Here is a 54,752-nt window from a genome sequence, read left to right as displayed (position 1 = left end):
GGGTTGAACCCACCACATCGCGACGGGGCGCTGCGCACGCAACGTCGCGAAGCGGCTTACGCTCTGTCTTATGCGGACTTCGGCAGCGCGGACGCCTCGGTCGGCGCTGCTCACCGCGGTGCTGGCCGCGGTGGTGACCATCGGCGCGATCGGCGCGGTGTTCCTGCTGCGGCCGCGGCCCGAGCCGTCGGCGGGGGTGTCCGAACCCGCCGCCGGTCCGGTGGCTCCCGTGGTGACCTGCGGGGACGGCCCGTGCCGCCCGCTCGCCGAGTCGATGGTCGACGGGACGCCGGTCGTGCTGCTCACCGATCCCACCGGCGGCTCGGCGCGGCTGCGCGTCGGGCCCGAGCCGGGCACCGTCTTCGAGCTGGCGATCGCCCAGCTGGGCGTGCGGCTGGACCGGAACTCGCTGCGCTGCGTCGACGGCGCCGCCCCGACGTGCCTGGTCCGCGGCGACGTCGGCGACGACGGCACCGCGGCCTACGGCGAGCTGCTGGTCGGCAGCGGGGGAGTGTGGCGCGACCCGCTCAAGCCGTACTACTCGGACGCGGGAACGCTGTCGCTCTACGACGTCACGGCCGACGGCCGCCCGGACGTGATCGTGGTCCGCCACGACTGCGCGGACGCGGCGTCGGGTTCCCCGCAGTGCGAAGCGGCGCCGGTGCTGGCCGAGGTCTACGACCTGACGGGCAAACCGGTGGGCTGCACCCGCCGTTTCACGGCGCCCTCGGACCTGCGCGGCTGGCCGGACATCCGCCTGACCCGCGCCGACCTCCGCGCCTGCCCCTGACCCAAGCGCCCCAATGTGGCCTTCGGTGCGTCTGACGCAACCAAGGCGGCCTTCGGTGCGTCAGACGCAACCAAGGCCACATTGGGGCGCTTGGGTCAGGCGGGGGCGGGTGCCGTGTGGCGGGCCGACGTGCCGTCGTCGCTGTGCTGCGGGCGGTCCGTCGGTGCGTTGAGGACCTCGTCGTCGAGGAGACCCTCGCTGCGCGCCACGATCGTCGGGACCACGATCTGGCCCGCGACGTTCGTCGCCGTGCGCATCATGTCCATGATCGGGTTGACCGAGTAGATCAGGGCCAGGCCGAGCGCGACCTGCTTGGCGTCGAGGCCGATGAACGACGTCGTCAGCGTGAACGCCGTCAGCCAGCCCGTGGTCCCCGCCGTCGCCAGCGCGCCGACCACGGCGACCACGACGATGCCGGCGTACTGCCAGAAGTTCAGCGACACCCCGGCCAGGTTCGCGACGAAGATCGCCGCGATCGCCGGGAAGACCGCCGCGCAGCCGTCCATCTTGGTCGCGCTGCCGAGCGGGGTCGCGAAGGCCGCGTACGCCGGCTGGACGCCGAGGTTCACCGCCGACTGGCGGGTCAGCGGCAGCGTCGCGGCCGAAGACTGCGAAGCGAACGCGAACTGGATCGCCGTGCCCGCCTTGGCGAAGAACTTCAGCGGGCTGACCTTCGCCACGAACTGCAGCAGGATCGGGTAGACGACGAACAGCACGAGCAAGCAGCCGACGTACACCGCGAGCGTCGTCGAGAACAGCGGGCGGAACAACGCGTCGCCGTAGTTGGAGACCGCCGCGCCGATCAGGCCGATGATGCCGATCGGGGCCAGCCGGACGATCCAGCCGAGGTACCGCTGGATGATTTCGAAGACGCTCGTCGTGAAGTCCACGAACGGCTTCGCCTTGTCACCCAGGCTGTACGCGGCCGCGCCGATCACCAGCGCGAGGAACAGCACCTGCAGCGTCTCGCCGTCGGAGAACGCTTTCACGAAGTTCTCCGGCAGGAGCCCGTTCACGAACGCGCTCCACGAACCCCAGTGGTCGACGCTCTGTGCCGCCTTGTCGGCGTTCTTCGCGGTCGCCGTGACGCCGCCGAGCCCGCCGGAGCCGGGGTTGAAGATCCGGCCGATCGCGATGCCGATCAGCGACGCGACGAACGACGTGATCGCGAACCACAGGACCGTCTTGCCGCCGAGACGCGCGGCGGTGCGGCCGCCGCCGAGCTTCCGGAGGCTGTTGATGCCGACCACGATCGCCGTGAAGACCAGCGGGATCACCGCGATCTGCAGCAGCGTGGTGAAGATGGTGCCGATCTGGTCGAGGAGATCGGTCAGCCAGCCGGCCTCGGTCTGCCGCGCGACGACGCCGAGCAGGGCGCCGACGACGAGCGAGCCGAGAACCGCGGCCGCGAACACCCGCGGCTTGGTGTATGTCCGTACGAAAGACACGGGGCGACTCCGGTGCTCGAAAGTTTCTTAACTTGCCTCGTGAAGAGAACGTTAGGCAAGGGGGCACTCTTCCGGATCACCCGTTCGTGTGGCGCCTTTCTCAGGATATGGGAGACCGCCAGAGATCCACGACACTCACGCCGACCTCGGCCAGCAGGCGGCGCGTCAGGGGCAGGCTGATGCCGATGACCGAGGTGTGGCCGCCGTCGAGTCCTTCGACGAACCAGCCGCCCAGGCCGTCGATCGTGAAGCCGCCCGCCACGTGCAGCGGCTCGCCGCTGGCGACGTAGGCGTCGATCTCCGCCGCGCTCGGGGTGCCGAACCGGACGGTCGTCGACTCCCAGCCGGACGCCTCCTTCGCGCGCGTCCCGCCGTCGAGCCGGACGACCGCGTGCCCGGTGAGCAGTTCACCGGATGTCCCCGCCATCGCTGCCCAGCGCCGCCGCGCGGTGTCCGGATCGCCCGGCTTCCCGACCATCCGGCCGCCGATGTTCAGCATCGAGTCGCAGGCCACGACGACGGCGTCCGGGTGGGCCGCGGCGACCTGGTCGAGGACGGCTTCGGCCTTGGCCGCGGCGAGGGCGGCGACCAGCTCGGAGGGCGACGGGTCGGTCAGGGACGCGGCGACGGCGTCTTCGTCGACACCGGAGACGAACACGGCCGGGTCGAGGCCCGCCGAGCGCAGCAGGGCGAGCCGGGCGGGGGACTGGGAAGCGAGGACGAACTGCACCCCGCGAACGTACCCGGCAGGCTGTCGTGACCGAATTGTGACCGGCGACACGTTCGGAGCGAGTTAGTTTGTTGTGGCTCGCAACATATGGGTCGATTGATCGTTTTCGGAGGGAACAATGCCGCTCCTCCGCGCCAAGAGATCACTGCGCGCCACTGTCTTCGCCACTCTGCTGCTGTCCGGCACCGCGCTGGCGCCCGCGGCCTCCGCCGCCGCCACGCCGCTCTACAAGAACCCGCACGCTCCGGTTTCCGTCCGCGTCCAGGACCTGATGGCGCGGATGACGCTCGACGACAAGATCGGGCAGATGACCGAGGCCGAGCGCCAGGCCGCGACGCCCGCCCAGTCCGCCACCGCCCGCCTCGGCTCCATCCTCTCCGGCGGCGGCTCCACGCCGACGCCGAACACGCCGCAAGGGTGGGCGGACATGGTCGACGCCTACCAGCGGGCGGCGACGTCGACCGGCCTCGGCATCCCGATCGTCTACGGGGCCGACACCGTCCACGGCCACAACAACGTCTACGGCGCGACGGTCTTCCCGCACAACATCGGCCTCGGGGCCGCGAACGACCCGCGCCTGGTCGAGAAGATCGGCGCGGTCACCGCGTCCGAAGCCGCGGCCACCGGCGTGAAGTGGGGCTTCGCGCCGTGCCTGTGCGTCGCCCGCGACGACCGCTGGGGCCGCACCTACGAGTCCTTCGGCGAGATCCCCCGCAACGCCGTCGCGAACTCGGTGATCATCGAAGGCATGCAGGGCCGCTCGCTGGCGGACCGGACGTCGATCATGGCCACGGCCAAGCACTTCATCGGCGACGGCGGCACGACCGGCGGCGTCGACCAGGGCGACACGCAGATCAGCCTCGAGGAACTGCGCCGCATCCACCTGCCGCCGTTCCGGGCCGCGGTCGAGCACGGCGTCGGCTCGGTGATGATCAGCTTCAACAGCTGGAACGGCGTCAAGGACCACGGCAACAAGTTCCTGATCACCGACCTGCTGAAGGGCGAGCTGCACTTCGGCGGCTACGTCATCTCGGACTGGGACGGCATCAACCAGATCGACGGCCAGCCCGGCTTCACCGCGGCCGAGGTCAGCCAGGCCGTCAACGCCGGGATCGACATGGTGATGGTCCCCTACGACTACCAGAAGTTCATCGACACCCTGCGTGCTGAAGTCCAAAATGGACACGTCCCGATGTCCCGCATCGACGACGCCAACCGGCGGATCCTCACCAAGAAGTTCCAGCTGGGCCTGTTCGAGCACCCGTACACCGACCGCTCGCAGCAGAAGGACTTCGGGAGCGCGGCCCACCGCGCGGTGGCGCGGCAGGCGGTGCGCGAGTCGCAGGTGCTGCTGAAGAACTCCCACGGCGTGCTGCCGCTGGCGAAGAAGGACAACAAGATCTTCGTGGCCGGGAAGAACGCGAACGACATGGGCAACCAGGCGGGCGGCTGGACCCTCACCTGGCAGGGCCAGAGCGGCGAACGCGTCATCCCCGGCACGACGATCCTCGACGGCATCCGCTCGGGTGCCGGGAAGGGCACGGAGGTGACCTATGACCGTGCGGGTGATGGAATCGACGCCAGTTACGAGGTCGCGGTCGCCGTGGTGGGCGAAACGCCGTACGCCGAAGGGCAGGGAGACCGGCCGGGCGGACTCGGCCTCGACGCCGAAGACGTCGCCCTCCTCGGCAAGCTGAAGGCGTCGGGGGTGCCGCTGGTCGTGGTGACCGTCTCCGGGCGGCCGCTGGACATCGCGGCCGAGCTGCCGTCCATCGACGGGCTCGTCGCGGCCTGGCTGCCGGGCAGCGAAGGCGCGGGCGTCGCGGACGTCCTCTACGGCGACTACAACCCGACCGGCCGCCTGAGCTTCACCTGGCCGCGGAGTTCGGCGCAGGAACCGATCAACGTCGGCGACGGGCAGCAGGCCCTCTTCCCGTACGGGTACGGCCTGTCCTACCGCCGCCACTGAGCGGGTGGCTCGTGAGTGTTTAGGGCGGTTAGAACCGCCCTAAACACTCACGACCGGTCGCGGCGGACCACCGCTCCCGCGGTCCGTGCGAGCCTCCGGCACCCGACACCGGAGGCTCGCACGGTTTTTCAGGCCGCGGCCGCTTCGGTGGCCGGGGCCGGGGTCTGCCAGCTCGGCTTCACCTGGCGCAGCACCGCCGCCGCCAGCACGCCGAGCAGCAGCACACCCATCGGCAGCAGCATCGTCACGCGGGCCGCGTCCGTGAGTCCACTGTGGACCGCCTCGGTGGCCAGCTTCCCGGCCTGCGCCGCGATCTCCGCCGGGAGACCCGGGATCGGCGCCGGGCCACCGGCCGACCCGAACTCACCCGTGCTCGCCGCCGCGTGGGCGATCCCCTCGGCGAACGGCGCCCGGTACTGCTCCGGCAGCTGCGAAGCCGCCTTCGCCGCTTCGTCCGTGATCGACGAGCTCACCTGCGCCTGCAGCATCACGCCGATCGCGGCGCTGCCCAGCACGCCACCCACCTGGCGCGAGGTGTTGAAGATGCCCGACGCCGTCCCGGCCAGCCGCGGCTCGACCGAGCCCATCGTCATGTTGCTCATCGGCGAGAAGATGCAGCCGATGCCGAGCCCGCACACCAGCAGCGCCGGCACGAAGCTCCACGGGCTGCTCGTCGGCGACGCCTGCCACGCGATGATCCCCAGCCCGGCGGCGAGCGCGGCGAGGCCGAACATCACCAGGTACTTGCCGTTCACCTTGTCCGACGCGCGCCCGACGAACGGCGCGATGATCCCGGACAGCAGCGACATCGGCGCGGTGAGCAGGCCCGCGGTCGTCGGGGTCAGCCCGAGCACCGACTGGATGTAGATGACCAGCGGCAGGAACATGCCGGTCATCGCGAAGCCGACGGTCGTCGCGGTGAGCGTCCCGGCCGAGAAGTTCCGGTTCGCGAACACCTGCAGCGGCAGCAGCGGCTCGCGCTTGTTGAACCGCTGCCACACGAGGAACGCGATCAGCAGCACCACGCCGGCGCCGATGATCTCGAACACGGTGACGCCGCCGAAGACCGTGCCCCAGTCGTACTGCTGGCCGTTCTGGACGCCGAACACGATGCAGAACAGCGCCGCACTCGAGAGCAGGATCCCCAGCAGGTCGAACGAGTGCGAGTGCTTCGGCTGCCAGTCGGGCACGAGCGCCAGGGTCAGCGCGATGGCGATGACGCCGATCGGGACGTTGACGAAGAAGATCCACTCCCAGCCGAGGTGGTCCACCAGCACGCCGCCGAGCAGCGGGCCCGCGATCGTCGCCAGCCCGGCGACGCCGCCCCACATGCCCATCGCCGGCCCGCGCTTGGCGGGCGGGAAGAGGTGCGTGATGAAGGCGAGCGTCTGCGGTGTCATCAGCGCGGCCCCGAGCCCCTGCACGGCCCGCGCGGCGATCAGCATTTCGACGTTGCCGGACAGGCCGCACCACAGCGACGCGCCGGTGAACACGACGAGCCCGGCGAGGAAGACGCGCTTCGGCCCGAAGCGGTCACCGAGCCGGCTGGTGAACAGCATCGGCACGGCGTAGGTGAGCAGGTAGACGCTGATCACCCAGACGACCGAGTTCAGCCCGGCGTTCAGCTTGGCCAGCATGGTCGGGATCGCGATCGACACGATGGTCGTGTCGAGCAGGATCATGAAGAAGCCGAGGCACAGCGCGCCCAGCGCGGCCCACGGGTTAGCTTGTCTTGCGTTCATCGTCGTCTTCCCTGGTGATGAGCGTGAGCTTGGGTTGTTCACAGTCCTGGAACGGGATCCGCCCGGACTTGAGGTCGTCGAGCAGCCGCTCGGTCCACTCGAGCTCGAAGCGCCGGTGGTCGCACTTGTAGCGCCAGTCGAGCCAGTAGATCGGCGGCGTCCCGTCTTCGGCCAGCCGCTGCAGCACGGCCTGGTCGGCGGCCACCGCGGCGCGCAGCCGCGTGACCCGGTGGTCGAGCTCGATCAACGAGGTTTCCTTCCCCAGTTCGTCGATCACGGCGAGCCCGGACAGGTAGGCGGGGAACTCTTCGACGAGGTCGCCGAGCAGCTCGCGACCGCGCTGGTTGAACTCGTCGAGCCCGTTCTGCGTCATGCCGTAGACGGTCCGTTCGGGCCGCCGTCCGTCACGCTGAGTGTCGACGACCTCGATCAAGCCGTCGCGGTGCAGGCGTTCGACGGTGTGGTAGAGCGAGCCCGCTTTCACGTTGACCCGCGTGCTGACGTACCGCTCCCGCATCAGCTGCGCCATCTCGTACGGGTGCATGGGCCTCTCGTGGAGCAGCTCAAGCACGGCGATGCCGAGCGGGGTCAGCTTGGCCGAGGCCATGGTGGTGGTCCCTCCGGATGAGTCCCTGCCGGTTATTCCACGTGGACTATACGGCCCGGGGTAGTCCTCGGTCCACGGCCATTCCTGTGACGGTCCGTGCACGGTCCGGAAACCATGAGGGGCACCTTCATGGACTCAATGTCCGTGAAGGCGCCCCTCGTGGCGTCTCTCAGAACGGCCAGTCGGCGTGCTTCCCGCGTTCGAGCAACGGGATCATCCGGAACGCCTGGTCGGTCAGGCCGCCGAACGTGTGCCGGTGCGCGCTCCCGGACGGCGCGTGGCCGTACCGGTAGCCGGCGAGGTTCCAGGTGTACAGCGGGACGCGGGCGGGCAGCACCTGCCCGACGTCGCCGTACCCGGCCTGCTCGTCGGTGAGGATCACGACGCGGTCGTGCTTCGCGAAGTGCTTCTTCACCGCGCCCTCGGTGTCGGTTCCGCTGCCGATGAAGTAGCCGCCGGACTTCCACCTCTCCACGTCGGACAGCAGCGAACCGCCCTTGCGCAGCTTGAACACCTTCGTGGCCGGCCGGAGTCCCCGGCTGCTCGAGAACGACACGACGTCGGCGTTCGCGCACCGACGGCCGAGCGCGAGGCCGAACACCGCGGCGGCGTCCCATCGCATCAGGGTGCCGTCGCGGCTGAAGCCCGCGTTCATCGACGCCGAGGTGTCGACGAGCACGAGCGTCCGGCCCGGCAGCGCCGGCACGTTCGCCAGCGAGTGCGCGATCGCCCGCTCCAGCGCCCACGCCCAGCGCAGCGACGGCGCCGCCCGGTAGGCCGACAGGAACCGCATCGGCAGCTGCCGCGACCGCGCGACCCGCACCGGGTCGGCGAGCCGCTCGGCGACGCGCCGCGCGACCTCGTCCGAGACCCCGGCCTCGTCGAAGTTGCGCAGGTTGCGGAGCAGCGCCATGTAGCCCATCGACGGGATCAGCGCCTCCCAGACGCGCGCGTCCAGCCGGCCCTGCAGCCAGCCCGCGACCGACTCCCACGTCATGCCCGCCGCGCGGAGCACGTCCGCGGCGTCCGCCCGCCCGAACAGGTCGCGGCGGCGCGGGACGTCCCACGCCGTCAGCTCGGCGCGGGCCCGCAGGACCCCGAGCGAGCCGGGCAGCGGGTTGCCGCGGTCGTGCCGTTCGTCGAGGACGTGCTTGAACAGCGCACCCTGGGCGGGGTCGCGGTCAGCCGGGTGCGTCAGCTCGAGGACGTCGGCGAAGCGGAAGGCCCGCGCCGCTGAGTCCCACTTGAGGAACGCGCGCTCGTCGTAGAGCCGTCGCGCCGCGTCGGCGACGCCGCGCTTGACCGGCTTCGGGATGTTCTTGCCGTGCACGGAAGTCCAGTAGGCGAGCAGCTCACCGGGCTCGTCGGCCCGCCGCAGGACGTCGGCGACGACCTGGCGGCCGAGCCCGTCGAGCCCGGCGTCGCGGCGTGCCTTCGCGAACTCGGCCGCACCGACGAGCGACGCCGTGCGCAGGTTCGCCTCGGCCCGCAGCCAGCGCAGGAACCGGCCCGTCCACTGTGGATCCTCGAGGGTCGCGGCGTGGACGAGCGCGGCGTAGCGCGTGTCGCGCGCGTCCGCGGACTCGTAGAAGGTGTGCTCGCCGACCAGGTTCGTGACGGCGAGCAGGAAGAGCTCCGACCGGACGTCGCGCGCGTAGCCGGCGCCGCCCTGGTGGGTGAGACCGGACGGCGTGGCCTCGCCGCGGACCGGCGAGGTCGCGGCCGGCGCGCGTGCGGTGTTGAACTTGCTCATTTCTCCCCCTGGTTTTTCGTGGGGGAGTCACGGCCACAGCGATGCCCGAGATCGAAGTCGGTGAAGGTACGTTGCTGCTCTGCCAGCTGAGCTACCGGACCACGTGGTCCGGGAGGGATTCGAACCCCCGACCCGCCCATTAGGAGTGGAAGTAACCCTCGCCTGCGCACCGGGCATCGGTGAAGCCGTGACTCCCGAGGTCGTGCTCGCACCGGGTGAGACCACGGTAGCCGCCGTGCCGCCGGGAGGGAACCGAATATCCGGCAGGCCGGAGGCGGCCGTGGTAGTTCGTGGTAAGAACTATGTATAGTCAGTTCGTAGCGCGAACTAAAACTGGGAGGAACCATGATGCACTTCGGGATCGGCGTGTCGACGGCCGTGTCCGCGGCACCGGACACCCTGCGCCTCGCCGTCCAGGCGGACCGCGCGGGGCTCGACCTCATCACCGTCTCCGACCACCCGTACTACGCCGACCGGCTCGACGCGTACGCCGAAATCGGCGTCCTCCTCGGGCGCACCGAACGGATCTCCGGCCTGGTCAGCGTCACCAACCTGCCGACGCGGCACCCGTCGATGCTGGCCCGCACCATCACGAGCCTGTCCGCGCTCACCGGCGGGCGGATCGTGCTCGGCATGGGCGTCGGCGGGCTGTGGGACGACATCGCGCGGCTCGGGTTCACCAAGCTGACGCCCGGGCAGGCCGTCCGCGCGTTCGAGGAGGGCATCAAGCTGGTGAAGCTGCTTGGGGGCGGTGGTGCGCCGGTGACCTTCGACGGCGAGTTCTACCGGGTCACCGACCTCGAGCCCGCCGCCGTCGAGGTGCCGCCGGTGTGGACCGGGTCCGTGGGGCCGAAGTCGCTCGCCGTCACCGGCCGGGTCGCCGATGGCTGGATGCCCGGCCACGCCGCCGACTGGCTCAGCGAGCGCTACCGCACGTCCCGGCCCGTCATCGACAAGGCCGCCGTCGACGCCGGGCGCGATCCCGCCGACATCGCCACCGTCTACAACTTCCCCGGCCGCATCACGGCGGAACCGCTCGCCAAGACCCGTGCCGACGACGGACGGTGGATCGGCGGCTCGCCCGCGCAGTGGGTGGAGGAGCTGATCGGCGCGGTGCTCGAGCACGGCGCCGCCGGGTTCGTCTTGTTCGGGCCCGGCGGCAGCACTCCCGACGAGACCGCCGCCGCGCGCTGGGCCGAGGAGATCGTGCCCGCCGTGCGGGAGGCGACCGCGAAGTAGGCTGGCCTGATGGGGAAGAGCGGGGAGGACCTCGGCGTCGTCGCCGGGCTGGTGCGGGCCACGTTCCTGGTGCACGCGGTGTACGCGGAATCGGCGCGGGAGTACGGGCTCACCGTGCAGCAGGGACAGCTGCTGTGCGTGCTGATGGCCCAGCCGTACGGCATGGGCGGAGCTCGGCGCGACGCTCGGCCTCGAGAAGTCCAGCCTCACCGGCCTCGTCGACCGCGCGGTCCGGCGCGGGCTCGTCCGCCGCGAGCCCGACCCGGACGACCGCCGCGCGGTGCAGGTCGTCCTGACGTCCGAGGGGCGCGAGCTGGCGGAGGAGTTCTACGCGGCGACCTGCCGCCGGGTCGACGAGCTGGCGGCGGGGCTGAGCGGGACCGACCGTGATCGGCTGGCCGGGTTGCTGGGCCGGATCGTGCGGGAGAACGGCGTCCCGACGGTGTTCCTGGACGTGGTCTGAAACCCGACTTTCGTCGGGCCGCGGCCGGGTGACAGTGGGAGCGCCCAGGTTCCCCTTTCGCCGAGGAGCACCATGAAGCGCTTCATCCCGGTCGCGGTCGCCGCGCTCGCCGCGGGCCTGCTCGCCGTCCCGGCGCACGCCGCCGTCCTCCACCGCGTCTTGTTCGACAACACGAAGGCCGAAACGGCGGGCAACGCCGACTGGATCGTCGGCACCTCCCAACCCGACCCGACCGCGCAGAACTCCGCGCCGCAGAAGGAAACGGACTGGACCGGCGCGCTCTCGGCGTGGGGCGTCGCCCTGCAGAAGACCGGGCAGTACAGCCTGAAAACGCTTCCTCCCGGCAACACCATCACCTACGGCACTGGTGGCGCGCTCGACCTGCAGAACTTCGACGAGTTCGTGCTGCCCGAACCGAACGTCGTGCTGAGCGCGGCCGAAAAGACCGCCGTCATGCGGTTCGTCCAGAACGGCGGTGGGCTCTTCCTCATCTCCGACCACACCGGCAGCGACCGCAACAACGACGGCTGGGACTCCCCGGAGATCATCAACGACCTGATGACGAACAACGGCGTCGACAACACCGATCCGTTCGGCTTCTCCGTCGACCTGAAGAACATCTCCAGCGACCACCCGGTCGCCATCAGCGACTCGACGAACCCCGTGCTCAACGGTGCTTTCGGCACGGTGAAGCACAGCCTGATCGCCAACGGCACGACGTTCACCCTCAAGCCCGCCGACAACGCGTCGGTGAAGGGCCTCGCGTACCTCAGCACGTCGTCGCCGGGCACCACCAACGCCTTCTTCGTGACCAGCACCTTCGGCTCGGGCCGCGTCGCGATCTGGGGTGACAGCTCGCCCGCCGACGACGGCACCGGCCAGTCCGGCAACACCCTCTACAACGGCTGGACCGACTCGACCGCCGACAACGCGGCCCTCGGCCTCAACGCGACGGCGTGGCTCGCGGGCAGCGGCACGACCACGCCGCCGCCGACCGGCTGCACCGCCCGGCAGTTGCTGGCCAACCCCGGCTTCGAGTCCGGCGCGACGGCGTGGACGGCGTCCTCGGGCGTCATCGGCCAGCACGGCACCGACGAACCCGCGCGCTCGGGCAGCTGGAGTGCCTGGCTCGACGGCTACGGCTCCGCGCACACCGACACGCTGAGCCAGACCGTGACGCTGCCCAGCAGCTGTTCGGCGTACACGTTCTCGTTCTGGCTGCACATCGACACCGCCGAGACGGGCACGACCGCGTACGACAAGCTGACCGTGAAGGCGGGCAGCACGACGTTGGCGACGTACAGCAACCTCAACGCGGCCAGCGGCTATCAGCAGCGAAGCTTCTCGTTGTCCGCGTACGCGGGCCAGTCCGTGACGCTCACCTTCAGCGGCGTAGAAGGCTCACAGCTGCAGACGTCCTTCGTCGTCGACGACACCGCCGTCAACGTGAGCTAGAAGCCAGGGAGGCCCGAAGCGCGCCACGCACCTTCGCCGTGGTGGAGCGGTTTACGCAGCGAAGCGCTGTGATCGCCCCACCACGACGTGCGCGGCTTCGGCTTCTCCGGCGCCTTCGCCGCCGACGCCGCGGCGACGACCGCCGTCAGCGCCGCCAGCTCGGCGTCGCTCGGATTCCCGCGGACTACCCGCAGCAGCGGCTTCTCGTCGCTCACAGCGGGATGTTCCCGTGCTTCTTGGGCGGCAGCGACTCGCGCTTGTTCCGCAGCAGCGACAGCGCCCGCGCGACGTGCCCGCGCGTGTGCGCCGGCACGATCACCGAGTCGACGTAGCCGCGCTCGGCCGCCGCGTACGGGTTCAGGAGCGTGTCCTCGTACTCCTGGATCAGCTCGGCGCGCAGCGCGTCGACGTCCTTGCCCTCCTTGGCCGCGTTGGCGAGCGTCTTGCGGTGCACGATGTTCGCCGCGCCCTGGGCGCCCATCACCGCGACCTGCGCGGTCGGCCAGGCGAGGTTGATGTCGGCGCCGAGGTGCTTGGAGCCCATGACGTCGTACGCGCCGCCGTACGCCTTGCGCGTGATGATCGTGACCAGCGGGACCGTGGCCTCCGCGTAGGCGTAGATGAGCTTCGCGCCGCGGCGGATGATGCCGTTCCACTCCTGGTCGGTGCCCGGGAGGAAGCCCGGGACGTCGACGAAGGTGAGCACCGGGATGTTGAACGCGTCGCAGGTGCGCACGAACCGCGCGGCCTTCTCGGACGCGTCGATGTCCAGGCAGCCCGCGAACTGCGTCGGCTGGTTGGCGACGACGCCGACGCTCTGGCCGTCCACGCGGCCGAAGCCGACGATGATGTTCGGCGCGAACAGCTCGTGGACCTCGAGGAACTCGCCGTCGTCGACCACGCGGTTGATGACCTCGTGCATGTCGTACGGGGTGTTCGGCGAGTCCGGGATGAGCGTGTCGAGCTCGCGGTCGGACTCGGTGACGTCGTCGAAGAACCCGGCCGGGCTGTCCGACGGCTCGAACACCGGCGCGTCGGAGAGGTTGTTCTGCGGCAGGTAGGAGAGCAGTTCCTTGACGTAGGCGATGGCGTCTTCGTCGTCGGAGCCGAGGTAGTGCGCGACGCCGGACTTCGTGTTGTGCGTGCGGCCGCCGCCGAGCTCCTCGAACGTGACGTCCTCGCCGGTGACCGTCTTCACGACGTCCGGGCCGGTGATGAACATCTGCGAGGTCTCGTCGACCATCACGACGAAGTCGGTCAGCGCGGGGGAGTAGACGTGCCCGCCCGCGTTGGCGCCCATGATCAGCGAGATCTGCGGGATCACGCCGGACGCCTTGACGTTGCGGTTGAAGATCTCGCCGTAGAGGCCGAGCGAGACGACGCCTTCCTGGATGCGCGCGCCGCCGCCTTCGTTGATGCCGATGATCGGGCGGCCGGTCTTGATGGCCAGGTCCATCACTTTGACGATCTTCTCGCCGTAGACCTCGCCGAGGCTGCCGCCGAAGACGGTGACGTCCTGGCTGAACACGCACACCGGGCGGCCGTCGACCGTGCCGTAACCGGTGACGACGCCGTCGCCGTAGGGCCGGTTCTTCTCCTGGCCGAAGTTGGTCGAGCGGTGCCGGGCGAGCTCGTCGAGCTCGACGAACGAGTTCTCGTCGAGCAGCAGCTCGATCCGCTCCCGCGCGGTCTTCTTGCCCTTGGCGTGCTGCTTCTCCACCGCGCGGGCCGAGCCCGCGTGCACCGCCTCGTCGTAGCGGCGGTAGAGGTCGGCGAGCTTGCCGGCCGTGGTGTGGATGTCCGGTTCGTCCTCGGGCGGCGTCCCGAGCGGCTCCGTCGCACTGCTCATTCCCGGGAGCTTAACTACTTGTCGGTCACTTCGCGTGTGGCGTAGGCAACGTCCATGGACATCCGGACCTTGGCCGCCGCCGACCTCCCCGCCTGCTCCGACCTGGCCGAGTCCCGGTCGTGGCCGCGCGAGCCGCCGAAGTGGACGTTGCTGCACGAGGTGGGGCGGGTGTTCGGAGTGGACGCCCCGGACGGGGACGGCCTGGCCGCGTCCGCGGTGCTGGTGTCCTTCGGCCCGGTGGCGTCGATTTCGATGGTGCTGGTGGCACCCCGGTTCGAGCGGCGCGGGCTGGGCCGCGCGATCACCGCGCACGCCGTCGCGGCGGCGGGGGCCCGGGTGGTCTGGTTGCACGCGTCGAAGTTCGGCAGGCCGCTGTACGAGTCGATGGGTTTCGTGGCCGACGGCGGGTGTCAAGGCCACGTCGGCACCTTCGCCGACGACGGCGGGCCGGGCGCTTCTCCCGGGTCGTTGTCCGACGTCTACCCGGTGGACCGTGTGGCTCAGGGAGCCGACCGGCGGCCGCTGCTCGAGCGACTGGGGACGCCGTTCGTGGTCGACGGCGGGTTCGCGTTCGGCACGGACATCGGGCACGTGACGGTGATCGGCCCGGTCGTCGCGGAGACGGAGGAGCAGGCGAAGGCGCTCATCCGCGGGGTCGCGCGGTCGGTGCGGGGCGAGGTGCGGGTGGACCCGGACTTCCGGTTCCCCGGCCTGACGTCGTGGGTCCGCGAGCGCGGCCTGGTCCCGGGCGCCCCGGCCCCGCGCCTGGTGCTCGGCGGGCGAACGCTGCCCGGCGACGCCTCACTCCGCTTCGCTCCGTTCACCCGCGCGGTCGGCTAACGCCGTCGTGAGTGTTTAGGGCGGTTCTAACCGCCCTAAACACTCACGACGGGGTGGGCCGCACCAGGCCGGACTCGTAGGCCGCGATCACCAGCTGGGCGCGGTCACGGGCCGCCAGCTTGTGCAGCAGCCGCCCGATGTGGGTCTTCACCGTCGCGATCCCCAGGTGCAGGCGCGCGGCGATCTCGTCGTTCGACAGGCCCCGCGCGATCAGCGCCAGCACCTCCTGCTCGCGCGCGGTCACCCCGGTGAGCCGGGTCACCGGGCCGGTCGGCAGCCGCGCGAACTCCGCCACCAGCCGTCGCGTGACCGACGGTGCCAGCAGCGCGTCGCCGGACGCCACCACCTCGATCGCCGCCAGGAGGTCCGCCGGGCGCGTGTCCTTCAGCAGGAAGCCGCTCGCGCCCGCGCGCAACGCCGCGTAGACGTACTCGTCGAGGTCGAACGTCGTCAGCATCAGCACCCGGACGTCGCTCTCCGCGCAGATCCGGCGGGTCGCCTCGATGCCGTCCATCTCCGGCATCCGGACGTCCATCAGCACGACGTCCGGCTTCTCGCGCCGGGTCAGGGCGACCGCCTCGACGCCGTCGGAGGCCTCGCCGACCACCGTCAGCCCGGGCGCGCTCTCCACCAGCACCCGGAAACTGCCGCGCAGCAACGCCTGGTCGTCGGCGATCAGGACGCGGGTCACGAGGCCGCCGCCAGTGCGTAGGGCAGCCGCGCGAAGACGCGGAAGCCGGTTTCCGCGGGCGCCGCGCTGAACTCGCCGCCGTAAACGCCGACGCGTTCGCGCATCCCGATCAGTCCGTGGCCGGGGACCGCTTCGCCGCCGCGGCCGTCGTCGACCACCTCGATGCCCACCTCGCCGTCGCCGCCGGTGACGCGGATCCGGCACGTCGTCGCGCCCGCGTGCTTGACCACGTTGGTCAGCGCCTCCTGGACGATCCGGTACACCGACTGGCCGACGCCGCCCGGCAGCTCGGTGAGGCCATCGACGACGAGGTCGACGTCGAGGGCGCCCGCCTGCTTCGCGCGTTCGGCGAGCGCGCGCAGGTCGTCGAGCGTCGGGGCGGGCGCCAGCTCCGGGACGCCCGTGCCGTCCCGCAGCACGCCGAGCATCCGGCGCAGCTCGGCCAGGGTTTCGCGGCTGGTGTCTTCGATGACGCGCAACGCTTCCCGCGCCTCGGCGGGTTGTTCGAGGGCGACGTGGTTGCCGACCGCCGCCTTCACCGCGATCAGGCTCATGCTGTGCGCGACGACGTCGTGCATCTCGCGGGCGATCCGCAGCCGTTCCGCGGAAACCGCCTGCCGCGCGTGGTTTTCGCGCTCGGCCACCGCGTACTCGCGGCGGCTGCGGACGGTGAGGCCGAGCACGAACCCGATCACCAGCGCCGACGCGCTGAAGTTCACCGTCGTGGCCGTGCTCGGGTTCGACACCGCGAACGCCAGCAGGCCCAGCTCGACCAGGCCGACGGCGAGGCCGATCTGGCCCACCCGCGGCTTCCGCCGGAGCACCACGAGGTAGAGCGCGCACCCCGCGCCGACCACGGCGACGCCGAACACAGGCCCGCCGATCGGGACGGCCGCGGCGGCCAGCACCAGGCTGAGCACGTAGCTGCCCAGCGGCCACCGCCGCCGCAGCACGATCGGGACGACGCTCGCCAGCAGGATCGTCCAGCCGAGCCAGGCGGGCAGCCACGGCGGAAGGTGCCACGCGCCCGCGGCGAGGTTGCCGCCCGCGCCGACCCCGAGCACGACGACGGCGAGCACGTCGAGCACCACGCGTATTCGCATGAACCGAACGTAATGCGGACCCGCCGCCCGCGCGTCAACCCTGGGTCGGACGCTCCGCGTAGTGCTTCTTCACGGCCTCGACGCGCTCGAGCGGCCAGTCCGGCAGCTCGACGCCGTGGGTCGCGGCGAAGAGCTTGTCGAGCTGTTCGTGGCGCCGGGCGAGCTGCGCCGGGACGTCGGCTTCGGCGGGCTCGGCGAGCTCGACGCGGGTGCCGTCGAGCGGGTCCTGCACCACGTGCCAGCCGGGCTCGTCGGGCAGCAGCGCCCGGACTTCCTCGACCGGCTTCCAGACGAGGTCGCGGCGGAAGCGGATCGTGCCGTCGCCGAGGACCTCGCCGTCGTCGAGGCCAAATTCGTCCACATAGGACGCCATCCGGTCGTGCCAGTCCGCCGGCTGCGGGATCTCCCGGCCGGCCAGGCGTGCGGCGAGGGCGTCGAGGCAGACGTCCCAGCCCGCGGCGGTGCGGCCCGCGGCGAGCTTCGCGATCGCCGGGTCGCCGCGGCCGAAGGTGTGCGTGAACTCCAGCAGGCTGCCCTCGCCGTCGGGGGAGATCAGCCAGCGCAGGGTGTCGTCGTTCCAGACGAAGGTGAGCTCACGCGGCGGGTCGACGGTGAGGACCTCGCCGGTCGTCGACGTGTCCTCGCCGGGGAAGGTGAAGCGGATGGCGCCGCCGGGGCGCAGGTCTGCGTCGACCCGCGCGGGGAACCAGTGCTCGAGCTGCGGTTGGCGCCGTGAGGGCGTGCCAGACCTTCTCGGGCGCGTGCTTCAGGCGGCGTTCGAGCCTGAGCATCGGGCGTTCGTCGACGGTCTGCAGCTTCGCGCGTCCGGACACGGCGTCCTCCCGTAAGGTTGCCTGTGCCGGTATATAACCACTGCGGAATATTCAGGTCAAGCGCCGCGGACGGCGGCGACCGCCGCGGCGAGCTTCCGGGTCGCTCGCGGCCTTGTCGAGCGCGGTCCGCAGCACCGCGCAGTACGTCGGCTCGGTCTCGGCGTAGCGCTTGCGCCCGGCGTCGGTGATCACCGAGTAGACGCCGCGGCGGTCGTCTTCGCACAGGTCGCGGAGGGTCAGGCCGGCGTCTTCCAGGCGCGCGCACATCCGGCTGACCGAGCTTCTGGTTGAGCCCGATCGCCTCGGCGAGCTCCTGCATCCGCAGGCCCCCGCGCGGGCCCGCGACCAGCTTGCCGAGCGCCCGGTACTCGGACAGGCCGAGCCCGTGGCGGCGTTGCAGGGCTTTGCCCAGTTCCTGCTCGATGCGGGCGTGCAGCACGAGCATGCGGCCCCAGGACTGTTCGTCGACGGTCATTTCCGCCCTCCTCTTGACTCCAGGATAGTCCATGGGCAGTCTTTATATGTACATGCAAGTAACTGAGGGGACATCGTCATGACGCGGAACTTCCTCTTCCTGGTCGGTGCGGCCCGGGCGGGCGGGAACACGGAGATGCTGGCCCGGCGGGCGGCGAAGGAGCTGCCGCGGGACGTGGAGCAGCGGTGGATCCGGCTGCCCGAGGTGCCGCTGCCGCCGTTCGAGGACCGCCGCCACGGCGTCGGCGAGCACCCGGCGCCGGCCGAGGGTGAGCAGCTGCTGATGGACGCGACGTTCGCCGCGACGGACATCGTGATCGTCTCGCCGGTGTACTGGTACTCGGTTTCGGCGAGCGTGAAGCTCTACCTCGACTACTGGTCCGGCTGGATGCGCCTGCCCGTCGACTTCAAGGCGAAGATGCGCGGGAAGACGTTGTGGGGCGTGAGCGTCCTGAGCGAGACGGCGCGCGAAGCCCAGCCGCTGATCGGCACGCTCGAGCTGTGCGCGGAGTACCTGAGCATGAACTGGGGCGGTGTCCTGCTGGGCAACGGCAGCCGCCCCGGCGACGTGCTGCTGGACGACTCGGCGATGACGGCCGCCTCGACGTTCTTCACCGGGGCGGACCTGGTCACCGCCTAGGCGGGGTGCGGCGCCGCGGGGGTGACCCCGCGGCGCTTCGCGATGCCCGCCATGTTCTCCTCGCCCCAGTCGCCCAGCGGCAGCAACGCCGTGTTCAGCCGCTGGCCCAGCTCGGTCAGCGAGTACTCGACCTTCGGCGGGATCTCGGGGAACACCTCGCGGTGCACGATCTCGTCCGCTTCGAGTTCCCGCAGGGCCTGGATGAGCATCTTCTCGCTGATGCCGGCCACTTTCCGCTTCAGCTCGCCGAACCGCAGCGGCTCGGCGTGCAGGGCCCACAGGATGAGGGCCTTCCAGCGGCCGCCGATCACGTCGACGGCGGCGTCGAGGCCGCAGCGGTACGTCCGAGGCTGCATGCGGGATCCTTACGTTTTGGTGAGTACCCGACTTATTAGTCGGTACTTGTCGAGTGTAAAGCGCCCGCACAGCATGGAACCCATGGGAGAAAGCAAGAAACGCGTGGGCGTGCTCGGCCTGGGGCGGATGGGTGCCGCCCTCGCCGGGGCGCTGCTGGGGGCGGGCCACGACGTCGTGGTGTGGAACCGGTCGCCGCTCAAGGCGGGGCCGCTGCTCGACCGCGGCGCCCGGCTGGCGGCCACCCCCGCCGAGGCGGCCGACGCCGACGTCGTCCTCAGTTGTCTGTCCACATACGACACCCAGCAGCCGGTGCTGGACGCGACGGAGCTGTCCGGCCGGACGCTGGTCAACCTCACCTCGGGGACGCCGGAGCAAGCGCGCGGCGTCGCGAAATGGGCGTCGTCGCAGGGGATCGACTACGTGGACGGCGTGATCATGGCCGTCCCGCAGGGCATCGGGACCCCCGGCGCCCGGATCCTCTACAGCGGGTCCGAGACGGCGTTCGATACTCAGCGCGCCGTCCTGGAAGTGCTGGGGGAGCCGGTGTTCCTCGGCGAGGACGCCGGTCTCGCGGCGCTGTACGACCTGGCGCTGCTCGGCATCATGTGGTCGACGATGGGCGGCTACCTGCACGCGCTCGCCCTCGTCGGCAGCGAGGGCGTCGCGCCGGACCGCTTCACGCCGATGGCCTTGAACTGGCTGACGGCGGTCGGCGGGTTCCTGCCCGGCATCGGCGCGCAAGTGGCCAGCGGTGACTACGAAACGGAAGTGTCCGCTTTGGACATCAACGCCGCCGGGCTCGCGATGCTGGTGGAGACCAGCCGCGCCCAGGGGATCGGCGCGACGGTGCCCGCCGCGCTGAAGGAGTTGTTCGACCGCGCGGTGGCCTCGGGCCACGGCGCGCACGCTATCGCGAGCGTCATCGAGGAGATCCGGTGAAGTACCTCGGCAAGAAGGGCGTCGTCACGGGCGGCACGCACGGCATGGGACTCGCGGTGGTGCGGGCTCTCCTCGACGGCGGCGCCGAGGTGCTGCTGACCGGCCGCGACGTCTCGCCGCTGGAGGGAAATCTGCCGGGGAAGGCGCACCTGCTGTCTTCCGACGCGTCCCGGCTGGCCGACATCGACGAGCTGGGTGCCGTGGCCGCCGCGACGCTCGGGGAGCTGGACCTGGTGTTCGTCAACGTCGGCTTCGCGACGCTGACGCCGTACGCGGACGCGACGCCGGAGATCTACGACCGCACCTTCGACGTCAACACGAAGGGCGCGTTCTTCACGGCCCAGCGGCTCGCCGGGCTGGTGCGGCCCGGCGGCTCGTTCGTGTTCACGACGTCGGTCGCGGCCGAGGCCGGGATCGCCGGGATGGGGCCGTATTCGGCGGCGAAGGCGGCGGTCCGGTCGTTCGCCAGGACGTACGCGGCCGAGCTGGCGCCGCGCGGGATCCGCGTCAACGTGGTCAGCCCCGGTTACACCGACACGCCGACGATGGGCGTCACCGGCGTCCCCGACGCGGTGCTGGCGGAGTTCAAGGCGGTCGGCGACGAGATCACGCCGTTGAAGCGGCACGCGACCCCGGAGGAGGTGGCGGCGGCGGTGCTGTTCCTCGGGTTCGAAGCGACGTTCACCACCGGCGCCGACCTCCCCGTCGACGGCGGTCTCGGCCAGCGCCTCACCCTGCCCGCTTCCGCGTGAGGTGCACCGAGAGCCCGTCGGCGCCGGGCGCGTGTTCGGGGCGCAGGACCAGGTCCGCGTCGTAGTCGCCGCCGTTCTGGGTGCGGAACGGGATCGGCTCGGTCGTCTCCAGCGTGCTCAGGCGCGTGCGCAGGAGGTCGCGGGCCTCGGCGAAGTGCTCCGGTGACACGCGGTCGGCGCCGTACACCGCGACCGGCGGCAGCACCGCCATCCCGGCGTAGAACAGCGTCCCGTGGTGCAGGCCGAACAGGACGTCGTCGAGCGCGCCGTTGATCCCGCGCGGGCCGAGCGCGGGCTCGCGGGCACCCGCGGTGAGCACCACCACCGCGCGTTTGCCCGCGAGCCTGCCCTCGCCGTAGCGGAGGGTGCGCCCGTCCTCGCCGCGGACGCCGTAGCCGTAACCCTTCACGAAAACCCGGTCGAACCAGCCCTTGAGGATGGCCGGCATGCCGTACCACCACAGCGGGAACTGCACGACGACCGCGTCGGCCCAGTCGAGCTTCTCCTGCTCGGCGACGATGTCCGGGGACAGCTCGCCGCGGGCGTGCGCGCGAGCGGCGGTGTCGCCGACGACCAGGCGGTCGTCGGAGGCCGCGGCGCCGAAGTCGGCGGCGTCGACCACCGGGTTCCACTTCATCGCGTACAGGTCCGACTCGCGGGCGTCGTGGCCGAGTGCGCGGAGTGTCCGCAGTCCGTCGTCGCGCAGCGCCCCGCTCAGCGAGCGCGGCTCGGGGTGCGCGTAAACCCACAAAACGTTCATGACCTCGATGGTCACGCGGGACGGCGGCCGTGATCGAGTGGCCTGATAGCCAACATGTGCAAGAATCGGGCCATGGCCGAATTCGCGCACCCCGAGCGTCACCACGTCGCCGTCCTGGTTCGGCACGGCATGCTCGTGATGGAGCTCGGCATCGTCCACCGCCTGTTCGGGCAGGCCCGCTCGGCGTCGGGCGAGCCGTTGTACGAGGTCGTGACCTGCACGCTCGAGCCGGGCCCGGTCCGCACCGACTCGGACTTCACGATCCCGATCGACCGCGGGCCCGAGGTCCTCGCCGAGGCGGACACGGTGATCATCCCGGCGTCCCTGACCGAGTACGAACCGATGGCGCGCGTGCTGACCCCGCCGCTGGACGCGGCGCTGCGGCGGATCCCGGAGGACGCGCGGATCGCGTCGATCTGCACGGGCGCGTTCGTGCTCGCGGCGGCGGGCCTGCTCGACGGCCGCCGCGCGACGACGCACTGGCGTTCGGCCGACGAGCTGCAGGCGCGCTTCCCCGAGGTCGACGTCGACCCGTGCGTGCTCTACACCGACGACGGCAACGTCCTGACGTCCGCGGGTGTGGCGTCGGGGATCGACCTGGTGCTGCACATGATCCGCCGCGACCACGGCGCGGCGGTCGCCAATGAGGTCGCCCGCGGCACGGTGGTGTCCCCGCACCGGGAGGGTGGACAGGCCCAGTTCGTCCGGCGGCCGGTGCCCGAGCCGCGAACGTCGTCGACGAAGGCGGCGCGGGCGTGGGCACTGGAGAACCTCCACCGGCCGCTGACGTTGCGCGAGCTCGCCGCCCGCGAGGCGATGAGCACCCGCACGTTCACCCGCCGCTTCCGCGACGAGGTCGGCATCTCGGCGTTGCAATGGCTGACGCAGCAACGGATCGAGCGCGCCCGCCAGCTCTTGGAGGAGACCGACCTGCCGGTCGACCGCATCGCGACCGAAGCGGGCTTCGGCACGGCGGCCTCGCTGCGCCAGCACTTCCAGGCGGCGCTGGGGGTGTCACCGAGCGCGTACCGCTCGACCTTCCGCGGTGAACTCGTGGCGCAGGCTTGATCCGGTGGCTCACCCCGCCGGGACCGCGCCCGGGCGGGGGAGTGCCGCACTGACCTCGACGGCGGTCCGCACGAACCGCGCGATCCGCTCGTCCCGCGCCCCGGTCGGCCAGGCGAGGGCGAGCGAATACGGCGTCGCGTCGACGACCGGCCGGTAGACGACTCCCTCTCGCGACCGCCACTCGGCGACCGACGCGGGCAGGAGCGCGATCGCGTGGCCGAGTGCGACGGTCTCCAGCAGCTGGGCGCTGTCGCGCACCACGGGCCCCGGTGTCACCGGGCCGCCGGTGACGTCCTGCCCCGACCAGTACGCCCGGTCGGCGGCCGAGGAGTCCGGCCAGAACGGCGTGGCCCGCCCGGCGAAGTCGGCGCACGTCAGCGCGGCCCGCCGGGCCAGCTCGTGCCCGACCGGCAGCGCGGCGACCCGCGGCTCGGTGCGGAGCACCTCGACGTCGAGGCCGGCGTTGTCGCCGGGGCAGCCGAGCAGGGCCACGTCGGCCCGGCCGTCCCGCAGCATCGCCGCCTGCTCGCCGAACCCGCTGACCCGGATCTCGACGGCGTCGGGGTGCCGCTCGGTGATCCGCCGCAGCAGATCGGTGGCCACCCCGGATTTCGCGGTGACGACGAGCGCGGGCGCGGTCTGCGCGGCCCGCCGCGTCCGCCGGACGGCCGCGGTGACGGCGTCGAGCGCCTTCGCCGACTCGGTGAACAGCACGTTCCCGGCCGGGGTGAGGCTGACGTGCCTGCTGGTGCGTTCGAAGAGCTGGACGCCCAGGCGCCGCTCGAGGAGCCGGATCGCGCGGGAGAGCGGCGGTTGTGCCATCCCCAGCCGCTCGGCGGCGCGGGAGAAGTTCAGCTCTTCGGCGACCGCGCGGAAATACCGCAGCTCACGGACCTCCACGTCGTCCATACCGGGAGAGTATCGCGGTGGAGTCCGCCGGTCTTTCCCTTTCTGTTTCGCGAATGGCGGGCTTGTTGTCGAGAACTCCACAAAGGACGGACCGGTGCTACGGCGCGATCCCGGCCAGCACCGTCTTCACGATCGACTCCGTGCTCGGGGCGGCGCCCGCTTCCGCGTGGGGAAACAGCCTCCCCAGCACCGTCGCGTGGCAGTGGCCCACCAGCAACGCCGCCGCCGCGTCCACTTCGGACTCCGGGCGCAGCCTGCCCAGCTCGCGCTCGCCGGCCAGGTACGTCCGGAGCCGGTCGCGCCACAGCCCGGAACTTTCGGTGATCTCCGCGAACCTCCGCAGCACCTTCGGCTGACCGAGCAGGCCGCTGAACGCCGGGACGATCATGTGGTGCAGCGCCAGCCCGAATTCCAGGTGGCGGTGCAGGTTCCCGGCCACCGTGCCCTCGCCCGCCACCGGCAGCTCGCCCAGCCCCTCCTCCATCCGGCGGACGAACCGCAGCAGTGCCCTCGCCACCAGCTCTTCCTTGTCGGAGAAGTGGTTGTAGAGCACGCCGTCCGCGACGCCGGCCGTGCGGGCTATCGCGCGGACGGTCAGCGTCGCCGTGCCGTCGGTGGCGATGATCTTTTCGCAGGCTTCGATCAGCAAGTCCTCCAGGGACTTGCCGTCCGCCTGGGCCGCTGCTCTCCTCGGTGACATCGCCGCCATCGTACGGCGATCGCCGATCACGACCTCTTTGCCGTGACCAGCCACGCCGTTCCCCGCAGGCGGACCGCGTCCGGCCCGGCGAACGGCCGGAGCGCCTCGGTCAACGCCTCCCGCGCGCGGGCCGCCGTGGCTTCGTCGACCATCCCCAGGTGGTGGCGGACCGGGCCCCAGTCGCCGATGAACCGGGCCGCGTCCGGGACGTCGCGGCCCCACACCTGATCGGCCTCGACGCGCGTGCACTCCACGTCCTCGAAGCCCGCTTCGCCCAGCACCGCCTTCGTGCGGTCCGGGTCGGCGAACGACGTCGGGCCGCTGCCGTCCGGCCCGGTCGGCTGGGGCAGGTACGCCGCCAGCGCGCCGAACACCGCGCCCAAGTCCGTGCCCGCCAGCGCCGTCATGCAGAGGAACGCCAGCCGCCCGCCGGGGCGCAGGGCCCGGCGGATGTTCGCGAACGCGGCCACCGGGTCCGCGAAGAACATCACGCCGAACCGGCTGACCGCCAGGTCGTATTCGCCGTCCGGGAACGGGTGCACCTGGGCGTCCGCCTGCTCGAACCGCACGTCCGGCAGGTCGGCGGCCCGCGCCCGGGCGGTCGCGAGCATCGGCCCGGACAGGTCGACGCCCGTGGCCGCCCGCCCCCGTTCCCCGGCGAGCCGGGTCAGCTGGCCGTTGCCGCAGCCGATGTCCAGAACCCGGTCGTCCGCGCGGACCCGGTCGAGCACGTAGCCGTTGAAGCCGCTGTTCACCGCGTCGTAGCGGTCCGCGTGCGAGGCCCAGTGCTCGCCTTCGTAGCCGTTCCACGCTTCGGCCTGGGCGGTGTTGACGACGTCGGTCATGGCTTCCCCTTCGTTATGAACACACGTTCATGAACATGCGTTCATAGTGGCTCAGAGGAGGGCGATCCGCAAGGCCGCGAGGCGCGCGGGGTCCGCGATCACCTCGTACGCCGCCACGCGGTCGCCTGCCACCGTCACGGCGAGCGCGAGCAGCAACCGCCCCCGCGGGGCCACGACGACGCCGACCGCGCCGTCCACCAAGGCCGTTTCGGCGAACCGCGCCCGCTTGCCGAAGACCTTCGTCTCCTCGGCCACCGCCCGCGCGCCGCGGGCCTCGAGCGCCGCGCCCACCGGCAGCGCGGCCGCGTCGGCGCGCCGGACGACGTCCGGGGCCAGCACGTCCAGCAGCGCCTCGAGGTCGCCGCCGCGGGCCGCCGCCAGGAACGCGTCCACCACCCGGCGGTGCCGGGCCACGTCGGCCGGCGGCAGCGGGGACGTGCCCCGCACCCGCTGCCGCGCCCGGCTCGCCAGCTTCTTCGCCGCCACCGGCGTCCGGTCGAGCACCGGCGCGATCCGGTCGAACGGCACCGCGAACAAGTCGTGCAGCACGAACGCGATCCGCTCCGCCGGACCGAGCGCGTCCAGCACGACGAGCAGGGCGCGGCCCACCGAATCGGCCAGCTCTACGTCACCGGCCGGGTCGGCGTCGGCCGACGGTTCGGGCAGCACCTCGAACGGTTCCTCCCGGCGGGCCTTCCGGGCGCGCAGCACGTCGAGGCAGACGCGGGAGACGACCGTCGTCAGCCACGCCGCCAGGTTGTCGACCGAGTCCACCCGGGTCAGCCGCAGCCAGGCCTCCTGGACGGCGTCGTCCGCCTCGGCCGCCGAGCCGAGCATCCGGAACGCCAGCCCGCGCAGCCTGCCGCGTTCGGCCTCGAACTCCGCCGCCAGCTCGTCCATCGGTCACCTTCCGCTCGCCGCGATCGTCGCCCTCCTGACGTTTCCGCGCGACCAGAGGTGACCGCATGACCTTGCTGACCCCCGTCGACCTGGGCCGATGGTGCCTGCCGAATCGCGTCGTCCTGGCGCCGACCACGCGGGCGCGCGTGCCCGGAGGCGTGCCCGGCGAACCGCAGGCCGCGTACTACGCGCTGCGCGCCGACGCCGGGCTCCTCGTCACCGAAGGCACGTGGGTGAGCGAGCGGGCCGTCGGCTTCCCCGACGTGCCCGGCATCCACACCGACGCCCAGGTGGCCGGGTGGCGCCGCGTCACCGAGGCCGTCCACGCGCGCGGCGGGCGGATCGTCGTGCAGCTGTGGCACACCGGCGCCGTCTCGCACCGGGACTTCCTCGGCACGCGACCGGCCGGCCCTTCGGCGGTGAACCCCGGCGAATCGGTGCACACCAAGGCCGGAAGGCAGCCGACGGAAACACCGCGCGAACTGACCGCGGTCGAGATCCGGGCCACCGTCGCGGACTACGCCGCGGCGGCGCGCAACGCCCGCCGAGCCGGGTTCGACGGCGTCGAGGTGGCGGCCAACGGCGTGTACCTGCTCGCGCAGTTCCTGCACCCGCGGCTCAACCACCGCACCGACGCGTACGGCGGCTCTCCGGCGCGTCGTCGCAAGCTGCTGCTGGACGTCGTCGGCGCCGTCGCCGCGCACGGGCCCGTCGGCGTCCGGTTGTCCCCGTGGTGGACCGGCGGACTGTTCACAGTGGACGAAGCACTGCGTGCCGAGTACGACGAACTCGTCGCCGCACTCGATGTGGCGTATCTGCACCTCCGTGGGCCTGATTCGGGACCGGACTTCGCCGCCTTCGCGCGGTACCGGCGCTTGTTCAGCGGTCCGCTGATCGTGAACAACGGGTTCGACCGCGGCTCCGGGAACGCCGTGGTCGAGGCCGGGATCGCCGACGCCGTGTCGTACGCCCGGCACTTCATCGCCAACCCGGACCTGGTGACGCGGTTCGCCACCGGCCGCCCGCCGTGCGCGAACGACCCGGCGACGTACTACACCGGCGGGCTGACGGGCTACCTCACTCCGGGCACCACAACGCCAGCTCACTCCCTCCCGGCTCGCGGAAGTGGAACCGGCGGCCACCGGGGAAGCTGAACGGCTCCACCGTCACCACCCCGCCCGCCGCCTCCACCGCGGTGCGCGCCGCCGACAGGTCGTCCGTGCGGATCGTGACCAGCGGCGCGCGGGGGCGTTCCGCCGGGTCCGCCTGGAACCCGAAGGTGACGCCGGAGGCGGCGACGTCCGCGTAGTCCGGCCCGTACGGCGTGACCGCCCAGCCGAACGCGCGCTCGAAGAACCGCCCGGACGCCGCCGCGGACTCGGCGGGGAACTCGACGAAATCGACTTCGTACATGACCCCGACGCTAGCGGCGACCACCGACAAAACCGCGTCGCGCGCGGACGATGGCCCACGCGCCGAGCCCGGCGGCGACCACCCCGACCAGCAAAGCCAGGTAGCCGCCGACGATCCCGTAACCCGTGCCGGGCCCGCCTTTCGCCGCGGCCACGACCGCGCCGCCCCCGATCGCGCCGGCGACCCCCAGCACCACCGCCGTCATCGAGGCCGTCCGGCCGGACCCGGCCCGCCCGGTCAGTGCCAGCCAGCCGATGACAATCCCCGCCACGCCCACCACGGCGGCGACCACGGACCAGAGGCGCCCGGCGGTGAGCGTGTAGGCGCTGACGGCGGCGAGGTGAACGGACATGACGTGCTCCTTTTCCGTGCGGTGAACCGATGCCTCGAGCATCGCCGCCGGACCCGCCGTTCGTCGTCGTGCGGGCGCAGGCACTTCCGGCTGCCGCGGACGACGTGGGACTACCGCGGACGCGGTAGCCGGAAGATCCTCCGCGAGCGGGACTCCACGGGCCGACCACGCGGTTAAGGTGCGGAGGTGAATCGCGCACGGGTGCTGGACGGGCTGGTCGCCGCCGGGGTGGCGGCGGCCCTGCTGGTCGCCGGGCTGTCCGCGACGCGCGAGGCGACGGCGTTCGACCCGCTGGGGTACGCCCTGCTCGTGGCGGGCGGGCTGGCACTGGTCGCGCGCCGCCGCGCCCCGGTCGTCGTGCTCGGCGTGACGGCGGCGTGCGCGCTCGGCTACCAGGCCGTCGGCTTCGAAGTCCCCGTCGTCGCTTACCTTTTCGCGGTGTACGCGGCGGTCCGGGCGGGCCACCGCGTCGCCGCCGTGGTGGCCTCGGTGCTCATGCTCGGCGCGGTGCCGCTGGCACTCCTGGCGTCCGGTCTGCACACCACCGGCGAGGCGTTCACGCAGGCGCGGGACGTCCTGCAGCTGGCCTGGCTGATCGCCGCCGGCGCGGCGGGGGAGGCGTTGCGGCAGGCCGAGCGCCGGGCCGACGAGGCCGAACGCACCCGCGAGGAGACGGCGCGACGGCGTGCCGACGAGGAGCGGCTGCACATCGCGCGCGAGCTGCACGATTCGCTCACCCACCAGATCTCGGTCATCAAGGTGCAGGCCGAAGTCGCCGTCCACGTGGCGCGCAAGCGCGGCGAAGACGTGCCGGACGCCCTGCTGGCGATCCGGGACGCCGGGCGCGAGGCGGCTCGGGAGCTGCGCGCGACCCTGGAGGCGTTGCGCGACGACGACAAGAACCCGCGGCACGGCCTCGACGACGTCCCGGAGCTGGTGCGGCGGGCCAGGACCGCGGGGCTGGACGCGCGGCTGACGATCGAGGGCGCGCACACCGACGTCCCGGTCGCGGTCGGCCGGACCGCGTACCGGATCGTCCAGGAGTCGCTGACGAACGTCGCCCGGCACGCGGCCGCGGCGACCGCGTCGGTCCGGATCGACCACCGGCCCGGCGCGCTGGTGATCCGCGTCGACGACGACGGGAAGTCCACTGTGGACAAGGCGCCGGAGCCAGGCGTCGGCCTGCTGGGCATGCGCGAACGCGTCACCGCGCTCGGCGGCAGGCTCGAGGCCGCACCGCGCGGCGAAGGCGGGTTCCGCGTCGAAGCCGAGCTGCCCGTGGACCACCCGGCATGATCCGCGTCCTGCTGGCCGACGACCAGCCGCTGATCCGCAGCGGGTTCCGCGCGCTCCTCGACATCGAGGACGACATCGAGGTGGTGGCCGAAGCCGCCGATGGCCGCGAAGCCGTGGAGCTGGCCCGGGAACACCTGCCGGACATCGCGCTCGTCGACGTCCAGATGCCGGAGGTCGACGGCATCGAGGCGACCCGGCGGATCGCCGCAGACCCGGCGCTTGCCGCGGTGCACGTCGTCATCCTCACCAACTACAGCCTGGACGAGTACGTCTTCGAGGCCCTGCGCGCCGGAGCCGCCGGGTTCCTGGTGAAGGACATCCGGCCCGAGGACTTCCTGCACGCGGTCCGCGTCGCCGCGCGGGGCGAGGCGCTGCTGGCGCCGTCGATCACCAGGAAGCTGATCGACCGGTACGTCACCCAGCCGCCCGCCCCGGGCGCGGGACTCGCGGACCTGACGCGGCGGGAGCGCGAGGCGGTCGCGCTGGTCGCGCGCGGGCTGTCCAACGACGAGATCGCCGCCCGGATGGTGATCAGCCCGCTGACGGCGAAGACGCACGTCAACCGGGCCATGACCAAGCTGGGCGCCCGTGATCGCGCGCAGCTGGTCGTGTTCGCCTACGAGTCCGGCCTCGACCGGTCACCGGGTGGCTGACCCTCAGGCCGGACGGCCCGCGCCCGCGTAGTCGTCGCCCTTGGAGTGGTACGTGTGGATCTGGATGGCCTGGCCCTCGGTCGGCGCGTTGATCATCAGACCGTTGCCCAGGTACAGCCCGACGTGGTGGATGCGCGTCGCCGGGTTGCCGTAGAACACGAGGTCGCCCAGGCGGGGTTCCTGGGCTGCCGGGACCGGCGGCAGCGCGCGGAACTGGCTGTCCGCCGTGCGCGGCAACGCCACGCCCGCGCTGTCGTACGACGCCTTCGTCAACCCCGAGCAGTCGAACCCGGCCGCGCCCGCGTCGGGACCGTTGCCGCCCCAGACGTACGGGAGGCCCAGCTGGCCGAGGGCGAACCGGGTCGCCTTCACCCGCGGCGACGCGGCCGACGCCGGGTCGAGGGAGAGCGTCGCGTACAGCTGGGCCATCCCCAGGACGCGCTGGCGGAACAGCTCCGACTCGCCGCCCGGGTGGTAGGCCGCGATCGCCTTCCACCAGCCCGCTCCCGCGCCGAGGTCCGTGCCGCCCGCGCAGAGCGCGCGCCCGGCCGCGATCGGCGCCTCGCCGCCGTACTTCTTGGCCTGCGCCGCGGTCAGTCCCATCGGGTTGGCGCCGCCGCGGCCGTGGTTCGACGCCGCCGAGCCGACGCCCGCGAGCGTGACCCACGACAGGTGGCACGACGGCTGTTCGCTCCGCAGCGCCAGCTCGCCGTTCGCGTAGCCGATCAGGGCGTCGGCGGGGATGTCGAGGGGCCCGGCCAGCTGCTCCGCCCACTCCTGCAGCGGGCTCTTGCCGCCCTGGCCGGAGGCGCCCTGACCCGGCTCCTGCGCCTTCACCGGTGCGCTGACCTCGAGGACCGACGGACCCGACGCCACGGCATCGCGGGCCACGGGCAGGGGGACCGGGGCGGGCTCCGGCGAGCGGTCGGCCAGCAACCAGCCCGCCGCCACCAAACCCGCGACGAGCGGGAGGGCGACCAGGCCGCGCAGGGCCGCCCCACGGGCCCACGTACTCGGCTTCGTCGTCACAGGGTCCAACTTAGAAGGGCGCACCTCTTAGTGAACGACTGAGTAGCTTGCACGTTAGGGGGACTCCCATATTGTGGGCACATGGCTGAGATCGAGGTCGCCCGCCTCCGCACCGCGCTCCAGGACCGGTACCCGCGGGTCGACGTCGTCGAGCGCACCGGCTCCACCAACGCTGACCTGCGGAAAGCCGTCGAAGAAGGGGTCGCGGACCGGACCGTTCTCCTCGCCGAGGAGCAGACCGCGGGGGTCGGTCGGCGGGCGCGCACGTGGAGTTCGCCGAAGGGTGCCGGGCTGTACCTCAGCGTGGCGCTCCGGCCCGGCGTCCCGTTCGCGGTGCTCGGCTCACTCTCCGTCGTCGCCGGGCTCGCCGTCCGCGCGGCCGCCGCGTCCGTCGGGGTGGACGCCGTCCTCAAGTGGCCCAACGACGTCCTCGTCGACGGCGCCAAGTGCGCCGGCATCCTCGCCGAAGCCGTCGCCGGGACCGAGCCGTCGATTGTGCTCGGCGTCGGGCTCAACGTGCTGCCCCTCGGCGACGTCCAGCCCGGGCCCGGTGGCCTGCCCGCGACGTCGCTCGCCGAGCACGGCGCCACCAACACCGACCGCACCGACGTCGCCGTCGCGCTGCTCACCGAGTTCGACGAGCTCGAGAAGCGGTGGCGGCTCGCGGGCGGCGACCTCACCGAGGCCGGCCTGCTCGGCGACTACCGCGCCCATTGCGCGACCCTCGGCCAGGACGTCGAGGTCCAACTGCCGGACGGCACTTCGCTGACCGGCCGCGCGGCCGACATCGACGCCGCCGGCCAGCTGCAGGTCGACATGGCGGGCGGGCAGCGGCACACCGTGTTCGCGGGTGACGTGGTCCACGTCCGCCCGGCCTGATTCTTCGGGGCGTTGCACTCACCGGCGAGGCGTCTCGCCGGTACGGTGGGACGACACCGCCGCACCGACCTTGGGAGCGTCCGCCGTGGCTTATCCGGACGATTTGCTCAGCGAGCAAGAGCACGTCGTGGTGCACAGTCACCCCCACTTCAAGATGCTGATCTTCCCGACGCTCGCGCTGCTGGTCACCCTCGGCGCGGGCACCTGGCTCGCGATCCTGGCGAAGGACGCGTCGTCGCCGTGGAACTCGGTCGGGCTGATCGCCATCGGGGTGGTGGCGCTGGTCCTGGTGGTGTGGCTGTTCCTGGCGCCGTTCGTGCGCTGGCGGACCACCCACTTCATCGTGACGACCGACCGGCTGATCGCCCGCGAAGGCGTCCTGAAGCGCACCGGCATCGACATCCCGATGGGCCGGATCAACAGCGTCCAGTTCGAACACGGGCTGCTGGACCGCGTCTTCGGCTGCGGCACGCTGATCATCGAGTCGGCGTCCGACGAGCCGCTGCGCTTCGAAGACATCCCGCACGTCGAGAAGGTGCACACGGTGATCTACCGCGAAGTCAACGACAACCCGTACGACGACTACCGGCCGGGCGCCCAGCAGACGACGCCGATGCCGCCCCAGGGCGAGCACCCGCCGCGCGGCGAGCGGCGCCGCTGATGGGCACGCGCGAACTGGGCCTGCCGGAGCTGGTCCCCTCGGCCGGGGAGCTGCCGGAGCGGGTCACGATCTGGGAGGTCGGCCCGCGCGACGGGCTGCAGAACGAAAAGACGATCGTCCCGGTCGAGGTCAAGCTGGAGTTCCTCGACCGGCTCGCCGGCGCCGGGCTGACGACGCTGGAGGCGACGAGCTTCGTGCACCCGAAGTGGGTGCCGCAGCTGGCCGACGCCGAGCAGCTGCTGGCCGGGCTGGACCGCCGCGAAGGCGTCCGGTACCCGGTGCTGGTGCCGAACGAGAAGGGCCTGAACCGCGCCCTCGAAGCCGGCGTCGAGCACATCGCGATCTTCGCCAGCGCGACGGAGACGTTCGCGCGCAAGAACCTCAACTCCTCGCTGGACGAGCAGTTCGCGATGTTCGAGCCGGTCGTCACGCGGGCGCGCGAGGCGGGCGTCGACGTCCGCGGCTACCTTTCGATGTGCTTCGGCGACCCGTGGGAGGGTGTCGTGCCCGCCAAGCAGGTCGCCGACGCCGGCCGCCGCCTGCTGGACATGGGATGCTCGCAGCTTTCGCTCGGCGACACCATCGGCGTCGCAACCGCGGGCCAGGTCGAAAACCTGATCGGGCTCTTCGGTGATGTCGGTACTTTGGCCGTGCACTTCCACGACACCTACGGCCAGGCTCTCGCGAACACGCTGGCGGCGCTCCGATGTGGAGTGTCGACTGTGGACTCTTCGGCCGGCGGGCTCGGCGGCTGCCCGTACGCCGATTCGGCCACCGGCAACCTGGCGACCGAGGACCTGGTGTGGATGCTCAACGGCCTCGGCGTGGACACCGGCGCCGACCTGGACGCGCTGGTGGCGGCCAGCAAGTGGATGGCGGGGCAGCTCGGCCGCCCGAGCCCGTCCCGCGTCGTCAACGCACTGGGCTGACCCCGCCGCACCAGGCGACCGGCCGCGGCCGCGACGAACAGCGTGTGCCCGCGGGCACCGACCGAGCCGGAGGATGGGTGTGACCGAGCCTTCCGAGGCGGGCTCCGAACCGGTCGAGGCCGACCTCGACACCGGGCCGGTGCGCCTGCCCGGGTACGAGGACGCCCCGACCCCGCCCTCGGGCGGCCCCGCCGCGTGGCCGCACGCCGTGTCGCCGCTGCTCCCGCCGTTCCCGCTGCCGCCGGCCCCGCCGGTGCCCGCGGGCCCGCCCCCACCGATCTCCCCGGCGCCGCTGCCGCCGCTCGGGGCGCCGCGCACCGAGCGGGAAAGCGTTGTCGCGCTGTTCCTGGTGCACATGTTCCCGATCGGGCACCTGCCGGTGGCGATGGACCGGCCGGCCCGGCAGCTGCCGCTGCCCGACGACCCGGACGGCTTCGGCCCCCAGGACCACCCGGACGCCCGGCTGATCTTCGACGACCAGGCGCTGACCAACGTCACCGCGGGCTTCCGCCGGTCGCCGACCGCGCCGCCGCGGCCGGTGCCCGCCCACCTGACCGAGAACTACGTGCCGTACGCGCACGCGACGCAGGCGGTGTGGATCCGCCGGTTCGTCGTCGGGCACAGCGAACTGGGCCCGGAGTACGCGTGGCCGCCGGGCGAGCAGTTCCCCGAGGGCGGCCTCGACCCGGCCGAGCCGGTGATGGTCCCGGCCGACACGGTCCTCGACCGCTTCGGCCCGGCCTACGGGCGGGTGTTCTTCGCCGACGGCACGCCGTTCGCGGAACGCTCGCTGCCGCCGGGGATGCTGGACGCCGAGTACCGCCGCTACGTCGTGGTGCGCGCGGTCCCGATGTGGCGCTCGGAGACGGCGAACTGGTTCGGCCAGGTCGGCGGGGGTACCCGGTACCGGGCCCTGCTGGCCGCCGACGAGCTCGTGACCCTCGGCTACCTCGCCGAGGCCAAGGGGGAAGAGGACTGATGAACACCCAGTCGATCCAGCGCTGGCTCGGCGTGCTGGGCGTGCCGCCGGAGGTCGTCTCGCTCGGCGCCGAGGTCGACAACGCGTGGTGCCTGATGCAGGGCGAGGACGAGGCGTGGGAGGTGTTCTGGCGGGAGCAGGGCAACCGCTACGACTGGGCGCGCTTCACGAGCGAACAGGTGGCGTGCCACTACCTCTTCGGGCGGCTGGCCTGGGCGCAGGTCGCCCGCGGCGCCGTCGGCCTGCTCCCCGGCTCGTGAGTGTTTAGGGCGGTTCTAACCGCCCTAAACACTCACGACGTCGTCAGCGCTTCAGGATCGCCAGGGCCTCGTCGTGGAGGCGGCCGTTCGTCGAGAGGGCGCTGCCGTTGTCGTAGCGCGCGACGCCGTCGAGGTCGCTGAACCGGCCGCCCGCCTCCGTCACGATCACCTGGGCCGCCGCGACGTCCCACGGGTTCACGATGCACTCGGCCGCCACGTCCAGCGCGCCTTCGGCGACCAGCACGTGGTGCCAGAAGTCGCCGAACGCGCGGGACTCCCAGCACGCGTTCACCAGCTCGAGGTACTTCTCGCGCGAGTGGTACTCGGTCCACGAGTTCAAGTCCGTAGTGGACAGATAAGCGTCCGAAAGGGACGAAACCTTCGAAACCGACAGCCGTCGCGTCCCGGCGGTGTCCGAAGAGAACGCCCCGGACCCGGTGGCCGCCCACCAGCGGCGGCCCAGCAGCGGGGCGCTGATCATGCCGACCACCGGGTCGCCGTCGGACACCAGCGCGATCAGCGTCGCCCAGACGGGGACGCCGCGCAGGAAGTTCTTGGTGCCGTCGATCGGGTCGAGCACCCATGCGCGGCCTGTCGCGGCCGAACCGCCGCGTTCCTCGCCCAGCACCGCGTCGTCCGGGCGTTCTTCCGAGAGCAGCGCACGGATCGCGTCCTCGACCGCGGTGTCCGCATCGGTCACCGGGGTGCGGTCGGGCTTGCGCTCCACCGCCAGGTCCAGGGCGCGGAACCGCGCCGTCGTGATCGCGTCGGCGGCGTCAGCCAGCCGGGTGGCGAGGGCCAGATCATCTTCATAGCCAGGCACGGTCACGATGGTTTCACGCCCGCGCGCCGTAGAGTTGGCCAGGTGAGCATGGTCCTACTTGCCGAAGACGATCCGGCCATCGCCGAACCGCTCTCCCGCGCCCTCGAACGCGAGGGATACGAGATCCACGTCGTCACCGACGGCCCTTCGGTGCTCGACGCCACCGCCGCCCAGCGTGTCGACCTGCTCGTGCTGGATCTCGGCCTGCCCGGGATGGACGGCCTGGAGGTGTGCCGCCGCCTGCGCGCGAACGGCACCGAGCTGCCCGTCCTGATGCTCACCGCCCGCACCGACGAGGTCGACTTCGTCGTCGGCCTCGACGCGGGCGCCGACGACTACGTCGCCAAGCCGTTCCGGCTCGCCGAACTGCTCGCCCGGATCCGCGCGCTGCTGCGCCGCCGGGTGCCCGAGGTGCTCGAAGCCGGCGGCGTCCGGATGGACCTCGGCGCGCGGCTGGTCACCGTGGACAACCACGAGGTCCAGCTGGCCAACAAGGAGTTCGAGCTGCTGCGCGTGCTGATGAGCCGGGCCGGGCAGGTCGTCAGCCGCGACGAGATCCTCGCCGAGGTCTGGAACGACCTCGAGTCGAAGACGTCCAAGACGCTCGACATGCACATGTCGTGGCTGCGGCGGAAGCTCGCCATCGCCGCCGACGAGGCGGCCGGGCGCACCAGCAAGTCCCACGACGGCGAGCGGCGGATCGCGACCGTCCGCGGCGTCGGCTTCCGGTTCAACAGCGAATAACCGTGCGCCGCCGGATCCTGCTGGCCATCCTCCTGGCCGTCGCGGTCACCGCGGCGGTTCTCGGCATCCCGCTGGGCATCGTGGCGAGCTGGCAGATCGAGTCGAGCTACCGCGAGACGCTCGCGGAGAACGCCCGCGCGGCCGCGGCGATCCTCGACACCGAAATCGCCAACGGCCAGGCGATCGACCTCGACCAGGTGCGCGCGGCGGTGCCGGCGAACGGCCTGCTCACCGTGCGGGTCAGCGGCCAGGACGAGAAGCGCTACGGCAACGACCCCGGCCCCAGCACCGTCACCGAGACGGCCGACCTGGCCCGCGACGGCAAGGTCGAGATCGCCGTGCCGGCCGGCCCGATGCACGAGCGGCAGACGACCGTGACGCTGGTCGTCGTCCTGCTGGTGCTGCTGTCGATCGGCACCGGCGCGGTGGTGGCGATCGCGACGGCGCGGCGGCTGGCGAAGCCGCTGCGGCACGTCGCCGAGCGCGCGGCCCGGCTCGGCGGCGGTGACTTCCGGCCCGACCCGAGCCGCTACGGCGTCGGTGAGCTCGACATGGTCGCCGAGGCGCTGGACGCGTCCGGCACCGCGCTCGCGCAGCTCGTGCAGCGGGAACGGCAGCTCGTCGGCGACGTCTCGCACCAGCTGCGCAGCCGGCTGACGGCGTTGCAGCTGCGGCTGGAACCGCTGACCGTGCACCCGGACGACGAGGTGGCCGACGAGTCGAAGGCGGCCCAGGAGCAGGCGGACCGCCTCGCCGAAGCGCTCGACGAGCTGCTCGCGGCGGCGCGCGCGGCCCGCGAGGTCGGCGCGGAGCCGGTGGACCTGCCGACGCAGCTGCCCGAGATGGCCCAGGAGTGGCGCGAGCTGCTCCGCTCGGAGGGCCGCAACCTCCGGATGCGCGTCGCCGACGGCCTGATGGCGCGGGCGACGCCGGGCCGCTTGCGCGAGGTCATCGGCGTGCTGCTGGACAACGCGCTGCGCCACGGCTCGGGCACGGTCGCGCTGGTCGCTCGCCGCGGCGACGCCGAGGGCACGGTGGTGATCGAGGTCAGCGACACCGGCCCGGGCGTGCCCGACGAGCTCGCGCCGCACATCTTCGAACGCGGCTTCTCCGGCGGCGGCTCCACCGGCGTCGGGCTGGCGCTGGCCAGGGCACTGGTCGAGGCCGACGGCGGCAGGCTGGAGCTGTCGAACCGCCGTCCGGCCGTGTTCAGCCTCTTCCTGAAGGTGCCGCGGCCGAGCGACGTCCCGGAAGTGCGCTGGCCCGCCGAGCGCGTCCCGCGCTAGTCCGCGTCGGCCGTCACGAGCAGGACGAACCCGGCCCGCGCGGGCATGCCGAGGCTGGTCCACAGCTGCGCGGGATCGGTGCTCGCCAGCCGCATCCGCAGCGGCGGGCTTTCGCCGTCGAGCACCGCGCGCAGTGCGGCGTCGAGTAGGTCGTGTTCCTCGCGGACCTCCCGCGCCCGCGCGGTGACGAGGTAGGAAAGCGCGCAGCGCCGGGCCGCGCGCTTTCCCTCCCCCTCTTCCTCTTCGCCGACGGCGTCGCGCAGCGCGAAGAGGAACAGCTCCACGCTCCGCACCTGCGACTCCGTCTGCCAGGTCGGCTTCGGCGGGTCGAGCCGGATCTGCGTCCCCGCCGGCAGGCAGGGCCGCAGCAACCGGCACAGGGCCTCGTCGACCTGGGCGATCATGGGTCAGATCAACCCTTCCCGCAGGGCGTACGCGACCGCGTGCGAGCGGTTGCGCAGCTGGAACCGGTTGGTGACGTCGTGCAGGATGCTCTTCACCGTCCGCTGCGAGTAGCACAGCTGGTCGGCGATCTCCTGCGTCGAATACCCGGCGGCGACCAGCCGCAGCACCTCGGTCTCCCGGTTGCTCATCCCGCCCAGGTGCAGGCCCCGCGGCTGCAGCACCTGACGCTGCAGGCGGGACACCCGGTTCAGCAGCCGGCCGAGCACGTCGGGCGGCAGCGCCCCCTCCCCGGCCGCGGCAGCCTTGATCAGCCGGACGAGGATGTCGGGCCCGGCATCGGCGCGGCGGGCGACCGCGCAGACGCCGTGCTCGACGGCGTTGAGGATCTCGTTGTCGTCGACCTCGCCCGCGACCAGCACGATGCGGGTGAAGCCCTGGTGGTGCAGCGCGGACAGCAGCTGGGTCATCGTCTCGTCGAGCCGGTCGGCGACCAGCAGCGCGACCACGGCCTCCTCGGCGGACGCCGCGTCCACCACCCGGACGTCGTCACGCGAACGCAGCGCCATGCAGACGCCGTTGTGCAGGATCGGATCGGTGGCCCGCACGACCACCGGCGTCCGGTCGGATTCGTACATCGTTTCCCATTCCCCTCGAACGGTGCGAGGGTCCCACCCCTCACGGTGACCACAGTGCCCGCCGAGGTGTCCCGAGCACATGGGACCGGCGTCCCGATGTTGCCCGGACGTGCTGCCCGCGAGGACCGTGGCGGCTGCCGTAGTCGTGAGTGTTTAGGGCGGTTCTAACCGCCCTAAACACTCACGACGGGTGGTGTCAGGAGCGGCCGAGGCCCGCGTCCCGAGCCCGGACGATCGCCTCCGCTCGATCGGCCACGTGCAGCTTGGCGAAGACGTTCGAGATGTGGTTGCGCACCGTCTTGGGGCTCAGGCAGAGGGTCGCCGCGATGACGCTGTTGCTGTGCCCCGCCGCGATCAGTGCCAGCACCTCGCGCTCGCGGCCGGTCAACTCGGGGAACACCGGCTCGCTCGACGGCGGTGGCTGGTTGAAGAACCCGAGCACTCGGTTCGCGATGTCCGGCCCGAAGATCGCCTCCCGCCGAGCGACCGCCTGGACGGCTCGGATGATCTCGTCCGGTTCCGCGTCCTTGAGCAGGTAGCCGCGGGCACCGGCGCGCATCGCCGCGAAGACCGACTCGCTCTCGTCGGCCATCGTCAGCATCAGCACGCCGGTGTCCGGGCTCGCGGTCACGATGTGCCGGGTCGCCTGGATCCCGGACAGGTCCGGCAGGTGCAGGTCCATCACGACGACGTCGGGGCGGAGCGCACCCGCGGCCTCGACCGCCGTGGCGCCGCTGGCGGCCTCACCGACGATCTCGATCCCGGGTTCGGCGTCCAGCAGCGTGCAGACGCCGAACCGGAACAGGGGGTGGTCGTCCACGACGAGGACGCGCAGACGTTCGCTCACCCGGGTCACCTCCGCCGCATCACTCCTGGTGATGGTACGCGGACGCGTTCTCCCGCGCCCAGGCCGCGAACGTCAGCGGCGGCCGCCCGAGTAACCGTTCCACGGTGTCGAACACGACGCTTTCGTTCGGACCGGATTCGCGCTTCATCGCGAACAGCCCGTCGACGGCTCGAGCGGGCCAGCCGTACTGCCGGACCAGGCGTTCGCGGGACGCGGCTTCGGTTTCTTCGACGTACTTCAGCGGACGGCCGAGCGCTTCGGCCAGGATCGCGACCTGCTCCCGCGCGGTGAGGGCTTCGCCGCCGGTCAGTTCGTACGTCGCGCCTTCGTGGCCGGACGTCGTCAGCGCGAGCGTCGCGACGGCGGCGATGTCGCGGACGTGGACCAGCGCGGACGGCGGATCCGTTTCGGGCACGTACACGGCGTTCTCTTCGCGGATCGAGCCCAGCCACGCGAACCGGTTGTCCATGAAGGTGCCGGGACGCAGGATCGTCCACGCCGGACCGGCTTCGCGGACCGCCTGCTCGGCTTCGGCGTGGGCACGGGAGATCGGGTCTTTCTGTCCGAAGTGGACACCCGTGGTGGACAGCTTGACGAGGTGCGTGACACCCGCGCGTGCGGCGGCACGGGCGACCGCCGCCTCGCGGTCCGCGCTGTGCCCCTGGGTCAGCACGAACACGCGGTCCGCGCCGTCCAGCAGGGCGGGCAGGTCCGCCGTGTCGAGGTCGCCGCGGACGGCTTCGGCGCGCGGGTCGACGCGGGCCTTCGCCGGGTCGCGGGTCAGGGCGCGGACCGCCGCACCCGCGTCGAGCAGGGCGGGGACGAGGTGGCGGCCGACCTTGCCGGTGGCGCCGAGAACGAAGATCATCGTGGGTTCTCCTGGTGGCGGAGCGGGACGTGGGGGAGCGCGAACGCCGTGACGACGGCGAGCGCGAGGACGGGCAGCAGGGCGACGAAGACGCCGTGGGTGCCCGCGGTGTAGGCGAAGCCGAGCGCGACCGGGCCGAGGGCCGAGCCGAGCGCGCGGGCGAGGTTGACCGAAGCGGCGACCGCGCCGCGGTCCGCCGGGGGCGCGGTGTTCTGCGTGGCCATGGTCAGGACCTGCAGGTTCAGTCCGGCCGCGAAGCCGAAGACGACCAGGCAGCCGAGGATGAGCGGCAGCGCGTCGAACGTCGTCAGGCCGAGCACCGCGAGCAGGCCGAGCGCCATGCTGAGCCGCGGTGCCCAGCGGTAGGCGCCGGTCCGGGCGATGATCCGGCTCGCGATCGCGGACGACACCGCGACCGCGATCGTCATCGGGACCAGCCGCAGCCCGCCTTCGGCCGGACCGGCGTCGGCCTGCAGCAGGACCGCGATGTAGTTGACCGAGCCGAGGAACGCGAACCCGGCGAGCACGCTGAGCACGATCGACACGCTGAACGTGCGGTCGCGGAACAGGCGCGGTGGCAGCACCGGGGCTTCGGCCCGGCGTTCGACCAGGACGAAGGCGACGGCGGCGGCCGCGCCGAGCGCGAGCGACCACGGCGTCAGCAGGGTGAAGCCGGTGATCGTCGCGCCGAGCAGGACGACCCCGGCGAAGTCGAACGGGGCGTCCTTCCGGCGTCGCGGCAGGTCGAGGACCTTCAGGAAGGCGAGGGCGAGCAGGCCGAGGGGCAGGTTGACCAGGAAGATCGACCGCCACCCGGCCAGGTCCGTGAGCAGCCCGCCGACGACCGGCCCGGCGAGCGACGCGACGGCGAAGCAGATCGAGAACCACCCGAAGTACTTCGCGCCTTCGCGTGGCGTGAACATCTCGCCGAGCGAAGCGCCGACGGAGACGAAGAGGCCACCGGAACCGGCGCCCTGCAGCACGCGCCCGGCGATCAGGAACGCGGCCGACGGCGCCAGGCCGCAGGCGAGCGAGCCGAGCAGGAACAGGGCGAGTGCGCCCAGGAGCACGCGTTTGCGGCCGAAGACGTCACCGAGCTTGCCGTGGACCGGCGCGGTGACGCTCCCGGCGAGCAGGTAGGCCGTGGTGACCCAGGCGTAGGCGCCGGTCCCGCCGAACTCGGCGGCGATCCGGGGCAGCGCGGTGGCGACGACCTGGGCGTCGAGCATCGCGAGGAAAACGGACAGGAACAGGCCCGCGAGGGCAGGTTTGAGAGCGCGCGAAGGCGCGGTTGTGGTCAAGAAAAGTCCTCGTGCAGGAGAAACGGGTGCGGCGGACGCGCTCGATACGCGTCCCGTCGAGTCGGGAAAAGGCTCCATCGTCATCCGCGGACGGATGCGACCTCTTCGCGCTCGGAAACCACCTCGAATCGTCCCGCTAGCCCGGCCGAACCCGGGCGGCGTCTTCACGGAGGAACAACTGACGAAGATGACTCTAGACAACTACATGTCTAAAGACAAGGAAATAATCAGCGCAGGCGTGTGACCTGGTCGTTGTCCCGGCGCCGCTGGCCCAGCTCGTCCGGGAAGACCCACTTCTTGAAGCCCCAGAAGCGGAAGAACATCGCCAGCAGCATGCCGATGATCGACCCGCTCGCGAAGTCCGCGACCTCCTGCACCAGCCGCGTCACGTGCGGTACCTCGAGGTCCAGCACGTACCGCGAGACGTACAGCGGGATCAGGTTGACCACCACCGCGACGCCGCTGATCACGAAGAACAACGCGGCTTCGTGGTGGCGTTCGCGGCCGCCGCGGGTGCGGAACGACCACTCGCGGTTGAGGATGTACGACACGATCGTCGCGACGATGATCGCGATGGCCTTGGCCGTGGTCGGTTTCGACTCCAGCACCGACAGCTTGAGCACGTACCAGACGCCGTTGTCGACGAGGAACGTCGTGCCGCCCACGATCGCGAACTTCAGCAGCTCCCGGTGCTTGATCAGCACCGAACGCAGTGGCTCCGGCGTGCGCTTGAGCACGGTTTCCACAACGGTCACACCACGCAGTCTAGGAGCACACCGCGTTGACCCTGTGGTTCAGGCGGCTTTCCGGTCCTGAATGTCCGGATCCTCCGCGACCTCGACGACGCGCGCGCCTTCGTCGGGGAACACCCACTTCTTGAACGCCCACCAGCGGAACAGCGTGCCCAGCAGCGTCCCGATGACGATCCCGCTGACGAAGTCGGCCACCTCGACGCCGAACGGCGACAGCCGCGGCGCCTGCAGGTCCAGCACGTACCGCGAGAACCACTGCGGCAGCGCGTTCAGGCCCAGCGCGATGCCGCTGAACAGGAAGAACAGCGCGGCTTCGTGCGCCCGCTCACGCCCGCCGCGGGTGCGGAACGACCACTCGCGGTTGGCGACGTAGGAGAAGATCGTCGCGACCAGGACGCCGACGATCAGCGCCGTAACCGGGTGGGTCCGCAGCACGGTGAACTTCAGGCCGTAGTTGACGGACATGGTGATCACGAAGCTGATCCCGCCGACGACGGCGAAGCGGAGGAGCTCGCGATGCTTCTTCAGCAGCTCGCGCACCGGGCGGACGCTACCCGGTCAGCCAGCCGAAAGCCCGTTCGGGGGTGACCGTCGGCTGCTTGTGACCCGGGTTCGGACCGGGCGACGGCGGCGCGCTCGTGGTGGTCGTCGACGTCGGGGCCGTCGTCGAAGTCTCGGTTTCCGACGTCGTCGCCGGCGGGGTGACCGATGGCTTCGGCTTGTGCTTCGACGGCGACGGCGGCGTCGTCGCCGACGGCGCGGGCACCGGCAGCGGGTCCTTGCCGCACCAGTGGTGCCAGCAGCCGAAGTCCACGGTCACCGGCGGCGCCGACGCCTTGCCGAGCCGCGCGGTGATCGTCACGCGGCCGTCGTCGGGCCTGCCCTTCAGCCGCGCCCACAGGTTGACGTGCTGACCCGGGGCCAGTGCGTTCGTCGTGGTGCAGGTCGCGCCCGCGCCGGACGGCGTGCAGGGGAAGCCGCGCAGGCTCCACGACTGCCACAGCGGGTGGTCGAAGGTGACCGTGACCGGCTTCGTCGTCTCGCCCGTGTTGCGGACCCGGACGTAGACCAGCGGGTTGCGGGTCCAGGGGAACGCCGAAAGGCCGTCGCCCTGCGCTTCCAGGACCACGCCGTCCGGCGGCTGCTTCACGGTGACCTTGACGCTCACCGAGACGTTGATCTGCACGCCGGCGGTGACCGAGCCGGTGACGGTGCCGCCTTCGGCGGTCGCGTCGGCGGCGAGCCGGAAGGTGAGTGTCGCGCTCTGGCCCGGCTGCAGCCCGGTGCCGGTCTTGCAGGTGACCGTGCGGTCGCCGCCCGGGCAGTTCACCGTGATCGGCGCGGCGGCCTGCGCGGCCGCCATCGGCGCGCCGCCACCGCCCGCGCCCACGGCGTGCACGCCCGGCGGCAGGTTCAGCGCGACGGCCACGGGCTCGGACGGGCTGCCGCCGTCGTTGCGCACGGTGATCGGCAGGTTCGCCGACGAGCCGGGGCTCAGCTCGATGCCGCCCGGCGGCGTCGTCGCGGACACCGACGGCGGGGCCGGTGCGGGCGGCGCCGGCGGGGCTTGCGGCGGGGGCGGCTGGACCGGCGGCGCGGCGGGTTGGACGGGCGGGGCCGCGGGCGGCGGGGGCGGCTGCACCGCGGGCGGGGCCGGCGGCTGGGGCTTGGGCGCGGGCGGCTGGACCGGCTGGACGACCGGCGGGGGCACCTGGGCCGCGACCGGGATCTCCTGGGCCCCGCCGCCGGCGGTGAGCGCGATGACGACGGCCGCGACGACCGCCGTGCCGGAAGCGGCGACCCCGGCGAACTGGCGGGGGCCCGCGGCGGCGGCTCCCGCGGCCGCGCCGGCCTTGCCCCCGGCGGCCGCGGCACCGGCGGCGGCCGCACCGGCCGTCGCCGCGGTGGCCGCGCTCGCCTTCGCGGCGCCGACCGTGGCGAGGTAGCCGAGCGCCGCGCCGCCCAGGACGATCGGGGCGATGATCGCGCGCAGCCCGCCGTTGACGTCGGCGAGCTCCGCGGCCAGCGCGCGGCACTTCTCGCACTCGTCGAGGTGGTTCTCGACCTGGGCGCGTTCGCGCTTGGACAGCCCGTCGCGGGTCCACGCGCCGAGCCGCTCGGCGCACGCCCGGCAGCGTTCTTCGGCGTTCTCCTGCAGGTGGACCTGCAGGTACGCCTGGCGGAGGCCCTCGCGGGCGCGGTAGGCGAGCGCCGAGACGCCGTTCGCGGTCAGCCCCAGCAGCGGCGCGACCTCGGCCGGGCTCTGCTGCTCGATCTCGGTGTGCCAGAGCACGGCCTGCCAGCGCTCGGGCAGCCGCGCGAACGCCTTCGCGGCCATCGTCCGCTCGAGCCCGGCGACGGCGGTGTCGGAGAACGGCACGGTCAGCGCTTCGGCCGCGGCGCCGCCGACCTCGGTCATGTCCTCGTTGAGGTCGACCCGGCGTTCCTTGCGCGTGCGGTCGTACGCGGTGTGACGGAGTGCGGTCAGGAGGTACGCCCGGAAGGCGGTGTCCGGCCCCTTGCCACCACGCAGCGTGTCGAGCACCTTGGCGAACGCCTCGGACACGAGGTCGTCGGCCTCGGAGCTCGAGCGGGCCAGCTGACGAGCCAGGTTGTGCGCCGCGCCGGTGTGGCGGGAGTAGAGCGCGCCGTACGACTCGATCTTCCCGTCGCGGACCTCCGCGATCAGCTCGGCGTCACTCTTTCCGCTGAGATCGGCGGGAACGGTGGACACGGCACTCCTCGGTCGGTTAGGGCCAGGACCTGCCATTACAGGCGGGTCCGGGACGCGAGACAAGTGTGACTGACCCACCCGTGGCCGTCACGTCGTGGTCCGGGTGTTGACTCCGACGGCGGAGTGAAATCACCCACCCCCGGGTGGCGCCGGGAAAAAGGTCTGGAACAAAACTGGCCAGTACGCGTCACGGCGTCCGCCGGGGCACGTCCTCACCGTGAAGCACCGAGCAAGATCGACACGGATCGGAAGGAGCGGGTGGCCTGTGGATGTTCCGGCTACCGGTATGCGCTCCGGCTCCGGTGACGTCCCGACCACCGCCGAGCGCGACGGCGCCCTGCGCGCGTTGCGGGCCCGCTGGCGCACGGCCAGCCTGGCCGCCGGCTGGCGGTTCCCCAGCGACTGGGCCCTGCCCGAGGTCGACGCCGTCTGCGCGGCGGTGATGGCCAAGGGCCGCGTCGAAGCCGCCGAGACCGCGCTGGCCGGGCTGGCCAGGGCGCGGGCGGCGGCGGGCGCGGGGCTCGCCGAAACCCTCGCCGACCTGGCCGCGCTGCACGCGGTCGTCGACCACGGCGGCGACGGGTTCGTCTCGCCCGACGTCGACGCCACCCCGGCGCGGCTGCTCCGGGCGACCGCGCTGGCCTGGGCCGACGTCGCCACCGACCAGCTCGTGCACACCGAGGTCACCGACCCGCTGACCGGCCTGCCGTCGGCCGCCTACCTGCGCACCCGGCTCGTCGAGGTCTACCGGGCCGCCGCCGCGCGCGAGCGGCCCGCCGCCGAGGACTACGTGCTGCTGGTCGTCTCGCTCGACCTGACCGCCGTCGCCGGGTTCCCGCGGCTGACCGGGATGATCCTGGTCGCGGACGCGCTGCGGGCGGTCTTCGACAGCGGGCAGAGCGTCGCTTCGCTCGGGCCGTCGGTCGTCGCGGCGCTGGTCCCGAAGGACGACCGGGTAGCTTCGCACGGTGTCGCGCTGCGAAGGGCGTTGCACGAGCGGCTGTCGGTGGACGCCCAGCTCGCGGACGCCGGCCGCCCGCGCGTCTCCGCGGTCCGGCTGCCCGCGACCCACGAACTGGCGTGCGACCTGCTGTCCCACCTCGCCCGGGCGTAGAACGCGCGAAAAGTCCGGTTTCGCGCGGACCCTTCCGACCGGGGCACGGCCGGTCATGATTTCCTGGTGAGGTGACCCGGACCGTAACCACCGACGTCGACGGCGAAGTCGCGGCCAGATCCCAGCAGCACCGCCTGGCCCTGCGGAAGTCACTCGCCCGCCTGTCCGTCCGCCCGCGGTCGATCCTGATCCTGTCGGTGATCCCGCTGGTCGCGATCGGGTACGGCATCTACGGCTGGCAGCACGACTGGGTCCTCGGCGTCGACAGCGCGGTGTACCGGGCCGGCGCGCTGACGCTGCTGCACGGCGACTCGCTCTACGACGCCAACACCCTGGCCACCGAGCCGTGGTGGGCGCTGCTGCCGTTCACCTACCCGCCGACGGCGGCGTTGATCTTCATCCCGCTCGCGGCGTTCCCGACGCAGATCTCCTGGGGCCTGATCACGGCCGTCTCGCTGGGGGCGATGGCGCTGTCGATCCGGATCGCGATCGGCGCGCTGCCGCGCCCGGCCGCGGACGGGCCGCGCTGGTGGGCCTCGCCCGCCCGCTCGACCATCGTGTTCTTCCTGGTCTTCCTGGCCCTCGAGCCGGTGTGGCGGACGATCTTCCTCGGCCAGATCAACCTGATCCTGATGGCCATGATCCTGCTGGACATGCTGGTCATCGGCGCCCGCGGGAGCCGCTGGGGCGGCGTGCTGGTCGGCGTCGCGGCGGCGATCAAGCTCACGCCGCTGGTGTTCCTCGGGCACCTGTTCGTCACCGGCCGCCGGATGGACGCCATCCGCGGCTTCGCGACGTTCGTGCTGCTCCAGGGCCTGATGTTCCTGATCAACGCGCACGACGCGGCCAAGTACTGGACCGTTACGCTGCCGGACACCGGCCGCATCGGGCCGGTGCACTGGGCGGGCAACCAATCGCTCAACGCGCTGATGAACCGGGCCACCGACCTCGCGCCGTGGGCGTCGAAGGCGGCGATGGGCATCGGGTTCCTGCTCGCCGTCCCGGCGCTGTGGCTGCTGATGCGCTTCCACCGCAAGGGACAGGCGCTGGCCGCGCTGCTCGTCACGGCGTTCTGGACGCTGCTGATCTCGCCGATCTCGTGGACCCACCACTGGGTGTGGGTGATCCCGCTGATCGTGCTGCTGGTCTCGCGGCTGCCGAAGACCACCCCGAAGACGGCGTGGAAGCGCTGGGTCGGGACCGGGCTGGTCGCGTTCGTGTTCGTCAGCTGCGTGCTGCTGATCCTGCCGAACGGCCGCAACGTCGAGCTGCACTGGAAGGTGTGGCAGAACATCGTGGGGGACGCCTACATCCTGATGCCGGTGGTGCTGGCCGCGGCGCTGATCCTGCGCTGGGGCCTGCAGAAGCGTGCCAGGAAGAAGGCCGTCGCGGACGAGCATGTCGACGTCGCGTCCGGCGTCTGAGGCGCGCACCGGACGGGTGCTCGCCGGCGTTCTCGCGCTGCTCGTCCTCGGGTTCGGCGTCGTCGTCTGGCTGGCCGGGTGGCACCTGGGCGCGGACAGCGCGGTGTACCGCGCAGGTGCGCTGACGCTCGTGCACGGCGACCCGCTCTACACGCGGGACGTGCTGACCGCGTTGCCGGACTGGGTGCGGCTGCCGTTCACCTACACCCCGGCCGCCGCGCCGCTGTTCCTGCCGCTCGCCCTCGTGCCATCGGGCCTGGTCTGGGGCGTGATCGCGGTTTTGTCGGTGGTCGGTCTTATGGTCGTGATCACGGTGGTTTCGTCGTCGCCGGGGCGCGCACCGCTTCTGGGAAGAAGCTGGTGGGCGCTGCCGGCGGGAACGGCCATCGCGCTGGCGCTGGAACCGGTGTGGAAGACGCTGTTCCTGGGCCAGATCAACTTGATACTGATGGCGTTCGTGGTGCTGGACGTCCTGGTGCTCTCGGCGCGGGGATCGCGCTGGGCGGGCGTGCTGATCGGCGTGGCGGCGGCGATCAAGCTGACCCCGCTGATCTTCGTGCCGCACCTGTTCTTCACCGGCCGGTGGAAGGACGGGCTGCGGGCCCTGGGCACGTTCGTGGCGCTCGAAGCGGTGATGTTCGCGGTCATCCCGGTCGACGCGGCGCGGTTCTGGCGGGATTCGGCGACCGACCCGAGCCGGGTCGGGTCGGTGCACTGGATCTTCAACCAGTCGCTCAACGGGCTGGTCAACCGGGCTTCGGCGCTGGCGCCCTGGTCGCTGGCGGTGGCGGTCGGGGTGGCGGCGGTGCTGGCCGTGCCCGCGGTGTGGCTGGTGGTGCGGCTGCACCGGCGTGGTGAGGACGCGGCGGCGTTGCTGGTGACGGCGTTCTACGGGCTGCTGCTGTCGCCGGTGTCGTGGTCGCACCACTGGGTCTGGTGCGTGCCGTTGCTCACGCTGCTGGTGGTGAAGGCGCGGTGGTGGGCCGCGGCGGCGGTCGCGGTGCTGTTCGCCTCGCAGATCGTGATGCTGGTGCCCAACGGCGGCGACGTGGAGTTCGGCTGGGGCCTGGGCTGGTCGGTGCTCGGCAACGGCTACGTGCTGGCGGCGGCGGCCGGGATCCTCGGGCTCGCGGCGCGTGAGCTACGTCTGGTCCGGCGGTCACCGCAGGTCGTCACAGTTTAGGCTGATCGGCGCTATGGACAAAAACACCGGTCTGCCCATCGTGGGCATGGTGGGCGGCGGGCAGCTGGCCCGGATGACCCACCAGGCGGCGATCTCCCTCGGCCAGTCCCTGCGCGTGCTCGCGGCGAGCGAGAACGAAGCGGCGGGGCTCGTCGCGGGCGACGTCACCCTCGGCCACCACACCGATCTCGAGGCGCTGCGGAAGTTCGCGGCCTCGGTCGACGTGCTCACGTTCGACCACGAGCACGTGCCGGGCGAGCACCTGCTGACGTTGTCGATGGAGGGCTTCGTCATCCGGCCGGCGGCGACCGCGCTCGGCTTCGCGCAGAACAAGCTCGTGATGCGCGAGATGATGGCCGGCCTCGGCGTGCCGGGCCCCGCCTTCGCCGAGGTGTCCTCTGTGGACGACGTGCTGGCGTTCGGCGGCGAGCACGGCTGGCCGGTGGTGCTCAAGGCGTCGACCGGCGGGTACGACGGCCGCGGCGTCTGGATGCTGGACACCGCCCAGCACGCCCGCGAGACCGTGCCGGAGCTGCTCGAAGCGGGCACGGCCCTGCTGGTCGAGGAGAAGGTGACGATGAGGCGGGAGCTGTCCGCGCTCGTCGCCCGCTCGCCCTTCGGCCAGGGCGCGGCGTACCCCGTGGTGGAGACGGTGCAGCAGGGCGGCATCAACACCGAGGTGCTGGCCCCGGCGCCGGGGCTGGCCCCGGAACGCGTGCACGAGGCCCAGGACCTGGCGCTGCGGATCGCGTCGACGCTGGACGTCACCGGCCTGCTGGCCGTGGAGCTGTTCGAGACGGACACCGGGCTGCTGGTGAACGAGCTGGCGATGCGCCCGCACAACTCCGGGCACTGGACCATGGACGGCGCGCGCACGTCGCAGTTCGAGCAGCACCTGCGCGCGGTGCTCGACTACCCGCTGGGCCGGACGGACCTGATCGCGCCGGCGTGCGTGATGGCGAACGTGCTGGGCGCGCCGGAGCTGCCCGAGATGGGCCCGGACGAGCGGCTGCACCACCTGTTCGCGCGGTACCCGGAGGCCCGGGTGCACCTGTACGGCAAACAGGAGCGGCCGGGGCGCAAGCTCGGGCACGTCAACTTCACCGGCGAGCGCATGGACGACCTGCGCGACCGCGCGCTGCTGTCGGCGCACTGGCTGTCCCACGCCGTCTGGCTCGACGGCTACGAGATCCACTGACGGGAGTGACGGGTATGGCGCCGCAGGTGGGCGTGATCATGGGCAGCGACTCGGACTGGCCGACGCTGGAGGCGGCCGGCGCGGCGCTGGACGAGTTCGGCGTCGAGTACGAGGTCGGCGTGTATTCGGCGCACCGGACGCCGCAGCGCATGCTGGACTACGCGACGTCGGCGGCGGCCCGCGGCCTGAAGGTGATCATCGCGGGCGCGGGCGGCGCGGCCCACCTCCCGGGCATGGTGGCGTCGGCGACGGTGCTGCCGGTGATCGGTGTCCCGGTGCCGCTGAAGTACCTGGACGGCATGGATTCGCTGCTGTCGATCGTCCAGATGCCGGCGGGCGTCCCGGTGGCGACGGTCTCGGTGGGCGGCGCGCGCAACGCGGGCCTGCTGGCGGTCCGCATCCTGGCGGCGTCGGACGAGGGCCTGCGGACGAAGATGGCGAAGTTCCAGCAGGACCTGGAGAAGCTGGTCCTGGACAAGGACGCGGCCCTGCGCGAGAAGACCGGCCACTAAGCGAGCCATTCGGTGGAGCCGTGTGCGGAATCCGCTCCAGCGCCCGGGCGAACCCGCTAAGGTCCTGACTCCGATCGACGGAGTTCTCGAGGGGCGAGTGATGGTGGATTCGCGGTCGGACGACGGTGTCTCGGTGCCCTGGCTCGCCGGGGTCGTCCTGGCGGGCGTCGGGGTGGGGCTGGCCGTCGTCGCGTTGACGTTCCCGTGGGTCGTGGTCCGGACCGATCCGCAGGGCGCGCCGTTCGACCTCACCGTGACGAGCATCGAGCGGCAGGGCCCGACGTTCGCGGTGCTGCTCGTGGTCGCCGCGGTGGGCGCGGTCGCGGCGTTCGCGGCCGGGCGCCGGGAGATCGGGTTGTGGCGGCTCGCGATCGTCGTGTGCGCCCCGCTGCCCGCGCTGGCCGCCCTGTTCGTCGCGCTGCGCGCCAACGCGGCCGACATCCGCGCCTCCCTGCCGTCGTTCGGCTTCGACTCGGAGCGGGCGGGCCCGGATTTCCTGGTAACCCCGGCGCAGGGGCTGGTGTTCTACACGGCCGGGATGCTGCTCCTCGGGCTCGGCGTCGCCATCGCCGGTGTCCCGGCGGCGTCGCGCGTCCGGATCGCGGCGACGCCGGACGCACCGCCGCGGCGGACGCCGGTCGTGCGGGTGACGGCGCTGGTGCTCGCCGTGCCGGTCGTCGTGCTCTCCCAGTCGCTGGCCTGGTTCGAGGTCGACAACGCCGAAGGCGAGCTTCCCGGCGGTCGTCACCGGTTGGCCGGGGATCTACCGCGTCGGCTTGGTCGCGGTCCTCGTAATGCTCGTGGGTACCGCGCTGACGACGGGCTGGCGGCGCAACGCCCTGCGCCTGGCCGCGCTGTACGTGTGCGGCGGTCTCTACGGCGTGCTGCTGATCAACGCGTGGCTGCTGTGGGACCCGAGCGGGGCCGCGGACCGGATCAGCGCCCAGCGCGACGGGCTCGAGCTGGGCCTCGGCTACTGGGCGTCGCTGGTCGCCGTGCCGCTGCTGGCCGTGGTCACCGGTCCGCGCCTGACCCCCGAGCCCGAGCCGGCCGCCGAACCGGACGACGAGCCGGAGTCCGAAGAGGCGCGGGAAGGCGCGGAGGCGTGAACCGCAAGCGGAAGCCGGTGGTCGCGGGCCGCACGACGACCCTGCGTCCGGCGAAGCGGCCGAAGCGGGGACCGGCGTGGTGGAACAAGCTCGGCAAGGTCCCGAAGACGCTGGTCGCCACCGCGACCCCGCTGGTGCTCGCCGTCGCGATCCCCGGGGTCGCTCCGCTGACCGTCGACCGGGCGAAGGACGTCTTCTCCGACGAGGTCCTGACCGCGCGCGGCGAGAGCTACCCGGGTCTCGTCGCGGGGGAGTACTGGGCGACCGATGCCGTGCTGACCGGTCCGGTGTCGGGCGACGTGCTGGCCGAGATGGGGAAGCACACCCTCGCCCAGCTGGGCACGTCCGGGCACCAGGTGACGCTGGAGAGCCACCGGTCCGGCCGGATCGACATCGAGAAGATCACCGCGGTCGTCGAGGAGCGGAAGGATCCCCTGGCGGGAACGGCCTTCATCGCGGATCCGCAGGGCACCGGCGAAGCAGCCCTCATCGAGTTCCGGCTCGACTCCGGGGCGGGCTCGGAAATCCCGGCCCTGGTCCCCGGCGAGGATCCCGGCGGGCCGACGCGGCCGTACCTGACCGACGGCAAGGTCCGGTTCGTCGAGCAGGGCAAAACCGAGCACCTGGTGATCCGGGCGCACACGGAGAAGTGCTTCTGCCGCTGGCGCGTCCGCATCGAGTACAGCTATCGCGGCAGCCGTCGCGCGCTGGTGGTGCCGCCGCCCGGGCAGCCCGCCTTCGCCACGACGGCGTGGGGCCGCCACTACGTCGAGTACAACCTGCACTCGGGCGAGCCCGACATCGGTCCGAAGCGGCACGACTGCCGGGTCCAACCCGCGACTTGCCGGTTCAAGCCCAGCTAGCCGAGCTGCTCCCGCAGCTGCCGCTTCAGCACCTTCCCGGCCGCCGACACCGGGATCTGCTCGACGACGTGCACCTCCCGCAACCGCTTGTACGGCAGCACCTTCTCGTTCACCGCGGCCATCAGCTCGTCGGCGTCCAGCTCCCCGCGCGGCACCACGAACGCGACCGGCAGCTCGCCGACCTCGGTGTCCGGGCGGCCCACCACGGCCGCCGCCGCGACGCCCGGCATCGTGATCAGGAGCTCCTCCAGCTCGCGGGGGAAGACGTTGTAGCCCTTGTACAGCAGCATGTCCTTCTTGCGGTCCACGATGGACAGGTAGCCGTCCGCGTCGAGGATGCCGATGTCGCCCGTGTGCAGCCAGCCGTCGACCAGGGCCGCCGCCGTCTCCTCCGGGCGGTTGCGGTAACCCAGCATGATCTGGGGGCCGCGCAGGCAGACCTCGCCCTTTTCGCCGGCCGGGAGCGGTTCCTCGCCGCCCTCGGCCGGGACGATCTTGACCTCCGTGTCGAAGATCGGGACGCCCACCGAGCCGACCTTGCGGGTGCCCGAGCGGTACGTCGGCGAGATCACCGCGCCCATCGTCGCCTCGGTGAGGCCGTAGCCCTCGCTCACCACGACGTCCGGGAAGCGCTCGCGCAGCGCGTTGATCATCGCGTGGTTCATCGGCGCCGCGCCCGACCCGATCGACTTCACCGACGACAGGTCGGCCGTGTGGAACGACGGCGTCGCCAGCAGCGCGGCGAACAGCGCCGGGGCCCCGCCGATGCCGGTGATCCGGAGCCGCTCGGCGTCGGCGACGTACGCCGGCGGGTCGAACCGCGAATGCAGCACGATCGTGGTGCCCGCGAGCACCGCCGCGTTCAGCCCGCCGATGATGCCCATCGCGTGGAACCACGGCGTCAGGTTGATCGCGACGCCGGTGCCCAGCCGCGTCGGCCACTCGTCCTCGCTGCCGATCTGGTCGATCGTGACGTCGCCGTTCGCGTCGAGCGCCGGCACCGAGCCGGAGCCCCAGCACGCGTGCTGGAGCGTGTTGACCACGACGTTGCGGTGCGAGAGCCGCACGCCCTTCGACCGGCCGGTGGTGCCGCCCGTGTACGCGAGGTGCGCGAGGTCCTCGTGCAGCGACAGCTCCACGTCGGGGCGCGTCTCGGGCTGCCCCTCCTGAAAGGCCTCGAATTCGACGCCGCCTTCGGGCAGGTCGCCGGTGGGGGCGACGACGACGGTGAGCCGCGCCGGGATCCGGTCGGCGACGCTCGCCAGCGCGCCCGCGACCGGGCCGAACGTCACGACGGCCGCGGCCTCGCAGTCGGTGAGCTGGAAGGCCAGGTCGTCCGGCGGGAGCAGCGGGTTCGCCGGGCTGAAGGTGGCCCCGGCCAGCAGCGTGCCGTAGTAGGCGACCGGGAAGGCCAGGCAGTTCGGCAGGTGCAGCGCGACGACGTCGCCGCGGCCGATGCCCCGGGCCCGCAGGGCGTTGGCGAACCGGCACGCGGCCCGGTAGGTCTCGGTGAAGGTGAGGCTGCGGCCGTCGTGGGCGAAGGCCGTCCGGTCGCCCCAGCGCGCGGCCCCCGCGGCGATGAGCGAACCGACCGGGACTTCGGGGTAGTCGAGGGAGGCGGGCAAACCGGGCGGCGGCGTCGACGCGGTGAGCGGCATCACTCGACCTTACGAATTCTGCGGTCCACGACACAAGGACGCAGCCGGTCGGTGAACGAGCGCTAACATCGATCCGGACTCTCCCGACGTCGTAGAGAAGGTGACCCGAAGTGACCGACGGCCTGTACCAGCTTGCCGAGGAGCACGAGGAGCTGCGGGCCGCGGTCCGGGCTCTGGCCGAGAAGGAGATCGCGCCGTACGCGGCCGAGGTCGACGAGAACGAGCGTTACCCGATCGAGGCTTACAACGCGCTCGTGAAGTCCGGGTTCAACGCCGTTCACATCGGCGAGGAGTACGACGGGCAGGGTGCCGACGCCGTCGGCGCCTGCATCGTCATCGAAGAGGTCGCCCGGGTCGATGCTTCAGCTTCGCTCATCCCGGCGGTGAACAAGCTCGGCACCCAGCCGATCATCCTCTCCGGCTCGGAGAGCGTGAAGAAGCTCGTCCTGCCCTCGATCGCGTCCGGTGAGGCTTCCGCCTCCTACGCCCTTTCGGAGCGGGAGGCGGGCTCCGACACCGCCTCGATGCGGACCCGGGCTCGGCTCGACGGCGACCACTGGGTCCTCAACGGCACCAAGTGCTGGATCACCAATGCCGGTGAGTCCTCCTGGTACACCGTCATGGCCGTCACCGACCCTGACGCCGAGAAGAAGGCCAACGGGATTTCGGCCTTCGTCGTGCACAAGGACGACCCTGGGTTCTCGGTGGGTCCGAAGGAGAAGAAGCTCGGGATCAAGGGGTCTCCCACCCGGGAGATCTACTTCGAGAACTGCACCATTCCCGAGGACCGGATCATCGGCGAGCCCGGGACCGGCTTGAAGACCGCTCTGCGGACTCTCGACCACACCCGGCCGACCATCGGCGCTCAGGCTCTGGGCATCGCGCAGGGTGCCCTCGATGCTGCTGTCGCCTACGTCAAGGACCGCAAGCAGTTCGGGAAGTCGATCTCCGAGTTCCAGGGTGTTCAGTTCATGCTCGCCGACATGGGG

57 protein-coding genes, 1 tRNA gene and 2 pseudogenes (1 of these 60 running past the window's edge) are annotated in these 54,752 nt (G+C 72.0%); 28 read left to right on the top strand and 32 right to left on the bottom strand.

The features are described 5' to 3' along the window. Positions 1 to 70: 70 nt before the first annotated feature. The gene (locus tag QP939_RS07895) at positions 71 to 790 is read left to right on the top strand and encodes a hypothetical protein (protein ID WP_285455928.1); all 720 of its coding nucleotides are present in this window, start codon (positions 71 to 73) and stop codon (positions 788 to 790) included. Positions 791 to 885: 95 nt separating this feature from the next. Here the strand turns inward: QP939_RS07895 and QP939_RS07890 are convergent, their stop codons facing one another. Further along, entirely contained in the window at positions 886 to 2,238 is a 1,353-nt protein-coding gene (locus tag QP939_RS07890) for a dicarboxylate/amino acid:cation symporter (protein ID WP_285455927.1), read from the bottom strand. A 100-nt stretch (positions 2,239 to 2,338) separates the two neighbouring features. After that, the gene (locus QP939_RS07885) at positions 2,339 to 2,968 is read right to left on the bottom strand and encodes a Maf family protein (protein ID WP_285455926.1); all 630 of its coding nucleotides are present in this window, start codon (positions 2,966 to 2,968) and stop codon (positions 2,339 to 2,341) included. Between the two features lie 118 nt (positions 2,969 to 3,086). Here QP939_RS07885 and QP939_RS07880 point away from each other — a divergent pair, with 118 nt between their 5' ends. Beyond that, positions 3,087 to 4,937 carry a glycoside hydrolase family 3 protein gene (locus tag QP939_RS07880; RefSeq protein ID WP_285455925.1) on the top strand — a complete coding sequence of 617 codons (1,851 nt, stop codon included), beginning with the start codon at positions 3,087 to 3,089 and terminating at the stop codon, positions 4,935 to 4,937. A 128-nt stretch (positions 4,938 to 5,065) separates the two neighbouring features. Here the strand turns inward: QP939_RS07880 and QP939_RS07875 are convergent, their stop codons facing one another. The 4 genes from QP939_RS07875 to QP939_RS07860 form a co-directional block, all read right to left on the bottom strand. Beyond that, a complete protein-coding gene (locus tag QP939_RS07875; RefSeq protein WP_285455924.1) occupies positions 5,066 to 6,679 on the bottom strand; it encodes a DHA2 family efflux MFS transporter permease subunit in 1,614 nt (537 codons plus the stop codon). Then, a complete protein-coding gene (locus QP939_RS07870; protein WP_285455923.1) occupies positions 6,660 to 7,286 on the bottom strand; it encodes a PadR family transcriptional regulator in 627 nt (208 codons plus the stop codon). The genes QP939_RS07875 and QP939_RS07870 overlap by 20 nt, the downstream gene beginning before the upstream one ends. A 169-nt stretch (positions 7,287 to 7,455) precedes the next feature. After that, positions 7,456 to 9,039: a TROVE domain-containing protein gene (locus QP939_RS07865; protein WP_285455922.1), complete on the bottom strand. Its 1,584-nt coding sequence runs from the start codon at positions 9,037 to 9,039 to the stop codon at positions 7,456 to 7,458. 104 nt (positions 9,040 to 9,143) lie between these two features. Beyond that, a tRNA-OTHER gene (locus QP939_RS07860) sits at positions 9,144 to 9,212 on the bottom strand. Between the two features lie 172 nt (positions 9,213 to 9,384). On the opposite strand from QP939_RS07860, the gene QP939_RS07855 reads away from it, so the two are divergent. From QP939_RS07855 to QP939_RS07845, 3 genes and pseudogenes are all read left to right on the top strand, one after another. Beyond that, a complete protein-coding gene (locus tag QP939_RS07855) occupies positions 9,385 to 10,278 on the top strand; it encodes an LLM class flavin-dependent oxidoreductase (RefSeq protein ID WP_285455921.1) in 894 nt (297 codons plus the stop codon). A gap of 9 nt (positions 10,279 to 10,287) precedes the next feature. Continuing rightward, positions 10,288 to 10,741: pseudogene (locus QP939_RS51785) on the top strand (MarR family winged helix-turn-helix transcriptional regulator). Positions 10,742 to 10,813: 72 nt separating this feature from the next. Next, positions 10,814 to 12,196: a M6 family metallopeptidase gene (locus QP939_RS07845; protein ID WP_285455919.1), complete on the top strand. Its 1,383-nt coding sequence runs from the start codon at positions 10,814 to 10,816 to the stop codon at positions 12,194 to 12,196. Here the strand turns inward: QP939_RS07845 and QP939_RS07840 are convergent. Together QP939_RS07840 and QP939_RS07835 are read right to left on the bottom strand one after the other, a co-directional pair. Beyond that, a complete protein-coding gene (locus QP939_RS07840; RefSeq protein WP_285455918.1) occupies positions 12,193 to 12,411 on the bottom strand; it encodes an acyl-CoA carboxylase subunit epsilon in 219 nt (72 codons plus the stop codon). The two genes, QP939_RS07845 and QP939_RS07840, sit on opposite strands and share 4 nt — an antisense overlap. Then, positions 12,408 to 14,045 carry an acyl-CoA carboxylase subunit beta gene (locus QP939_RS07835; protein WP_285455917.1) on the bottom strand — a complete coding sequence of 546 codons (1,638 nt, stop codon included), beginning with the start codon at positions 14,043 to 14,045 and terminating at the stop codon, positions 12,408 to 12,410. Before QP939_RS07835 ends, QP939_RS07840 begins: the two co-directional genes overlap by 4 nt. 54 nt (positions 14,046 to 14,099) lie before the next feature. On the opposite strand from QP939_RS07835, the gene QP939_RS07830 reads away from it, so the two are divergent. Beyond that, entirely contained in the window at positions 14,100 to 14,885 is a 786-nt protein-coding gene (locus tag QP939_RS07830; RefSeq protein WP_285455916.1) for a GNAT family N-acetyltransferase, read from the top strand. Between the two features lie 43 nt (positions 14,886 to 14,928). On the opposite strand, the gene QP939_RS07825 is transcribed toward QP939_RS07830, so the two are convergent. From QP939_RS07825 to QP939_RS07810, 4 genes and pseudogenes are all read right to left on the bottom strand, one after another. Further along, positions 14,929 to 15,576 (bottom strand): response regulator, encoded by a 648-nt coding sequence (locus tag QP939_RS07825; protein WP_285455915.1) that lies wholly within the window; start codon positions 15,574 to 15,576, stop codon positions 14,929 to 14,931. Next, entirely contained in the window at positions 15,573 to 16,679 is a 1,107-nt protein-coding gene (locus tag QP939_RS07820; RefSeq protein WP_285455914.1) for a sensor histidine kinase, read from the bottom strand. The genes QP939_RS07825 and QP939_RS07820 overlap by 4 nt, the downstream gene beginning before the upstream one ends. A gap of 34 nt (positions 16,680 to 16,713) precedes the next feature. Beyond that, a pseudogene (locus tag QP939_RS07815) lies at positions 16,714 to 17,512 on the bottom strand (SRPBCC family protein). A gap of 51 nt (positions 17,513 to 17,563) precedes the next feature. Then, on the bottom strand, positions 17,564 to 17,779 hold the full coding sequence (locus tag QP939_RS07810; protein ID WP_285455913.1) for a helix-turn-helix domain-containing protein: 216 nt from the start codon (positions 17,777 to 17,779) through the stop codon (positions 17,564 to 17,566). 286 nt (positions 17,780 to 18,065) lie between these two features. Between QP939_RS07810 and QP939_RS07805 the strand changes: the two genes are divergently transcribed. Further along, on the top strand, positions 18,066 to 18,626 hold the full coding sequence (locus QP939_RS07805) for an NAD(P)H-dependent oxidoreductase (protein WP_285455912.1): 561 nt from the start codon (positions 18,066 to 18,068) through the stop codon (positions 18,624 to 18,626). On the opposite strand, the gene QP939_RS07800 is transcribed toward QP939_RS07805, so the two are convergent. Then, positions 18,623 to 18,982 (bottom strand): winged helix-turn-helix transcriptional regulator, encoded by a 360-nt coding sequence (locus QP939_RS07800; protein ID WP_285455911.1) that lies wholly within the window; start codon positions 18,980 to 18,982, stop codon positions 18,623 to 18,625. The two genes, QP939_RS07805 and QP939_RS07800, sit on opposite strands and share 4 nt — an antisense overlap. 82 nt (positions 18,983 to 19,064) lie before the next feature. Here QP939_RS07800 and QP939_RS07795 point away from each other — a divergent pair, with 82 nt between their 5' ends. Both QP939_RS07795 and QP939_RS07790 read left to right on the top strand, forming a co-directional pair. Further along, the gene (locus QP939_RS07795; protein ID WP_285455910.1) at positions 19,065 to 19,922 is read left to right on the top strand and encodes an NAD(P)-dependent oxidoreductase; all 858 of its coding nucleotides are present in this window, start codon (positions 19,065 to 19,067) and stop codon (positions 19,920 to 19,922) included. Further along, entirely contained in the window at positions 19,919 to 20,674 is a 756-nt protein-coding gene (locus QP939_RS07790; protein ID WP_285455909.1) for an SDR family NAD(P)-dependent oxidoreductase, read from the top strand. Before QP939_RS07795 ends, QP939_RS07790 begins: the two co-directional genes overlap by 4 nt. On the opposite strand, the gene QP939_RS07785 is transcribed toward QP939_RS07790, so the two are convergent. Beyond that, positions 20,652 to 21,434, bottom strand: coding sequence for an NAD(P)H-dependent oxidoreductase (locus QP939_RS07785; RefSeq protein WP_285455908.1), 783 nt, complete (start codon positions 21,432 to 21,434; stop codon positions 20,652 to 20,654). The two genes, QP939_RS07790 and QP939_RS07785, sit on opposite strands and share 23 nt — an antisense overlap. Positions 21,435 to 21,506: 72 nt before the next feature. Between QP939_RS07785 and QP939_RS07780 the strand changes: the two genes are divergently transcribed. Next, complete coding sequence (locus tag QP939_RS07780) at positions 21,507 to 22,502, top strand: GlxA family transcriptional regulator (RefSeq protein WP_285455907.1); 996 nt, start codon at positions 21,507 to 21,509, stop codon at positions 22,500 to 22,502. A 9-nt stretch (positions 22,503 to 22,511) separates the two neighbouring features. On the opposite strand, the gene QP939_RS07775 is transcribed toward QP939_RS07780, so the two are convergent. The 4 genes from QP939_RS07775 to QP939_RS07760 all read right to left on the bottom strand — a co-directional run bounded on the left by QP939_RS07775 (position 22,512) and on the right by QP939_RS07760 (position 25,856). Further along, the gene (locus tag QP939_RS07775; protein WP_285455906.1) at positions 22,512 to 23,411 is read right to left on the bottom strand and encodes a LysR family transcriptional regulator; all 900 of its coding nucleotides are present in this window, start codon (positions 23,409 to 23,411) and stop codon (positions 22,512 to 22,514) included. Positions 23,412 to 23,508: 97 nt separating this feature from the next. Then, on the bottom strand, positions 23,509 to 24,111 hold the full coding sequence (locus QP939_RS07770; RefSeq protein WP_285455905.1) for a TetR/AcrR family transcriptional regulator: 603 nt from the start codon (positions 24,109 to 24,111) through the stop codon (positions 23,509 to 23,511). A gap of 26 nt (positions 24,112 to 24,137) precedes the next feature. After that, positions 24,138 to 24,956 (bottom strand): class I SAM-dependent methyltransferase, encoded by an 819-nt coding sequence (locus QP939_RS07765; protein WP_285455904.1) that lies wholly within the window; start codon positions 24,954 to 24,956, stop codon positions 24,138 to 24,140. Positions 24,957 to 25,007: 51 nt separating this feature from the next. Further along, on the bottom strand, positions 25,008 to 25,856 hold the full coding sequence (locus QP939_RS07760; RefSeq protein ID WP_285455903.1) for a sigma-70 family RNA polymerase sigma factor: 849 nt from the start codon (positions 25,854 to 25,856) through the stop codon (positions 25,008 to 25,010). A gap of 65 nt (positions 25,857 to 25,921) precedes the next feature. On the opposite strand from QP939_RS07760, the gene QP939_RS07755 reads away from it, so the two are divergent. Continuing rightward, positions 25,922 to 27,010, top strand: a complete 1,089-nt coding sequence (locus QP939_RS07755) for an oxidoreductase (RefSeq protein WP_285455902.1) — start codon at positions 25,922 to 25,924, stop codon at positions 27,008 to 27,010. Here QP939_RS07755 and QP939_RS07750 read toward each other — a convergent pair. Together QP939_RS07750 and QP939_RS07745 are read right to left on the bottom strand one after the other, a co-directional pair. Continuing rightward, the gene (locus QP939_RS07750; RefSeq protein WP_285455901.1) at positions 26,934 to 27,269 is read right to left on the bottom strand and encodes a VOC family protein; all 336 of its coding nucleotides are present in this window, start codon (positions 27,267 to 27,269) and stop codon (positions 26,934 to 26,936) included. The two genes, QP939_RS07755 and QP939_RS07750, sit on opposite strands and share 77 nt — an antisense overlap. 10 nt (positions 27,270 to 27,279) lie before the next feature. Next, positions 27,280 to 27,621 carry a DUF6223 family protein gene (locus QP939_RS07745; RefSeq protein ID WP_285455900.1) on the bottom strand — a complete coding sequence of 114 codons (342 nt, stop codon included), beginning with the start codon at positions 27,619 to 27,621 and terminating at the stop codon, positions 27,280 to 27,282. 186 nt (positions 27,622 to 27,807) lie between these two features. Between QP939_RS07745 and QP939_RS07740 the strand changes: the two genes are divergently transcribed. Together QP939_RS07740 and QP939_RS07735 are read left to right on the top strand one after the other, a co-directional pair. After that, on the top strand, positions 27,808 to 28,917 hold the full coding sequence (locus QP939_RS07740) for a sensor histidine kinase (protein WP_285455898.1): 1,110 nt from the start codon (positions 27,808 to 27,810) through the stop codon (positions 28,915 to 28,917). Beyond that, positions 28,914 to 29,570: a response regulator gene (locus QP939_RS07735; RefSeq protein ID WP_285455897.1), complete on the top strand. Its 657-nt coding sequence runs from the start codon at positions 28,914 to 28,916 to the stop codon at positions 29,568 to 29,570. The genes QP939_RS07740 and QP939_RS07735 overlap by 4 nt, the downstream gene beginning before the upstream one ends. Before the next feature lie 3 nt (positions 29,571 to 29,573). Here the strand turns inward: QP939_RS07735 and QP939_RS07730 are convergent, their stop codons facing one another. After that, positions 29,574 to 30,599 (bottom strand): C40 family peptidase, encoded by a 1,026-nt coding sequence (locus tag QP939_RS07730; RefSeq protein ID WP_285455896.1) that lies wholly within the window; start codon positions 30,597 to 30,599, stop codon positions 29,574 to 29,576. Positions 30,600 to 30,680: 81 nt separating this feature from the next. Between QP939_RS07730 and QP939_RS07725 the strand changes: the two genes are divergently transcribed. The 5 genes from QP939_RS07725 (at position 30,681) to QP939_RS07705 (ending at position 34,307) form a co-directional block, all read left to right on the top strand. Then, a complete protein-coding gene (locus QP939_RS07725) occupies positions 30,681 to 31,478 on the top strand; it encodes a biotin--[acetyl-CoA-carboxylase] ligase (RefSeq protein ID WP_285455895.1) in 798 nt (265 codons plus the stop codon). An 85-nt stretch (positions 31,479 to 31,563) separates the two neighbouring features. After that, complete coding sequence (locus QP939_RS07720; protein ID WP_285455893.1) at positions 31,564 to 32,139, top strand: PH domain-containing protein; 576 nt, start codon at positions 31,564 to 31,566, stop codon at positions 32,137 to 32,139. Beyond that, positions 32,139 to 33,068: a hydroxymethylglutaryl-CoA lyase gene (locus QP939_RS07715; protein ID WP_285455892.1), complete on the top strand. Its 930-nt coding sequence runs from the start codon at positions 32,139 to 32,141 to the stop codon at positions 33,066 to 33,068. Before QP939_RS07720 ends, QP939_RS07715 begins: the two co-directional genes overlap by 1 nt. A gap of 79 nt (positions 33,069 to 33,147) precedes the next feature. Beyond that, complete coding sequence (locus QP939_RS07710; RefSeq protein ID WP_285455891.1) at positions 33,148 to 34,047, top strand: TNT domain-containing protein; 900 nt, start codon at positions 33,148 to 33,150, stop codon at positions 34,045 to 34,047. Beyond that, the gene (locus tag QP939_RS07705) at positions 34,047 to 34,307 is read left to right on the top strand and encodes a hypothetical protein (protein ID WP_003105220.1); all 261 of its coding nucleotides are present in this window, start codon (positions 34,047 to 34,049) and stop codon (positions 34,305 to 34,307) included. Before QP939_RS07710 ends, QP939_RS07705 begins: the two co-directional genes overlap by 1 nt. Positions 34,308 to 34,350: 43 nt before the next feature. On the opposite strand, the gene hisN is transcribed toward QP939_RS07705, so the two are convergent. After that, positions 34,351 to 35,136 (bottom strand): histidinol-phosphatase, encoded by a 786-nt coding sequence (hisN, locus tag QP939_RS07700; protein WP_285455890.1) that lies wholly within the window; start codon positions 35,134 to 35,136, stop codon positions 34,351 to 34,353. Positions 35,137 to 35,178: 42 nt separating this feature from the next. Between hisN and QP939_RS07695 the strand changes: the two genes are divergently transcribed. Beyond that, positions 35,179 to 35,874 carry a response regulator transcription factor gene (locus tag QP939_RS07695; protein ID WP_285459688.1) on the top strand — a complete coding sequence of 232 codons (696 nt, stop codon included), beginning with the start codon at positions 35,179 to 35,181 and terminating at the stop codon, positions 35,872 to 35,874. 2 nt (positions 35,875 to 35,876) lie between these two features. After that, entirely contained in the window at positions 35,877 to 37,160 is a 1,284-nt protein-coding gene (locus QP939_RS07690) for an ATP-binding protein (protein ID WP_285455889.1), read from the top strand. Here QP939_RS07690 and QP939_RS07685 read toward each other — a convergent pair. The 8 genes from QP939_RS07685 to QP939_RS07650 all read right to left on the bottom strand — a co-directional run bounded on the left by QP939_RS07685 (position 37,157) and on the right by QP939_RS07650 (position 44,702). Then, positions 37,157 to 37,564: a Pvc16 family protein gene (locus tag QP939_RS07685; RefSeq protein WP_285455888.1), complete on the bottom strand. Its 408-nt coding sequence runs from the start codon at positions 37,562 to 37,564 to the stop codon at positions 37,157 to 37,159. The two genes, QP939_RS07690 and QP939_RS07685, sit on opposite strands and share 4 nt — an antisense overlap. Before the next feature lie 3 nt (positions 37,565 to 37,567). Continuing rightward, on the bottom strand, positions 37,568 to 38,200 hold the full coding sequence (locus QP939_RS07680) for a helix-turn-helix transcriptional regulator (protein WP_285455887.1): 633 nt from the start codon (positions 38,198 to 38,200) through the stop codon (positions 37,568 to 37,570). A 196-nt stretch (positions 38,201 to 38,396) separates the two neighbouring features. Beyond that, entirely contained in the window at positions 38,397 to 39,047 is a 651-nt protein-coding gene (locus tag QP939_RS07675; RefSeq protein ID WP_285455886.1) for a response regulator, read from the bottom strand. A 19-nt stretch (positions 39,048 to 39,066) separates the two neighbouring features. After that, on the bottom strand, positions 39,067 to 39,915 hold the full coding sequence (locus QP939_RS07670; RefSeq protein WP_285455885.1) for an SDR family oxidoreductase: 849 nt from the start codon (positions 39,913 to 39,915) through the stop codon (positions 39,067 to 39,069). Next, complete coding sequence (locus QP939_RS07665; RefSeq protein ID WP_285455884.1) at positions 39,912 to 41,216, bottom strand: MFS transporter; 1,305 nt, start codon at positions 41,214 to 41,216, stop codon at positions 39,912 to 39,914. The genes QP939_RS07670 and QP939_RS07665 overlap by 4 nt, the downstream gene beginning before the upstream one ends. A gap of 227 nt (positions 41,217 to 41,443) precedes the next feature. Next, positions 41,444 to 41,971, bottom strand: coding sequence for a GtrA family protein (locus QP939_RS07660; protein ID WP_285455883.1), 528 nt, complete (start codon positions 41,969 to 41,971; stop codon positions 41,444 to 41,446). Positions 41,972 to 42,010: 39 nt separating this feature from the next. Then, entirely contained in the window at positions 42,011 to 42,508 is a 498-nt protein-coding gene (locus tag QP939_RS07655) for a GtrA family protein (protein WP_285455882.1), read from the bottom strand. A gap of 10 nt (positions 42,509 to 42,518) precedes the next feature. Then, a complete protein-coding gene (locus QP939_RS07650) occupies positions 42,519 to 44,702 on the bottom strand; it encodes a sigma-70 family RNA polymerase sigma factor (RefSeq protein WP_285455881.1) in 2,184 nt (727 codons plus the stop codon). Between the two features lie 265 nt (positions 44,703 to 44,967). On the opposite strand from QP939_RS07650, the gene QP939_RS07645 reads away from it, so the two are divergent. From QP939_RS07645 to purE, 5 genes are all read left to right on the top strand, one after another. After that, a complete protein-coding gene (locus QP939_RS07645) occupies positions 44,968 to 45,816 on the top strand; it encodes a GGDEF domain-containing protein (RefSeq protein WP_285455880.1) in 849 nt (282 codons plus the stop codon). A gap of 71 nt (positions 45,817 to 45,887) precedes the next feature. Continuing rightward, positions 45,888 to 47,240: a glycosyltransferase 87 family protein gene (locus QP939_RS07640; RefSeq protein WP_285455879.1), complete on the top strand. Its 1,353-nt coding sequence runs from the start codon at positions 45,888 to 45,890 to the stop codon at positions 47,238 to 47,240. Then, entirely contained in the window at positions 47,215 to 48,423 is a 1,209-nt protein-coding gene (locus QP939_RS07635) for a glycosyltransferase 87 family protein (protein WP_285455878.1), read from the top strand. Before QP939_RS07640 ends, QP939_RS07635 begins: the two co-directional genes overlap by 26 nt. Before the next feature lie 13 nt (positions 48,424 to 48,436). After that, positions 48,437 to 49,621 carry a 5-(carboxyamino)imidazole ribonucleotide synthase gene (locus QP939_RS07630; RefSeq protein ID WP_285455877.1) on the top strand — a complete coding sequence of 395 codons (1,185 nt, stop codon included), beginning with the start codon at positions 48,437 to 48,439 and terminating at the stop codon, positions 49,619 to 49,621. Positions 49,622 to 49,635: 14 nt separating this feature from the next. After that, positions 49,636 to 50,133 carry a 5-(carboxyamino)imidazole ribonucleotide mutase gene (purE, locus tag QP939_RS07625; protein ID WP_285455876.1) on the top strand — a complete coding sequence of 166 codons (498 nt, stop codon included), beginning with the start codon at positions 49,636 to 49,638 and terminating at the stop codon, positions 50,131 to 50,133. A 525-nt stretch (positions 50,134 to 50,658) separates the two neighbouring features. On the opposite strand, the gene QP939_RS07620 is transcribed toward purE, so the two are convergent. After that, positions 50,659 to 50,850 (bottom strand): hypothetical protein, encoded by a 192-nt coding sequence (locus tag QP939_RS07620; protein ID WP_285455875.1) that lies wholly within the window; start codon positions 50,848 to 50,850, stop codon positions 50,659 to 50,661. Between the two features lie 77 nt (positions 50,851 to 50,927). Here QP939_RS07620 and QP939_RS07615 point away from each other — a divergent pair, with 77 nt between their 5' ends. After that, the gene (locus QP939_RS07615) at positions 50,928 to 51,242 is read left to right on the top strand and encodes a hypothetical protein (RefSeq protein WP_285455874.1); all 315 of its coding nucleotides are present in this window, start codon (positions 50,928 to 50,930) and stop codon (positions 51,240 to 51,242) included. Beyond that, the gene (locus QP939_RS07610) at positions 51,239 to 52,105 is read left to right on the top strand and encodes a hypothetical protein (RefSeq protein WP_285455873.1); all 867 of its coding nucleotides are present in this window, start codon (positions 51,239 to 51,241) and stop codon (positions 52,103 to 52,105) included. Before QP939_RS07615 ends, QP939_RS07610 begins: the two co-directional genes overlap by 4 nt. On the opposite strand, the gene QP939_RS07605 is transcribed toward QP939_RS07610, so the two are convergent. Beyond that, entirely contained in the window at positions 52,102 to 53,763 is a 1,662-nt protein-coding gene (locus QP939_RS07605) for a class I adenylate-forming enzyme family protein (RefSeq protein ID WP_285455872.1), read from the bottom strand. The two genes, QP939_RS07610 and QP939_RS07605, sit on opposite strands and share 4 nt — an antisense overlap. A gap of 110 nt (positions 53,764 to 53,873) precedes the next feature. Here QP939_RS07605 and QP939_RS07600 point away from each other — a divergent pair, with 110 nt between their 5' ends. Next, a protein-coding gene (locus QP939_RS07600; RefSeq protein ID WP_285455871.1) for an acyl-CoA dehydrogenase family protein crosses the window boundary here: on the top strand, positions 53,874 to 54,752 show its 5' portion. 279 nt of this gene lie beyond the right edge of the window; 879 of the gene's 1,158 nt are visible here — the first part of the coding sequence; the start codon lies at positions 53,874 to 53,876; its stop codon lies off the right edge, out of view.

Origin of the sequence: Amycolatopsis nalaikhensis (assembly GCF_030264295.1) — a bacterium.
GTDB lineage: Bacteria > Actinomycetota > Actinomycetes > Mycobacteriales > Pseudonocardiaceae > Amycolatopsis > Amycolatopsis nalaikhensis.
The sequence above is the reverse complement of the archived record's forward strand: the minus strand, read 5'-3'. Positions and strand labels throughout refer to the sequence as shown.

Excerpts from the sequence above, each read along its gene's own strand:
- QP939_RS07835 (WP_285455917.1), bottom strand. The coding sequence starts at position 14,045 with ATGAGCAGTGCGACGGAGCCGCTCGGGACGCCGCCCGAGGACGAACCG.
- QP939_RS07805 (WP_285455912.1), top strand. The coding sequence starts at position 18,066 with ATGACGCGGAACTTCCTCTTCCTGGTCGGTGCGGCCCGGGCGGGCGGG.
- QP939_RS07800 (WP_285455911.1), bottom strand. The coding sequence starts at position 18,982 with ATGCAGCCTCGGACGTACCGCTGCGGCCTCGACGCCGCCGTCGACGTG.
- QP939_RS07755 (WP_285455902.1), top strand. The coding sequence starts at position 25,922 with ATGACCTTGCTGACCCCCGTCGACCTGGGCCGATGGTGCCTGCCGAAT.
- QP939_RS07810 (WP_285455913.1), bottom strand. The coding sequence starts at position 17,779 with ATGTGCGCGCGCCTGGAAGACGCCGGCCTGACCCTCCGCGACCTGTGC.
- QP939_RS07695 (WP_285459688.1), top strand. The coding sequence starts at position 35,179 with ATGGTCCTACTTGCCGAAGACGATCCGGCCATCGCCGAACCGCTCTCC.
- QP939_RS07880 (WP_285455925.1), top strand. The coding sequence starts at position 3,087 with ATGCCGCTCCTCCGCGCCAAGAGATCACTGCGCGCCACTGTCTTCGCC.
- QP939_RS07865 (WP_285455922.1), bottom strand. The coding sequence starts at position 9,039 with ATGAGCAAGTTCAACACCGCACGCGCGCCGGCCGCGACCTCGCCGGTC.
- QP939_RS07780 (WP_285455907.1), top strand. The coding sequence starts at position 21,507 with ATGGCCGAATTCGCGCACCCCGAGCGTCACCACGTCGCCGTCCTGGTT.
- QP939_RS07770 (WP_285455905.1), bottom strand. The coding sequence starts at position 24,111 with ATGTCACCGAGGAGAGCAGCGGCCCAGGCGGACGGCAAGTCCCTGGAG.
- QP939_RS07895 (WP_285455928.1), top strand. The coding sequence starts at position 71 with ATGCGGACTTCGGCAGCGCGGACGCCTCGGTCGGCGCTGCTCACCGCG.
- QP939_RS07845 (WP_285455919.1), top strand. The coding sequence starts at position 10,814 with ATGAAGCGCTTCATCCCGGTCGCGGTCGCCGCGCTCGCCGCGGGCCTG.
- QP939_RS07775 (WP_285455906.1), bottom strand. The coding sequence starts at position 23,411 with ATGGACGACGTGGAGGTCCGTGAGCTGCGGTATTTCCGCGCGGTCGCC.
- purE (WP_285455876.1), top strand. The coding sequence starts at position 49,636 with ATGGCGCCGCAGGTGGGCGTGATCATGGGCAGCGACTCGGACTGGCCG.
- QP939_RS07705 (WP_003105220.1), top strand. The coding sequence starts at position 34,047 with ATGAACACCCAGTCGATCCAGCGCTGGCTCGGCGTGCTGGGCGTGCCG.
- QP939_RS07735 (WP_285455897.1), top strand. The coding sequence starts at position 28,914 with ATGATCCGCGTCCTGCTGGCCGACGACCAGCCGCTGATCCGCAGCGGG.
- QP939_RS07795 (WP_285455910.1), top strand. The coding sequence starts at position 19,065 with ATGGGAGAAAGCAAGAAACGCGTGGGCGTGCTCGGCCTGGGGCGGATG.
- QP939_RS07635 (WP_285455878.1), top strand. The coding sequence starts at position 47,215 with ATGTCGACGTCGCGTCCGGCGTCTGAGGCGCGCACCGGACGGGTGCTC.
- QP939_RS07855 (WP_285455921.1), top strand. The coding sequence starts at position 9,385 with ATGATGCACTTCGGGATCGGCGTGTCGACGGCCGTGTCCGCGGCACCG.
- QP939_RS07760 (WP_285455903.1), bottom strand. The coding sequence starts at position 25,856 with ATGGACGAGCTGGCGGCGGAGTTCGAGGCCGAACGCGGCAGGCTGCGC.
- QP939_RS07615 (WP_285455874.1), top strand. The coding sequence starts at position 50,928 with ATGCTCGTGGGTACCGCGCTGACGACGGGCTGGCGGCGCAACGCCCTG.
- QP939_RS07745 (WP_285455900.1), bottom strand. The coding sequence starts at position 27,621 with ATGTCCGTTCACCTCGCCGCCGTCAGCGCCTACACGCTCACCGCCGGG.
- QP939_RS07765 (WP_285455904.1), bottom strand. The coding sequence starts at position 24,956 with ATGACCGACGTCGTCAACACCGCCCAGGCCGAAGCGTGGAACGGCTAC.
- QP939_RS07605 (WP_285455872.1), bottom strand. The coding sequence starts at position 53,763 with ATGCCGCTCACCGCGTCGACGCCGCCGCCCGGTTTGCCCGCCTCCCTC.
- QP939_RS07830 (WP_285455916.1), top strand. The coding sequence starts at position 14,100 with ATGGACATCCGGACCTTGGCCGCCGCCGACCTCCCCGCCTGCTCCGAC.
- QP939_RS07630 (WP_285455877.1), top strand. The coding sequence starts at position 48,437 with ATGGACAAAAACACCGGTCTGCCCATCGTGGGCATGGTGGGCGGCGGG.
- QP939_RS07750 (WP_285455901.1), bottom strand. The coding sequence starts at position 27,269 with ATGTACGAAGTCGATTTCGTCGAGTTCCCCGCCGAGTCCGCGGCGGCG.
- QP939_RS07725 (WP_285455895.1), top strand. The coding sequence starts at position 30,681 with ATGGCTGAGATCGAGGTCGCCCGCCTCCGCACCGCGCTCCAGGACCGG.
- QP939_RS07680 (WP_285455887.1), bottom strand. The coding sequence starts at position 38,200 with ATGTACGAATCCGACCGGACGCCGGTGGTCGTGCGGGCCACCGATCCG.
- QP939_RS07715 (WP_285455892.1), top strand. The coding sequence starts at position 32,139 with ATGGGCACGCGCGAACTGGGCCTGCCGGAGCTGGTCCCCTCGGCCGGG.
- QP939_RS07785 (WP_285455908.1), bottom strand. The coding sequence starts at position 21,434 with ATGAACGTTTTGTGGGTTTACGCGCACCCCGAGCCGCGCTCGCTGAGC.
- QP939_RS07820 (WP_285455914.1), bottom strand. The coding sequence starts at position 16,679 with ATGCGAATACGCGTGGTGCTCGACGTGCTCGCCGTCGTCGTGCTCGGG.
- QP939_RS07685 (WP_285455888.1), bottom strand. The coding sequence starts at position 37,564 with ATGATCGCCCAGGTCGACGAGGCCCTGTGCCGGTTGCTGCGGCCCTGC.
- QP939_RS07670 (WP_285455885.1), bottom strand. The coding sequence starts at position 39,915 with ATGATCTTCGTTCTCGGCGCCACCGGCAAGGTCGGCCGCCACCTCGTC.
- QP939_RS07870 (WP_285455923.1), bottom strand. The coding sequence starts at position 7,286 with ATGGCCTCGGCCAAGCTGACCCCGCTCGGCATCGCCGTGCTTGAGCTG.
- QP939_RS07875 (WP_285455924.1), bottom strand. The coding sequence starts at position 6,679 with ATGAACGCAAGACAAGCTAACCCGTGGGCCGCGCTGGGCGCGCTGTGC.